Annotated in this window: 53 protein-coding genes and 1 tRNA gene (2 of these 54 only partly in view); 44 read left to right on the forward strand and 10 right to left on the reverse strand. The window is 63.8% G+C overall.

All coding sequences use genetic code 11. The features are described from left to right. The 15 genes from zapE to O0880_RS06345 form a co-directional block, all read left to right on the forward strand. Positions 1-754 carry the 3' portion of a cell division protein ZapE gene (zapE, locus tag O0880_RS06275; RefSeq protein ID WP_071322686.1) on the forward strand. Its footprint begins 344 nt before the window's first position, so only the last 754 of its 1,098 coding nucleotides appear in the window; its start codon lies off the left edge, out of view; it ends in the stop codon at positions 752-754. Between the two features lie 16 nt (positions 755-770). Next, positions 771-1,481 (forward strand): hypothetical protein, encoded by a 711-nt coding sequence (locus tag O0880_RS06280; RefSeq protein WP_289885634.1) that lies wholly within the window; start codon positions 771-773, stop codon positions 1,479-1,481. Between the two features lie 145 nt (positions 1,482-1,626). Continuing rightward, positions 1,627-1,827: a DUF465 domain-containing protein gene (locus tag O0880_RS06285; protein WP_071322687.1), complete on the forward strand. Its 201-nt coding sequence runs from the start codon at positions 1,627-1,629 to the stop codon at positions 1,825-1,827. Between the two features lie 88 nt (positions 1,828-1,915). After that, positions 1,916-3,919, forward strand: a complete 2,004-nt coding sequence (locus O0880_RS06290) for an ATP-dependent DNA helicase (RefSeq protein ID WP_071326294.1) — start codon at positions 1,916-1,918, stop codon at positions 3,917-3,919. 281 nt (positions 3,920-4,200) lie between these two features. Next, positions 4,201-4,806, forward strand: a complete 606-nt coding sequence (locus O0880_RS06295; RefSeq protein WP_071322688.1) for a toll/interleukin-1 receptor domain-containing protein — start codon at positions 4,201-4,203, stop codon at positions 4,804-4,806. Between the two features lie 21 nt (positions 4,807-4,827). Further along, positions 4,828-7,296, forward strand: a complete 2,469-nt coding sequence (locus O0880_RS06300) for a tetratricopeptide repeat protein (RefSeq protein WP_289885636.1) — start codon at positions 4,828-4,830, stop codon at positions 7,294-7,296. A 94-nt stretch (positions 7,297-7,390) separates the two neighbouring features. Next, positions 7,391-8,128, forward strand: a complete 738-nt coding sequence (gene surE / locus O0880_RS06305) for a 5'/3'-nucleotidase SurE (protein ID WP_071322689.1) — start codon at positions 7,391-7,393, stop codon at positions 8,126-8,128. A gap of 9 nt (positions 8,129-8,137) precedes the next feature. After that, on the forward strand, positions 8,138-9,028 hold the full coding sequence (locus O0880_RS06310; RefSeq protein ID WP_071322690.1) for a protein-L-isoaspartate(D-aspartate) O-methyltransferase: 891 nt from the start codon (positions 8,138-8,140) through the stop codon (positions 9,026-9,028). A gap of 42 nt (positions 9,029-9,070) precedes the next feature. Continuing rightward, a complete protein-coding gene (locus O0880_RS06315; protein ID WP_083411676.1) occupies positions 9,071-9,991 on the forward strand; it encodes a peptidoglycan DD-metalloendopeptidase family protein in 921 nt (306 codons plus the stop codon). A gap of 8 nt (positions 9,992-9,999) precedes the next feature. Then, positions 10,000-11,034 (forward strand): RNA polymerase sigma factor RpoS, encoded by a 1,035-nt coding sequence (gene rpoS / locus O0880_RS06320; protein ID WP_289885637.1) that lies wholly within the window; start codon positions 10,000-10,002, stop codon positions 11,032-11,034. Positions 11,035-11,274: 240 nt separating this feature from the next. Continuing rightward, positions 11,275-12,618, forward strand: a complete 1,344-nt coding sequence (rlmD, locus tag O0880_RS06325; RefSeq protein WP_071322692.1) for a 23S rRNA (uracil(1939)-C(5))-methyltransferase RlmD — start codon at positions 11,275-11,277, stop codon at positions 12,616-12,618. A 410-nt stretch (positions 12,619-13,028) separates the two neighbouring features. After that, positions 13,029-14,975, forward strand: a complete 1,947-nt coding sequence (locus O0880_RS06330) for a glycosyl hydrolase family 18 protein (RefSeq protein WP_289885639.1) — start codon at positions 13,029-13,031, stop codon at positions 14,973-14,975. Between the two features lie 82 nt (positions 14,976-15,057). Next, positions 15,058-16,104, forward strand: a complete 1,047-nt coding sequence (locus O0880_RS06335; protein WP_289885642.1) for a cupin-like domain-containing protein — start codon at positions 15,058-15,060, stop codon at positions 16,102-16,104. Between the two features lie 296 nt (positions 16,105-16,400). After that, the gene (gene cfa, locus O0880_RS06340; RefSeq protein ID WP_289885644.1) at positions 16,401-17,558 is read left to right on the forward strand and encodes a cyclopropane fatty acyl phospholipid synthase; all 1,158 of its coding nucleotides are present in this window, start codon (positions 16,401-16,403) and stop codon (positions 17,556-17,558) included. A 28-nt stretch (positions 17,559-17,586) separates the two neighbouring features. Beyond that, on the forward strand, positions 17,587-18,432 hold the full coding sequence (locus O0880_RS06345; RefSeq protein ID WP_071322695.1) for a LysR family transcriptional regulator: 846 nt from the start codon (positions 17,587-17,589) through the stop codon (positions 18,430-18,432). 63 nt (positions 18,433-18,495) lie between these two features. On the opposite strand, the gene O0880_RS06350 is transcribed toward O0880_RS06345, so the two are convergent. Next, positions 18,496-19,182, reverse strand: coding sequence for a Bax inhibitor-1/YccA family protein (locus O0880_RS06350; RefSeq protein WP_071322696.1), 687 nt, complete (start codon positions 19,180-19,182; stop codon positions 18,496-18,498). Positions 19,183-19,403: 221 nt separating this feature from the next. On the opposite strand from O0880_RS06350, the gene ndk reads away from it, so the two are divergent. The 19 genes from ndk (at position 19,404) to O0880_RS06445 (ending at position 38,088) form a co-directional block, all read left to right on the forward strand. Next, positions 19,404-19,820 (forward strand): nucleoside-diphosphate kinase, encoded by a 417-nt coding sequence (ndk, locus tag O0880_RS06355; RefSeq protein WP_070223377.1) that lies wholly within the window; start codon positions 19,404-19,406, stop codon positions 19,818-19,820. Between the two features lie 126 nt (positions 19,821-19,946). Beyond that, positions 19,947-21,122: a 23S rRNA (adenine(2503)-C(2))-methyltransferase RlmN gene (rlmN, locus tag O0880_RS06360; protein ID WP_071326298.1), complete on the forward strand. Its 1,176-nt coding sequence runs from the start codon at positions 19,947-19,949 to the stop codon at positions 21,120-21,122. An 11-nt stretch (positions 21,123-21,133) separates the two neighbouring features. Beyond that, positions 21,134-21,922, forward strand: a complete 789-nt coding sequence (gene pilW, locus O0880_RS06365; protein ID WP_289885645.1) for a type IV pilus biogenesis/stability protein PilW — start codon at positions 21,134-21,136, stop codon at positions 21,920-21,922. Between the two features lie 82 nt (positions 21,923-22,004). Continuing rightward, complete coding sequence (locus O0880_RS06370) at positions 22,005-22,916, forward strand: helix-turn-helix domain-containing protein (protein ID WP_289885646.1); 912 nt, start codon at positions 22,005-22,007, stop codon at positions 22,914-22,916. 45 nt (positions 22,917-22,961) lie between these two features. Beyond that, the gene (gene ispG / locus O0880_RS06375; protein ID WP_289885647.1) at positions 22,962-24,230 is read left to right on the forward strand and encodes a flavodoxin-dependent (E)-4-hydroxy-3-methylbut-2-enyl-diphosphate synthase; all 1,269 of its coding nucleotides are present in this window, start codon (positions 22,962-22,964) and stop codon (positions 24,228-24,230) included. A 32-nt stretch (positions 24,231-24,262) separates the two neighbouring features. Further along, positions 24,263-25,624, forward strand: a complete 1,362-nt coding sequence (gene hisS, locus O0880_RS06380) for a histidine--tRNA ligase (RefSeq protein ID WP_071322699.1) — start codon at positions 24,263-24,265, stop codon at positions 25,622-25,624. Between the two features lie 54 nt (positions 25,625-25,678). Beyond that, a complete protein-coding gene (locus O0880_RS06385) occupies positions 25,679-26,347 on the forward strand; it encodes a tetratricopeptide repeat protein (RefSeq protein WP_071322700.1) in 669 nt (222 codons plus the stop codon). 79 nt (positions 26,348-26,426) lie between these two features. Beyond that, on the forward strand, positions 26,427-27,572 hold the full coding sequence (bamB, locus tag O0880_RS06390; protein ID WP_289885648.1) for an outer membrane protein assembly factor BamB: 1,146 nt from the start codon (positions 26,427-26,429) through the stop codon (positions 27,570-27,572). A gap of 4 nt (positions 27,573-27,576) precedes the next feature. Next, a complete protein-coding gene (der, locus tag O0880_RS06395; protein WP_070221915.1) occupies positions 27,577-28,923 on the forward strand; it encodes a ribosome biogenesis GTPase Der in 1,347 nt (448 codons plus the stop codon). A gap of 239 nt (positions 28,924-29,162) precedes the next feature. After that, positions 29,163-29,399, forward strand: coding sequence for an RNA chaperone Hfq (gene hfq / locus O0880_RS06400; RefSeq protein WP_008450615.1), 237 nt, complete (start codon positions 29,163-29,165; stop codon positions 29,397-29,399). Positions 29,400-29,513: 114 nt separating this feature from the next. Next, entirely contained in the window at positions 29,514-30,740 is a 1,227-nt protein-coding gene (gene hflX / locus O0880_RS06405; RefSeq protein ID WP_071322702.1) for a GTPase HflX, read from the forward strand. 2 nt (positions 30,741-30,742) lie between these two features. Next, entirely contained in the window at positions 30,743-32,041 is a 1,299-nt protein-coding gene (gene hflK, locus O0880_RS06410; protein WP_071322703.1) for an FtsH protease activity modulator HflK, read from the forward strand. Further along, complete coding sequence (gene hflC / locus O0880_RS06415; protein WP_071322704.1) at positions 32,041-32,928, forward strand: protease modulator HflC; 888 nt, start codon at positions 32,041-32,043, stop codon at positions 32,926-32,928. Before hflK ends, hflC begins: the two co-directional genes overlap by 1 nt. Positions 32,929-33,198: 270 nt before the next feature. Further along, positions 33,199-34,359, forward strand: a complete 1,161-nt coding sequence (locus O0880_RS06420; protein ID WP_071322705.1) for an ATP phosphoribosyltransferase regulatory subunit — start codon at positions 33,199-33,201, stop codon at positions 34,357-34,359. 3 nt (positions 34,360-34,362) lie between these two features. After that, positions 34,363-35,676: an adenylosuccinate synthase gene (locus O0880_RS06425; RefSeq protein ID WP_289885651.1), complete on the forward strand. Its 1,314-nt coding sequence runs from the start codon at positions 34,363-34,365 to the stop codon at positions 35,674-35,676. 66 nt (positions 35,677-35,742) lie between these two features. Further along, complete coding sequence (locus O0880_RS06430; protein ID WP_034752020.1) at positions 35,743-36,288, forward strand: phosphoribosyltransferase family protein; 546 nt, start codon at positions 35,743-35,745, stop codon at positions 36,286-36,288. Positions 36,289-36,353: 65 nt separating this feature from the next. Continuing rightward, a complete protein-coding gene (locus tag O0880_RS06435) occupies positions 36,354-36,863 on the forward strand; it encodes a GNAT family N-acetyltransferase (protein WP_289885653.1) in 510 nt (169 codons plus the stop codon). After that, the gene (locus O0880_RS06440) at positions 36,860-37,786 is read left to right on the forward strand and encodes a hypothetical protein (protein ID WP_289885654.1); all 927 of its coding nucleotides are present in this window, start codon (positions 36,860-36,862) and stop codon (positions 37,784-37,786) included. Before O0880_RS06435 ends, O0880_RS06440 begins: the two co-directional genes overlap by 4 nt. Next, positions 37,783-38,088, forward strand: a complete 306-nt coding sequence (locus tag O0880_RS06445) for an NIPSNAP family protein (protein ID WP_289885655.1) — start codon at positions 37,783-37,785, stop codon at positions 38,086-38,088. The genes O0880_RS06440 and O0880_RS06445 overlap by 4 nt, the downstream gene beginning before the upstream one ends. Before the next feature lie 6 nt (positions 38,089-38,094). Here O0880_RS06445 and O0880_RS06450 read toward each other — a convergent pair whose 3' ends face one another. The 4 genes from O0880_RS06450 to O0880_RS06465 form a co-directional block, all read right to left on the reverse strand. Beyond that, entirely contained in the window at positions 38,095-38,754 is a 660-nt protein-coding gene (locus O0880_RS06450) for a glutathione S-transferase family protein (RefSeq protein ID WP_289885657.1), read from the reverse strand. Positions 38,755-38,890: 136 nt separating this feature from the next. Continuing rightward, positions 38,891-40,327, reverse strand: coding sequence for a hypothetical protein (locus tag O0880_RS06455; protein WP_289885659.1), 1,437 nt, complete (start codon positions 40,325-40,327; stop codon positions 38,891-38,893). Between the two features lie 74 nt (positions 40,328-40,401). Continuing rightward, positions 40,402-40,866 carry a hypothetical protein gene (locus O0880_RS06460; protein WP_289885660.1) on the reverse strand — a complete coding sequence of 155 codons (465 nt, stop codon included), beginning with the start codon at positions 40,864-40,866 and terminating at the stop codon, positions 40,402-40,404. 373 nt (positions 40,867-41,239) lie between these two features. Next, on the reverse strand, positions 41,240-42,298 hold the full coding sequence (locus O0880_RS06465; protein ID WP_289885662.1) for an AI-2E family transporter: 1,059 nt from the start codon (positions 42,296-42,298) through the stop codon (positions 41,240-41,242). 180 nt (positions 42,299-42,478) lie between these two features. On the opposite strand from O0880_RS06465, the gene O0880_RS06470 reads away from it, so the two are divergent. Continuing rightward, positions 42,479-43,093 (forward strand): flavin reductase family protein, encoded by a 615-nt coding sequence (locus O0880_RS06470; RefSeq protein WP_198043955.1) that lies wholly within the window; start codon positions 42,479-42,481, stop codon positions 43,091-43,093. Positions 43,094-43,102: 9 nt separating this feature from the next. Here the strand turns inward: O0880_RS06470 and O0880_RS06475 are convergent, their stop codons facing one another. Beyond that, complete coding sequence (locus O0880_RS06475; protein ID WP_071322715.1) at positions 43,103-43,915, reverse strand: FadR/GntR family transcriptional regulator; 813 nt, start codon at positions 43,913-43,915, stop codon at positions 43,103-43,105. Positions 43,916-44,126: 211 nt separating this feature from the next. Between O0880_RS06475 and O0880_RS06480 the strand changes: the two genes are divergently transcribed. Genes O0880_RS06480 through denD form a run of 6 tightly spaced genes read left to right on the forward strand, consistent with a single transcriptional unit; the run spans position 44,127 to position 50,141 of the window. After that, positions 44,127-45,437 (forward strand): MFS transporter, encoded by a 1,311-nt coding sequence (locus O0880_RS06480; protein WP_289887304.1) that lies wholly within the window; start codon positions 44,127-44,129, stop codon positions 45,435-45,437. 14 nt (positions 45,438-45,451) lie between these two features. After that, complete coding sequence (gene ltnD / locus O0880_RS06485; RefSeq protein WP_289885663.1) at positions 45,452-46,351, forward strand: L-threonate dehydrogenase; 900 nt, start codon at positions 45,452-45,454, stop codon at positions 46,349-46,351. Between the two features lie 21 nt (positions 46,352-46,372). Then, on the forward strand, positions 46,373-47,674 hold the full coding sequence (otnK, locus tag O0880_RS06490) for a 3-oxo-tetronate kinase (RefSeq protein ID WP_289885664.1): 1,302 nt from the start codon (positions 46,373-46,375) through the stop codon (positions 47,672-47,674). Then, positions 47,671-48,342 carry a 3-oxo-tetronate 4-phosphate decarboxylase gene (gene otnC, locus O0880_RS06495; RefSeq protein WP_289885665.1) on the forward strand — a complete coding sequence of 224 codons (672 nt, stop codon included), beginning with the start codon at positions 47,671-47,673 and terminating at the stop codon, positions 48,340-48,342. The genes otnK and otnC overlap by 4 nt, the downstream gene beginning before the upstream one ends. An 18-nt stretch (positions 48,343-48,360) precedes the next feature. Then, positions 48,361-49,152 carry a 2-oxo-tetronate isomerase gene (gene otnI / locus O0880_RS06500; RefSeq protein WP_289885666.1) on the forward strand — a complete coding sequence of 264 codons (792 nt, stop codon included), beginning with the start codon at positions 48,361-48,363 and terminating at the stop codon, positions 49,150-49,152. Between the two features lie 11 nt (positions 49,153-49,163). Beyond that, complete coding sequence (gene denD / locus O0880_RS06505) at positions 49,164-50,141, forward strand: D-erythronate dehydrogenase (RefSeq protein WP_289885667.1); 978 nt, start codon at positions 49,164-49,166, stop codon at positions 50,139-50,141. Here denD and O0880_RS06510 read toward each other — a convergent pair. The 3 genes from O0880_RS06510 to O0880_RS06520 all read right to left on the reverse strand — a co-directional run bounded on the left by O0880_RS06510 (position 50,138) and on the right by O0880_RS06520 (position 52,691). Continuing rightward, positions 50,138-51,238, reverse strand: coding sequence for a S41 family peptidase (locus O0880_RS06510; RefSeq protein WP_289885668.1), 1,101 nt, complete (start codon positions 51,236-51,238; stop codon positions 50,138-50,140). The genes denD and O0880_RS06510 overlap by 4 nt on opposite strands. A 41-nt stretch (positions 51,239-51,279) precedes the next feature. After that, positions 51,280-51,771: a MarR family transcriptional regulator gene (locus O0880_RS06515; protein WP_289885669.1), complete on the reverse strand. Its 492-nt coding sequence runs from the start codon at positions 51,769-51,771 to the stop codon at positions 51,280-51,282. A 95-nt stretch (positions 51,772-51,866) separates the two neighbouring features. Next, positions 51,867-52,691, reverse strand: a complete 825-nt coding sequence (locus tag O0880_RS06520) for a helix-turn-helix domain-containing protein (protein ID WP_289885670.1) — start codon at positions 52,689-52,691, stop codon at positions 51,867-51,869. Between the two features lie 74 nt (positions 52,692-52,765). Here O0880_RS06520 and O0880_RS06525 point away from each other — a divergent pair, with 74 nt between their 5' ends. Continuing rightward, positions 52,766-53,260 (forward strand): DUF3224 domain-containing protein, encoded by a 495-nt coding sequence (locus O0880_RS06525; RefSeq protein WP_289885671.1) that lies wholly within the window; start codon positions 52,766-52,768, stop codon positions 53,258-53,260. Between the two features lie 51 nt (positions 53,261-53,311). Here O0880_RS06525 and uvrB read toward each other — a convergent pair whose 3' ends face one another. Next, the gene (gene uvrB / locus O0880_RS06530) at positions 53,312-55,399 is read right to left on the reverse strand and encodes an excinuclease ABC subunit UvrB (protein WP_071322724.1); all 2,088 of its coding nucleotides are present in this window, start codon (positions 55,397-55,399) and stop codon (positions 53,312-53,314) included. Between the two features lie 111 nt (positions 55,400-55,510). Between uvrB and O0880_RS06535 the strand changes: the two genes are divergently transcribed. Next, the gene (locus O0880_RS06535; protein ID WP_289885672.1) at positions 55,511-56,725 is read left to right on the forward strand and encodes an amino acid aminotransferase; all 1,215 of its coding nucleotides are present in this window, start codon (positions 55,511-55,513) and stop codon (positions 56,723-56,725) included. 131 nt (positions 56,726-56,856) lie between these two features. After that, positions 56,857-56,911, forward strand: a tRNA-Asn gene (locus O0880_RS06540) (it continues 21 nt past the right edge of the window).

Here is a 56,911-nt window from a genome sequence, read left to right on the forward strand (position 1 = left end):
CGCCAAGCGCATCGCCAAGAAGTACCGTTTGATCTGCTTCGATGAATTCCACGTCTCGGACATCGCCGATGCGATGATCCTGTACAACCTGCTGTCGGCCCTGTTCGACAATGGCGTGTCCTTCATCATGACGTCGAATTACGATCCGGACCTGCTGTACCCGGACGGCCTGCACCGCGACCGCATGCTGCCGACCATCGCGCTGCTGAAGGAAAAACTCGACGTCATGAACGTCGACGCCGGCGTCGATTACCGCGGCCGCGCGCTGGAACAGGTGGAAAGCTACTACACTCCGCTCGGCGCGGCCACCGACAAGGCCCTGCGCGACGCCTACACGCGCATCGCCGAGACGGCCGACGAAGATGCGCGCATCCGCATCGAAAGCCGCGAAATCCACTGCCTGCGCCGCGCCGGCGGCATCATCTGGTTCGATTTCGCCACCCTGTGCGGCGGCCCCCGTTCGCAAAATGATTACCTGGAAATCGCCAGCCGCTTCCATACAGTGATATTGTCCGGGATACCGGCCATGTCGGCGGCGCAGTCGTCCGAGGCGCGCCGCTTCACGTGGCTGATCGACGTGTTCTATGACCAGAAGGTCAAGCTGATCATGTCGGCCGAAGTGGCGCCCGACCAGCTGTACACGAATGGCATGCTGGCCAACGAGTTTCACCGTACCGTATCGCGCATCGTCGAGATGCAATCGCGCGAATACATGGAAAAAGAACAGCGCGGCGCGGCCGACGCGATCGTTTGAGGCAGGAAAAATGAACATGATGGTAAATACACTCTACAAGCTGGCAACGGGCGTGGCCCTGGCCCTGGTCTTGTCCGCTTGCGCGCACCAGGGCGGCACCGCATTGGATGAGGTCGGTGCGCCGCAAGTGCCGGCCACCTTGTCCGTCGACGAAGCTGATGCCAAGCTGAAGCTGGCGGCCAGCGAACGCGAGGCGGCTGAAAATGAATTCGCCGCGCGCGAGCAGGAATGCTACAACAAGTTCTTCGTGAACAGCTGTCTCGACAAGGCGAAGGAAAAGCGCCGCCTGATCCTCGTGCGCCTGCGCGCCGTCGAGGCCGAAGCGAATCACTTCAAGCGCGCCGAGTCCGTGCGCCTGCGCGATATCGACCTGGCCAAGACCCAGGAAGATGCGCGCCTCGACGCCGAGCAGCGCGCCGCCGCCGTGCCCAAGCCCGTGAAAGTGGTCGCGCCCGAGCCGGCGCCGCCCAAGCCGCAAGGCAAGAGCGTGGCCGAGCGCGAAGCTGAACATGCGGCCAAGCTGCAGAAACTGGCCGCCGAGGAAGCCGCCGAGGCGCCGCGCCGTGCCGCCCGCGAAGCGCAATTTGCGAAAAAACAGGCGGATGCCGTGGCGCGCCAGAAAAGAGTGGCGCAGCGCCTGGCCGAGCGCCAGGCCGAGGCGGACGCCAAGGCGGCCAAGGCGGCCGCTGCCAGCGCGCCGGCCGCCGCCGTTCCGCCCGCCAAGTAAGTCCGCCTGGCAGGGGCATGCCGGAAATGGCGTGCCCTACGCCGCGCGGCAGGTTAAACTACGCACTTGCCGGCGATCCCGGCACGGATGGCTGCCTGCGCATGCTGCGCGCGCCTGTTGAACAACACTGCCTGGAACGCAACACATGAGCGATGCACAGCATATAGAGCGGCGCCTGATTGAACTCGACGTGGAACACCGTGACCTCGATACCGTCATCGAGTTGCTGATACTCGATGGACATCATGACGAACTGCAATTGCGCCGCTTGAAAAAGCGCAAGTTGCAGTTAAAAGATCACATCACCTTGCTGAAAATGCAATTGGTGCCCGACGTTCCGGCCTGACCGGCGCCAGTAGCGTCCAGCCTTCATTAAGTATATTTTGACCGATCACAATTTATTGCCTGCAAGCCAAGACGGCCAGACCGCTGATCTGCCAGCAAATCTGCCAGCCGAATCCCAGGCGGCGCCTGGCAAGCACGATGCCGACATCGAGCGCCTGTTCGGCGCCGGCGGCCCGCTGGGTCCGGCCGTGGGCAGCTACAAGCCGCGTCGTTCGCAAACGGAGATGGCCAAGGCCATCGCCCACGCCATCGACAGCCAGACCACGCTGATCGCCGAGGCGGGCACGGGCACGGGCAAGACCTTTGCTTACTTGGTGCCGGCCCTGATGTGGGGCGGCAAGACCATCGTTTCCACCGGCACCAAGAACTTGCAGGATCAATTGTTCCTGCGCGATATCCCGACCGTGCGCGCCGCGCTGCAGGCACCCGTCTCCGTGGCCCTGCTGAAGGGCCGCTCGAACTACGTCTGCCATTACCACCTGGAACGCACCTTGCAGAATGGCCGCATGACGTCGCGCGACGACGTGGGGCATTTGCGCGAAATCTCGCGTTTCATCAAGATGACGAGCTCCGGCGACAAGGCGGAACTGGCCAAGGTGCCGGAAAACGCCATGATCTGGAACCTGGTGACGTCCACGCGCGACACCTGCATGGGCGCCGAGTGCCAGTATTACCAGGATTGCTTCGTCATGAAGGCCCGCAAGGAAGCCCAGCAGGCCGACGTGGTGGTGGTCAACCACCACCTGTTCTTTGCCGACGTGGCCCTGAAGGACACGGGCGTGGCGGAATTGCTGCCCTCGGCCAATACCATCATCTTCGATGAGGCGCACCAACTGCCCGACACGGCAACCCTGTTCTTTGGCAATACGGTGTCGACTTCGCAAATCCTGGAACTGTGCCGCGACGTGCTGGCCGAAGGCCTCGCCCATGCGCGCGGCATCGACTGGGCCAAGACGGTGACGGTGGTGGAAAAGGCCGCGCGCGACCTGCGCCTGACTTTCCCGCAGGATATCGTGCGCCTGTCCCTGCCGCAGATCGCCCCGTCCAGCGATTTCTTCCCCGCGCTCGACACCCTCAAGGATGAACTGGACGGCATGGTAGCCGTGCTGGAAACCCAGGCGGAACGGGCGGAAACGCTGGAGCAATGCCGCGTGCGCGGCGTGGAACTGGCGCAGCAGCTCAGCGGATGGAAGTTCGACCCGAAGGCCAAGGTCGCGGCCGGCGAAGAAGCCGTGTTCTGGGTGGAAGCGTTTTCCAGCTCCCTGCAATTGCACAAGACGCCGCTGTCGATCGCGCCGATCTTCAACAACCAGCGCGAAGGCACGCCGCGCAGCTGGATCTTCACGTCGGCCACCCTGGCCGTGAAAAACGATTTCAAGCATTTCTCGGAACAGATGGGCTTGACGGGCGAACCGTCGCATACCTGGCCGAGTCCGTTCGACTATGGCCAGCAGGGCTTGCTGTTCGTGCCGCAAAACCTGCCGCAGCCGAACTCGCTGGGCTACACGGACGCCGTCATCGACTGCGCCTTGCCCATCATCGAGGCGGCGGGCGGGCGCACCTTCTTCCTGTGCACCACCTTGCGCGCCGTGAAGCGGGCGGCCGAGCGCCTGGCCGACGAGTTCAAGCAGCGCGGCTTGAACTTCCCCCTGTTCGTGCAGGGCGACCGGGGCCGCACGGAATTGCTGGACCAGTTCCGCGCTGCCGGCAATGGCGTGCTGATCGGCAGCCAGAGTTTCTGGGAAGGCGTCGACGTGCGCGGCGACGCGCTGTCGCTGGTGATCATCGACAAGCTGCCATTCGCGCCGCCCGACGATCCCGTGCTGGCCGCGCGCATCGAAGTGATGGAAAAGCAGGGCAAGAACGGTTTCATGCACCACTCGCTGCCGGAAGCCATCATCAACCTGAAGCAGGGCGCGGGCCGTTTGATCCGCGACGAGGGCGACCGTGGCGTGCTGATGATCTGCGATCCGCGCCTCATTTCCAAGCCGTATGGCAAGCGCATCTGGCAAAGCCTGCCGCCGTTCAAGCGCACGCGCGACACGGCCGAAGTGGTCGAGTTCTTCCGCAACCTGCCGGCCCGGGCCGGGTAGCGTTTCCCGCCGGCGCCCGCGCGCCGGCACGGTTGCTTTTCTAATTTCTCCTTTGCAATCAAATGCCTGGCGTATTACACGTGGCGCCGGCCTGCGCGCCGGCCATGCCAGAAAACGGCGTGATCGCGCCATGTTCTGGCATTGTGTCGAATGTCCAGGACGCCAGACACATCTTTGCGCCAGCGCAAACAGGCCGTTACCCAGCGGTTTAGAGTGAGCTCATGCCTTGCAGGATCAAGGCGCGGCGACGGCATCGCCGCACGGGGAACAGGGGGGATGCCATGGATATCCGCTACGGCTGTTTCTTGAGTTATGCGCACGGCCAATATGCGTTCATGAACAAGTTCAAGAATGACCTCATCGAGGCGCTGGCCTGCTACCTGGAGCCGCACCTCGATCGCGAGGAAGTCCTGTTCATCGACAGCGAACAACTGGGCGGCGGCGACGATATCGACCTGCGCGTGGCGCGCGCCATGTGCCAGAGCGTGTGCATGATCGTGCTGTACACGCCGAAATACGAGGCGCATGGCTATACGCGGCGGGAGTTTGCCGCCATGCAACTGATCGAGCAGGAGCGCCGCGCCTGGTACGAGCTGCCCAGCCATTTGATCATTCCCATCATCATGACGCGCCATCCGGACGGCCTGCCGCCGCAGATCACGGAGTCGGGCCTGTACGTCGATTTTTCCGGCTATACCCTGGCCAGCGGCGACCTGAAGTCGAATCCGCAATACCTGCCCGACATCGAACGCATCGTGCAGCGCATTGCCACGCACTACCACTTGCTCAAGCGTTCGACGCCGCCGGGCCACGATTGCAGCCGCTTCGTGTTGCCCGCCATCCCGCCGGAATGGCGTGCCGTTCCGCCTCCGCACTTTCCACGTTAATCCACGTCAAAAGGTCCTGTCATGGAATGCCAACGCCTGTCCCTACCGCCTTTGAGCGCCCCTGGCGAAGTCGTCACCTTCTATTCCTACAAGGGAGGTACCGGCCGCACCATGGCGCTGTCGAACATCGCCGTGCTGCTGGCGCGGCGCGAAAATGCCAGCGTGCCGGTGCTGATGCTGGACTGGGACATGGAAGCGCCGGGCCTGCACCATTATTTCGAGCAGCACGAGGAGCGCCCCGGCGTGCTCGAGTTTTTCGAGGCTTGCCGCCAGCAGCTCGAACGCTGCAGCCTGGAAGGCGCGGGCGGGCAGGGCGCGGGGCGCGAGGATGCGGCGCTGGCGCAGCGCGTGCTCGACGCCATCGACTGGCAGCAGTACGTGGTGCGCGTCGACCAGGGCAGTCCGCTGTACCTGATGCGCGCGGGGCGCTTCGACGCCAGCTATGGCGAGCGCCTGGCGCAGATGCGCTGGGACCAGCTGTTCGACAGCTGCCCGGCGCTGTTCCGCTGCTTCGCCGACACGCTGGCGCGGCATTTCCGCTATGTGCTGGTCGACTCGCGCACGGGGCGCACGGACAGCGCCGGCATCTGCACCACCTTGCTGCCGAAAAAGCTGGTGGTGGTCTTCACGCCGAACCGGCAAAGCCTGGAAGGCGTCGATGCGCTCGTCACGCGCGCCATCGAGTACCGCCGCAGTCATGAAGACGAACAGCGGCCGCTGCTCGTGTATCCCTTGCCGTCGCGCATAGAAATGGGCGACGGCGCCCAGCGCGCCGAGTGGCGCCGCGGCGATGCGCACAAGGGCATCGCCGGTTTCCAGCCCATGTTCGAGCGCCTGCTGCGCGCCTCGTACGGCTTGCCGCACATCGCCCTCGACAGTTATTTCGACGAAGTCCAGCTGCAGCAGACGAAAACCTTCGCGTATGGCGAGCAGCTGGCCGTGCGCATCGACCAGGGCGGCGACCGCTTTTCGCTGACGCGCACCTTCGAGGCTTTCCTGCACTGGCTGACGGGCGGCTACTTTCCCTGGCAATCGAGCCGCGAAATCGCCTTGCTGGCGGCCATCGGCGAAGCGCGCCAGGCCCTGCAGCTGGAACCGGGGCGCGCCGTGGCCTTGCCGCTGGCGCGCGACCTGGCCCGTTTGGGTGAGCTGTACCGCAAGGACGGGCGCAGCACGCAGGCGCTCGACGCCTTCCGGCAAAGCGTCGAGATCCGCGTGCGCCTGCTGGGCGAGGAGCATCCGGACAGCCTTGCCGGCAAGAGCGGCATGGCGCGCCTGCTGCGCCAGCTGGGCAAGCTCGACGAGGCGCGCTTCCTCGAGGAGGACGTGGTCGACGTGCGCGAACGGCTGCTGGGCGCCGAACATCCCGATACCCTGGCCGCCAAGGCATGCCTGGCGCAAACCCTGGTGCAGCAGGGCGAGCTGGCGGCGGGCCTGCGGCTGCAGGATGCGGTGCTGGCCACGTATGCGCGCATGCTGGGCGGCGAGCATCCGATGACCCTGGGGGCGATGGACAACCGCGCCGCCACCTTGCTGCACATGGGGCGGCTGGCGCAGGCGCAGCAAGTGCTGGCCAAGGTGGTGGCGGCGCGCGAGCGCCTGTTCGGCGCCGAGCATGGCGACACCTTGCGCAGCAAGCTGGCCCTGGCGCAGGCGCTGGGGCGCGACGGCGACCTGGAAGGCGCGCGGCGCCTGCTCGATGTCGTCCTGCAAGCCCAGGAGCGGCGCCTCGGCGGCGACCATGCGGCGACCCTGGCCACGCGCGATTTGCTGGCCGATATCGTGGCGAGGCAGGGCGACTGGGCCGGCGCGCGCCAGCTGCATGAAGACCAGGTGGCGGCGCGCGAGCGCACGCGCGGCCTCGACCATCCGGAAACCCTGATGAGTCAGCGCAAGCTGGCCGAGGCGCTGTTGCGGCGTGGCGAGCTCGATGCGGCGCGCAGCGTGCAGGAGCAGGTGCTGGAAGTGCATGCGCGCCTGTTGGGCGAAGACCACCTCGATACCTTGCACAGCAAGAAGCAGCTGGCCGGCACCCTGCAGCAGCAGGGCGAAAGCGAGGCGGCGCGCCTGCTGGAGGATGCCGTGCTCAGCGGTAGCGATCGCCTGTTGAACGCGCCCGCCAGCGGCGGCAAGGCGCAGCCGCACGCGGAGAGCGTGCTGGACGGCGCGCGCCATCTGCAGGAAACCATCCTGGCGGGCCGCGCCGGCGGGCACGAGGCAGCGGAGCCGGAAACCCTGGCCAGCATGATCGGCATGCTGCAAGGCATGATCGAGCGCGAACAGTATCTGCAGGCGGGCGAACTGGCCGAGCACCTGAAGGCGTGCCTGCTGCGTCCCGGCGTGCCAGGCAAGCTGCGCAAGCGCGGCATGGCGCAGCTGAAACGCATGTACAAATTGCAAGGCGACCTCGATGGCTTGCTGGCCTTGCAGGAAGACGAAGTGCAGGCGCTGGAAGGAGCGTTGTCGGAAGCGCGCATCGAGCCGCGCTGAGCATGTGCCCCGCAGCGGTGCGGCGGCATAAAAAATGCGGCCGATCGTCGTGCGGTACGCGCAGTGTTGGCATTGCTTCAGGTAAAATCTCGTTATGAGAATTCTTATCAGTAACGACGACGGCTACCTGGCGCCGGGCCTGGCGGCACTGGCCGATGCTCTGGCGCCCATCGCCGAGATCGTGGTGGTGGCGCCGGACAGCAACCGTTCGGGCGCCTCCAATTCGCTGTCGCTGGACCGGCCGCTGTCCGTGCACAAGGCCGCCAACGGCTTTTATTTTGTCAACGGCACGCCGACCGACTGCGTGCACGTGGCGCTGACGGGCATGCTGATCGAGCGTCCCGACCTGGTGGTGTCCGGCATCAACAATGGCCCCAATATGGGCGACGACACCCTGTATTCGGGCACCGTGGCGGCCGCCACGGAAGGCTATCTGTTCGGCATCCCGGCCATCGCCTTTTCGCAGTCCGAGTTTGGCTGGGCCAACCTGGACGCGGCCGCGCGCGTGGCGCGGGAAATCGTCGAGCGCCGTTTTGACGCCTTGCAGAAACCGTACCTGTTGAACGTGAATATCCCGGCCATTCCGTACGAGCAATTGCAAGGCGTGGTGGCCACGCGCCTGGGCAAGCGCCATTCGGCCGAGCCGGTCATCCGCGCGCTGGACCCGCGCGGCCGTGAAATTTTCTGGATCGGTCCGGCCGGCGCCACCAAGGAAGGCGGTCCCGGCACGGATTTTTACGCGATTCAGCAAGGACAAGTCTCGATCACGCCGCTGCAGATCGACCTCACGCATACCACCCAACTCGATGCACTGGCCCAGGGCCTGGCATGACCGCTGACTATGACCGATAAGCCGCGCACCTTCCCCCTTTCCCTCGATTCGCTGGCCGGCAAGCCCGCCAGGCAGGGCGGGGGGCAGTCGCTGGCGCAGTCGAGGATCGCCACGCCGCAGACGGCCACGCAGAATGCGGCGCAAAGCGCGGCCAGGGGCGGCGCGCCGCATCACGGTGCCATGGCACCCATCGCGCCGTCGCGCGCCCAGGCCATCGCCAATGAGCGGGCGCAGCCGGCGGTGGTGGCGCCGCCGCGGCAAAACCCGCTGGTGTCCGACGCCGTGCGGCGCGCCATGGTGGCCCGCGTGGCGAAGCAGGGCGTCAAGGACCAGGTGGTGCTCGACGCCATGCAGGCCGTGCCGCGCCATATGTTCATGGACGAGGCGCTGGCGTCGCAGGCGTATATCGACGCCTCGCTGCCGATCGGTCATCACCAGACCATTTCGCAGCCGTACATCGTCGCGCGCATGATCGAAGTGCTGCGCAATGGCGGCAGCCTGCAGCGCGTGCTGGAAATCGGCACCGGCTGCGGCTACCAGGCGACGGTGCTGTCGCTGGTGGCAAAAGAGGTGTATTCGATCGAGCGCATCCGGCCCCTGCACGAGCTGGCGAAGGCCAATTTGCGCCCGCTGCGCGTGTCGAATCTGCGCTTGCAGTACGGAGATGGTATGCTTGGCCTGCCGCAGGCGGCTCCCTTTGACGGGATCATCCTTGCCGCAGCCGGCCTGGAAGTCCCGCAAGCCCTGTTGGAACAGCTGACGCTCGGTGGGCGTCTGGTTGCGCCAGTCGGTGCTAAATTGCAACATTTACAACTCATTACCCGGGTGGGGAAAATGGAATGGACCAGCCAAACCCTGGAAGATTGCCATTTCGTGCCTTTGCGCCCGGGCACCATATGATCCCCGGATCAGCTAGCAAGCAGGACATACACATACATGCGAATGATTAAGAAAAGTAAGATACTTCTATGCAGCATCACCCTGGCCGCCCTGTTGAGCGGTTGCGGCACGACGGGCGTCCAGGCGCCGGTGGTGGAGCGCCAACCCTCGTCCACCAGTGCGGCGGCAAACGATGCCCGCGATCGCGATCCTGCGTTTTACACGGTCAAGCGCGGCGACACGCTGTTGCGCATCGCCCTTGAGCATGGACAGAATTACCGCGACCTGGTGGTGTGGAATGACTTGAGCAATCCGAACGACATCAAGGTCGACCAGGTGCTGCGCGTGCTGCCGCCAAATGGCGACACGGGCGGCGCGCAAACGTCGGCCATCATCATGCCGCCGGTGACGGAAGTCAAACCGGCCGCGCCCGTGGTGCCGAAGAAAACGGGACCGCGTGGCGAGAAGCGCGCGTACTCCGACGCCACCCTGGCCGAGTTGCGCGCCGATGGCGGCGCCACCGATGCCAAGCCGGCAGCGGCGCCTGCGCCCGTCGCGGCCGCCGCCGCACCGGCCGCCGCGGCTGCCGCTCCTGCGGCATCGGCGCCTGGCGACGACAAGATCAGCTGGATGTGGCCATCCGAAGGCAAGGTCATCGGCACTTTTGACGAAGGCAAGAACAAGGGCGTCGATATCGCCGGCAAGGCGGGCCAGCAGGTAGTGGCCGCCGGCTCCGGAAAAGTCATGTATGCCGGGAGCGGAATCCGTGGTTATGGTAATCTTGTCATCGTGAAGCACAGTAATAGCCTGTTGTCGGCTTATGCGCATAACCGCAGCATCCTGGTGAAGGAAGGGCAGAGCGTCAACAAAGGCCAGGCCATCGCTGAAATGGGCGATTCCGACGCCGACCGCGTGAAGCTGCACTTTGAGATCCGCCAGCAAGGCAAGCCTGTCGATCCTTCGAAATTCCTGCCTAACCGTTAGGTAAAGCAATGACACACGCGCCGCACGACCAGCTGGACGATGACCCGGAACCGCCGGAAGACGCGGCGGACGAAGTCGTGACGGACGATGCCGGCGATCTCGACGACGGCATCGACGCCGTCGAGGCGGGCGAGGGGGCCGAGGCGGCCAGCGTCAGTGTGCTGGTGGAAAGTGTCGATGAATTGAAGAAAGTGCTGGCGGCCGAACTGTCGACCGATACCACGCAACACTATCTGAACCAGATCGGCACGCGGCCCCTGCTGACGGCGGCACAGGAAGTGCATTACGCCACCCTTGCCAAGCAGGGCAACTTCGAAGCCCGGCAAACCATGATCGAGCACAACCTGCGCCTGGTCGTGTCGATCGCCAAGCATTACATCAACCGCGGCGTGGTCTTGCTCGACATGATCGAGGAGGGCAACATCGGCCTGATGCGGGCCATCGACAAGTTCGAGCCCGAGCGCGGTTTCCGCTTTTCCACCTACGCCACCTGGTGGATACGCCAGAGCATCGAGCGCGCCATCATGAACCAGGCGCGCACGGTGCGCCTGCCCGTGCACATGGTGCGTGAACTGAACCAGATCCTGCGCGGCAAATACCACCTGGAAGCCCAGCACCATGACGGCAAGGATGCCACCGCGGAAGACATTGCCCACCTGGTGGGGCGTCCCGTGGAAGAGGTGCAGGATATCCTGGCCCTGTCCGAGCACGCCACCTCGCTCGACGCGCCGCTCGACAACGACCCGCAATCGTCGCTGATGGACATGCTGCCCGGCGCCAGCGAAGACAGCCCCGACGCGCGCGCCGAACACCATGAAATGACGGTGCTGGTGCGCGACTGGCTGACCAAGCTGCCGGACAAGCAGCGCGTGGTGATCATGCGCCGTTTTGGCCTCGACAACGACGATCCCGCCACCCTGGAAACCCTGGCCGAGGAAATGGGCGTGACGCGCGAACGGGTGCGGCAAATCCAGCAGGAAGCCTTGATCAAGCTCAAGCGGGCCATGGCGGCACGCGGCGTCGTGCGTGACTCCCTGCTGTAGCAAGTCTGATAAAACGTGCATGGCGGCGTTGCATGGCCTCGCCGTACTGGCGTACTGTCGTCGGCCACGCGCCTTGCCCTGCGCATTTTCTCAGGCTTGCTACCCGGTGCGGGCTTGAGCGGCTTTTGCTGGTCGCGATCTGCTATCATACGCCCCGCTCGCGGCGCCTGACCTTTCCCCCATTGTTTGCAAGTTCCAGCGCGGCCCTGCGTCCTGGCCCACTCTTACCTATTGATCGCTATGCAAGAAAATATCATCGAAATCAAATCGCTCGACATGGACGCCCGCGGCGTCGGCCATATTGAGAACGAAGACGGCTCGCCGGGCAAGGTCGTGTTTGTCGAGGGCGCGCTGCCGGGCGAGCGCGTCAGCTTTGTGACGTTCAAGAAAAAGAAGAACTGGGAAATGGCCCGCATGACGGCGCTGCACCGCGAATCGTCGATGCGCGTGACGCCCAAGTGCAAGCATTTCGACAACTGCGGCGGCTGCTCGATGCAGCACCTGGAACCGTCGGCGCAAGTGGCGATCAAACAGCGTGTGCTGGAAGATAATCTGTGGCATATCGGCAAGGTCCGTCCGCAAAGCGTGATGCGCCCCATGTATGGCCCGACGTGGGGCTACCGCTACCGCGCGCGCCTGTCGGTGCGCCACGTCAAGAAGAAAGACGCCGTGCTGGTGGGCTTCCATGAAAAGAAATCGGCTTTCGTGGCCGACATGGATAGCTGTGAAATCTTGCCGCCGCACATCTCGGCCATGCTGCTGCCGCTGCGCGGGCTGATCGCTTCGCTGTCGATCTTCGACCAGATGCCGCAGATCGAGCTGGCCGTCGGCGAAGACGTGACGGCCATGGTGCTGCGCATCATGGCGCCGCTCACGGCGGACGACGAGACGAAATTGAAAGCGTTTGCCGACGAGTACGGCGTGCAATGGTGGTTGCAGGTGAAAGGTCCGGAAACGGCCGTGCCGTTCTATCCGCTGGACAAGCAACTGCATTACTTGCTGCCGGAATTCGGCGTCAAGATGCCGTTCAAGCCCGTCGACTTCACCCAGGTGAACCACCACATCAACCGCGTGCTGGTATCGAAAGCCCTGCGCCTGCTGGAAGTGCAGCCGCAAGATCGCGTGGCCGACCTGTTCTGCGGCCTGGGCAATTTTACCTTGCCGCTGGCCACGCAGGGCAGCGCAGTGGTGGGCATCGAAGGCAGCACCACCTTGACGGAGCGGGCGCTGGAAAACGCCCTGGCCAACGGCCTGGCGGAAAAGACCTCGTTCTCGACGCGCAACCTGTTCGAAGTGACGACGGACGACCTGATCGCCTTGGGCAAGTTCGACCGCATGCTGATCGACCCGCCGCGCGATGGCGCCATGGCCCTGTGCCAGGCACTGGTCGGCCTGGCGCAAGCGCGTCCCGACATGCTGCCGAAACGCATCGTCTACGTTTCGTGCAGCCCTTCGACCCTGGCGCGCGATGCCGGCATCCTGGCGCTGGAAGCCGGCTATGTGCTGAGCAAGGCGGGCGTGGTCAACATGTTCCCGCATACCTCGCATGTCGAATCGATGGCCGTGTTTGATCTGGCTCAATAAATAACTAAAATGCGGCGGGTGGCCAGGCAGGCACCCGCCGTCGTGGTTTCCGGCGGCACCGTCAATGGCGCAGCAAGCCACCGTAATACCACTTACACCGTGTTATAAAATTGGTCTGTTTTTTGCCAATCAAGCCTTTCCGTTCATCTTCCTTCTGTCATTTTTTCGTCCTCCAGTAGGACAACACGCCATCGGCATATGCTTTTGCCGTTTCTGGCCGAACTGGTATTGCACGGTTTGATGCCACTTCAAAACCACTTGACCGCCTATTTTTTCAGCAGCATGCTGTTCTTGCAACTGCAAAAAAACTAGAACACAGGGTAGCTCTTTATCGAAGCAGAGTGGTATTTCCGCAAACCTGAACAGGAGACAGCGTGGAAAATTTAATACTCAGAAAGACGATCAGAAACATGATGGTATGCCTGGCCAGCGGTGGTGTGCTGGCGGCATGCGGTGGCGGCGGCAGCGACGCCAGCGCGCCGGGCGGCTCGCAATTGCTGGCCGTCAGCACGGTTGCCTGCGTGCCGTGGCAAGAGGGCGGCACGTACAACGCCGGCACGGTGGTCACTTACCTGGGCGCCAACTATACGGCCCTGGTGACGCAGACCGACCACGTGGGCTCGGGTTGGAATCCCGTCTCCACGCCTAGCCTGTGGAGCGCGGGCGGCACTTGCGACGGCGGCACCACGCCGACCCCGACGCCGACGCCAACGCCGACACCCACCCCGACGCCAACACCGCCGCCTACCCCGACACCAACGCCGACGCCGACACCGACACCGACCGGTGGCACGTGCGCATTGGCCTGGGCCGCCGGCACGGCATACAGCGCGGGCGCCACCGTCAGCTACGCCGGCACCAATTACCGCGCCAACTACTGGACGCAGGGCGACAACCCGTCGACCAGCAGCGGCGCCGCCGGCACGGGCAAGCCATGGACCAGCCAGGAGATCTGCAGCACCACGCCGACTCCTACCCCGACGCCGACGCCGACACCGACACCGACGCCAACGCCGACTCCTACGCCAACGCCGACGCCGACGCCAACGCCAACGCCAACACCTACGCCAACGCCAACGCCAACGCCAACCGGCCGCGAAGTGGGTTCGTATTTCGCGCAATGGGGCGTGTATGGCCGCGACTATGAAGTGGCGAACGTGCATACGAGCGGCGTGGCCGATAAGTTGACCTTCATCAACTACGCCTTCGGCAATATCTATCCGAAAAATGGCGGCTACGAGTGCGCCATGATCACCAAGACGGAGCCGGGCGCGACGAATCCGAATTCGCCGGACGCGGGCACGGGCGGCGATGCCGAGGCCGACTACATCCGCACGCCGAAGCGCACCGTCGATGGCCAGGCCATTCCCTGGGACGCTCCCCTGTCGGGCAACTTCCTGCAGCTGAAAAAGCTGAAGGCGGCGCACCCGAACCTGAAGCTGTTCATCTCGCTGGGCGGCTGGAGCTGGTCGAAGAACTTCTCCGTCGGTTCCGCCACCGATGCGCTGCGCAAGCAGATGGTGCGTTCCTGCATCGATATCTACATCAAGGGCAATCTGCCGGTGCAGGGCGGACGCGGCGGCGTGGCGGCGGCGGCCAACATCTTTGACGGCATCGACATCGATTGGGAATACCCGGTCGGCGGCGGCCAGCCGTACAACACGGTCAGCCCCAACGACAAGCGCAACTTCACCTTGCTGATGGCGGAATTCCGCAGCCAGCTCGATGCGCTCGGCGCAGCCAACGGCAAGCGTTACCTGCTGACGGCGGCCGTCGGTGCCGGCAAGGACAAGATCGACAACACGGAACCGGCCCTGTACTCGCAGTACATGGATTGGATCAACCTGATGACCTACGACTTCCACGGCGGCTGGGAAAACAGCACCAACTTCAACGCCCAGCTGTTTGCCGACCCTGCCGATCCGTCGACGGGCATGGCGCGCGAATACGTGGGCGACAAGGCGGTGCAGTACATGATTGCCGCCGGCGTGCCGCGCGACAAGCTGCTGCTCGGTATTCCGTTCTATGGCCGTGGCTGGACGGGCGTGGCGCCGGGACCGAATGGCGATGGCCTGTACCAGGCGGCCACGGGCATGGCGCCGGGCACGTACGAGTCGGGCATCGAAGACTATAAAGTCCTCGTCGCCAAGGCCGGTACGCGCTACTACCATCCCGTGACCAAGCAGCTGTACCTGTACACGGGTGCGGGCGGCCAGTGGTGGAGCTATGACGATCCGACCGTCATCGGCACCAAGGTCAAGTACGTCAAGGACCAGGGCTTGCGCGGCGCGTTCTCGTGGGAGCTCGATGGCGATGCGAATGGCGTGCTGGCGACGGAGGTGTGGAAGGTGCGTTAATGTTGAAATTGCACTAGAGTAGGACGCGGCCGGGCGGCATTGCTGCCCGGCCGCTTATTCACATAAAAAACAGGAGACGGCGATGGCGGCGGTATCGACCTTGGGAGTAAAGCAGCTGGAGCAAAAGCAGGACCCGGAGCTGAGCCGCGAATGGCGCAGCTGGATCGCGGAAAATCTCATGCTGGGCAGCCATCCGTCGGCGCTGATGCCGGTGCTGCAGCAGGCCGGCATCGCCGAAGCGCTGGCGCGCCGCGAAGTGGAGCTGGCGCTGCAAAGCCCCTACCTGGCCGGCGCCGTGCGCCTGTCGAACCGGCTGGCCAAGCGCGACTGGGTGATCGACATCCAGCGCAAGCTGAACCAACTGCGTTCGCCCGAGATCCCGCGCCGCGACAAGCTGTCCGCGCAGCAATTTCTGGACGAGTACTATTCGATCAACCAGCCCGTGATCATCACCGGCATGATGGACGACTGGCCGGCCATGCGCAAATGGAGTCCGGCCTATTTCCGCGAGCATTTCGCGCAACGCGAAGTGGAAGTGCAGTTCGGCCGCGAAGCGGATGCGCAATACGAAATGAACAGCGTGGCGCACAAGCGCAAGATGGCCTTTGGCGAATACGCCAGCCTGGTCGAGGGCAGTGGTGCGACCAACGATTTCTATATGACGGCGAACAACAATTCGCAAAACCGGCAAGCCCTGCGCGAGCTGTGGGACGATATCGGCCAGCTGCCCGAATACCTGCGCCAGGATGGCGGTCCCACGGGCTTCCTGTGGTTTGGGCCGGCCGGCACGGTGACGCCGTTCCACCACGACCTGACGAATAATTTCATGGCGCAGGTGGCGGGGCGCAAGCGGCTGCGCATCATGGCCGCCTGCGAGGTGGCGCGCGTGTACAACCAGCGCCACTGCTTTACGCCCGTGGACGGACGCGACATCGACGTGCGGCGCTATCCGCTGATGGCCGACGTGCAGGTGCGCGAATGCGTGCTGGTGCCGGGCGAGATCCTGTTCCTGCCCGTCGGTTGCTGGCATTTCGTCGAGGCGCTCGATGTCTCGATGACGGTGGCGTTTACCAATTTCAAGTGGGATAACGATTTCTACACGAAGTATCCGCCGAATCACGACTTTTGATCGCGGCGCCGCAGGGCGCGAACCTGCCGTGAACAGCCGCCGAACAGGCGGCTTTTTTCATGTTACAGAGCGCTTCGTGTACAGAATGTTTCCATGAAATAATTGATTCAAATCATTTTAGAGCAAAAATTTTGATATGAATGGCCATGATGTTTCATTATCCAGATGGGCATGGCGGGCGGATAATTTTATGGCTGGTACGCCGCCGGGCAGTCGATGACATGCCGGCGCGCCGGCACCCGACAACCATCTGGAGGCGGCAGGGCATGAACACGCAGCACACGACACAAGCACGAATGCAGTTGCAACACACACCGGCAAGTGGCGCCGGGCGCCAGTCCGACACGCGGCTGACCCGCGAGGCGGCCGACCTGCTGGCCCGCGCCGACATCCATCTGAATGGCCGCGCCGCCTGGGACATGCAGCTGCGCAAGCCCGGCGTGCCCGAACGCGCCTTTGCCAGCGGCAACCTGGGCCTGGGCGAAGCGTATATGGATGGCGACTGGGATGCGCAGCAGCTCGACGAATTCTTTTGCCACCTGCTGCGCGCCCGGGTGGCCGACGACGTGCGCCCCATACGCCTGGCCTTCCACGCCCTGTATGCGCGCCTGTTAAACCTGCAGACGGAACGGCGCGCGTGGATGGTGGGCAAGGAGCACTACGACCTGGGCAACGCCTTCTATGCGGCCATGCTCGATCCGCGCATGACCTATACCTGCGGCTACTGGAAGGATGCGGCCAACCTGGCCGAGGCGCAGGAGGCCAAGCTCGATCTGATCTGCCGCAAGCTGCGCCTCGAGCCGGGCATGCGCGTGCTCGACATCGGCTGCGGCTGGGGCAGTTTCATGCGCTATGCGGCGGAAAAATACCAGGTGCAGTGCGTGGGCGTGACGATCTCGCAGGAGCAGGCCGCGTATGCGCGCGCCATGCCCGGCGGCGAACGGCTGGACTTCCGCCTGCAGGATTACCGCGACACCAATGAAAAGTTCGACCGCATCGTCAGCATCGGCATGTTCGAGCACGTGGGGCATAAAAACCACCGCGTCTTCATGGAGGTGGCGCACCGCTGCCTGGAGGACGATGGCCTGTTCCTGCTGCACACGATCGGCAAGAACAAGCGCCATTCCGCGTGCGATCCGTGGATCGACAAATACATCTTCCCGAATGGCGACCTGCCGTCGATCGGCCAGATCGGCGACGCCATGGACGACCTGTTCGTGGCCGAGGACTTGCACAACTTCGGCGCCGACTACGACAAGACCCTGATGGCCTGGCATGCGAATTTCGAGCAGGCGTGGCCGCAGTTTTCCGCCCAGCTGGGCGAGCGCTTCCATCGCATGTGGTCGTATTACCTGCTGTCCTGCGCCGGCGCCTTCCGCGCGCGCGACCTGCAGCTGTGGCAATGGGTGCTGGCTAAGCAGGGCGTGCTGGGCGGCTACGAGCGGGTCAGTTGATGCGGGCGTCTGCTGCTATCATGGCTTGATGGATATCAATCAAGCACGCACCTTCCTGGAAGTGGCGTCCAGCGGCAGTTTCATCATGGCCGCCGAGCGCATGCACGTGACGCAGACGGCCGTCAGCGCCCGCATCCGCACGCTGGAGCAGCAGCTGGGGCGCCAGCTCTTCGTGCGCAACAAGGCCGGCGCCCGCCTGACGCCGGCCGGCGAACGCTTCATGCGCCACGCGGCCACCATGGTGCAGGTGTGGGAGCGGGCGCGCCATCAGGTGGCCTTGCCGCCGGGGCGCGAAGACGCCGTCAGCATCGGCTGCGAGCTGAGCCTGTGGCAGCCGCTGCTGGGCGACTGGCTGATACGCATGAGCCGCGATTGTCCCGAGATCGCCCTGCGCGCGGAAGTCGACAGTCCGGCGCGTCTGCTCGACGCCGTGCACGACGGCTCGCTGGACCTGGCCGTGCTGTACAACCCGCCGCAGCGTCCGGGCCTCGTCAGCGAACTGCTGGCCGAGGAAAAGCTGGTGATGGTCACCACGCGCGCCGACGGGCAGATGCATGCCGATGCGTATGTGTATGTCGACTGGGGCCCGGCTTTTGCGGCGAACCACCAGGCGGCCTATCCGGAGCTGAGCAGCCCGCCCGTCTCCATTTCGCTGGGGCCGCTGGCGCTGGTCTACCTGCTGGACGTGGGCGGCGCCAGCTATTTCCGCATCGGCTCGGCCCAGCCTTACCTGGAGGCGGGCCTCTTGCACCGCGTGCGCGACGCGCCCGAATTCTCGCATTCGGCCTACGCCGTCTACGCGGCCCAGCGCGACAACCCGACCCTGGACCGCGCCCGCGCCTGCCTGCTCGATGTGGCCGAAAAGGCCAGATAGAGCCGGCAGACGTAAAAAAGCCGACCCGCGGGTCGGCTTTTTGTTCAAGCGCAAGGCCTGGTCTTAGTCGCGGCTGCCGCCAGCGAAACCCAGAAGGGAGAGCAGGCTGGTGAAGATGTTGTACACGTCCAGGTAGATGCGCAGGGTGGCCGAGATGTAGTTGGTCTCGCCGCCGTTGATGATTTGCTGCACGTCATACAGGATGTAGGCCGAGAAGATGGCGATGGCGACCATGGAGATCACGATCGACAGTGCCGACAGGCCCAGGAAAATGTTCGCCACCGATGCCAGGATCAGCACGATCACGCCGGCGAACAGCCATTTGCCCATGGCCGAGAAGTCGCGCTTCGAGACCGTGGCGATGGTGGCCATCACGGCCAGGATGGTGGCCGTGCCGCCGAACGCCGTCATGATCAGCATGCCGCCGTTCGAGTAGCCGAGCGTACGCGTCAGGATGGGCGTGAGCATCAGGCCCATGAAGAAGGTAAAGCCCAGCAGGACGGCGACGCCGAGGCCCGAGTTCTTGGTTTTTTCAATCGCGTACATGAAGCCGAATGCGACGAGCATGAAGATGATGAAGCCCATGCCGCCGGTCAGCATCGGCAAATGCATTTGCACGCCGATGAAGGCGCCCAGCACGGTCGGGATCATGGACAGTGCCAGCAGCCAGTAAGTGTTGCGCAAGACCTGATGGCGGACTTGCTGCATGCCCCCCGACAGGTCAAAGGTGCGTTGCATGTTCTGATTCATAGTGCCTCCGTGTTGTCAATTCAAATTACTGCTTTGCCCAAGGATAGCATGGACCCCGGTTTTTACAAAAAAACCAGCTTAAGATTTAATTAAACACAGGCAGGGCAGGAAGATGCCCCCTGCCTGTCTGGGTGATATGGGGTGGAGTATGGTAAAATCAAAGGTTGATTGAGTTATCAATTTATCGTTTTAAACCTTTCTTTTTATTGGAGTTTTCACACATGGCAATCGAACGCACCCTGTCGATCATCAAACCAGACGCAGTTGCAAAAAACGTAATCGGTCAAATCTACACCCGTTTTGAAAACGCTGGCTTGAAAATCGTTGCTGCGCGCATGACCCAACTGTCGCGCGAACAAGCTGAAGGCTTCTACGCAGCGCACAAAGAGCGCGGCTTCTTCAAAGACCTGGTGGACTTCATGGTTTCCGGTCCAGTCATGATCCAGGCTCTGGAAGGCGAAAACGCCGTTCTGGCCCACCGTGACCTGATGGGCGCGACCGATCCGAAGAAAGCAGAAAAAGGCACGATCCGCGCCGATTTCGCCGATTCGATCGACGCCAACGCCGTACACGGCTCCGACGCTGTCGAAGCTGCCAAAGTGGAAATCGCTTACTTCTTCCCAGAACTGAAGGCTTAATTGCCTTAGATAACGTTATTTCCTGGCGTTATCTGTGAAATAACTTATCACCCCCTGTTCCCGCTGCGCTGTGGTGCTTTTGGCTCCTGATGCGCGCGGGGACGGATTTTTAGAATAGACATGATCATGAATACGACGACCCTCACCAACTTGCTGGACCTCGATCCCGCGCAACTCATCGCCTACTGCGCCGAGTTGGGAGAGAAACCGTTTCGTGCGAAACAGTTGCAACGCTGGATACACCAGTTCGGCGCCTCCGACTTCGACGCCATGACGGACCTGGCCAAGTCGCTGCGCGACAAGCTGGCCACGCGCGCCGAAGTGCGCGCCCCGGCCATCATCAGCGATCACACGTCGACCGATGGCACGCGCAAGTGGCTGGTCGACGTGGGCAATGGCAATGCCGTGGAAACCGTGTTCATTCCGGAAGATAACCGCGGCACGCTGTGCATTTCGACCCAGGCCGGCTGCGCCGTCAACTGCCGCTTCTGCTCGACGGGCAAGCAAGGCTTCAACCGCAACCTGTCCGTGGGCGAAATCATCGGCCAGCTGTGGATGGCGGAATTCGAATTGCGCCGCACCAAGGGCATCGAGCCCGGTCCGAAAGGCGAGCGCCAGATCACCAACGTGGTGATGATGGGCATGGGCGAGCCTCTGCTGAACTTTGAGCCGACCGTCACGGCCCTGAAATTGATGCTCGACGACAACGCCTACGGCCTGTCGCGCCGCCGCGTGACCTTGTCGACCTCGGGCGTCGTGCCGATGATGGACAAGCTGTCGCAGGAAGTGCCGGTGGCCCTGGCCGTCTCGCTGCACGCCTCGAACGACACCTTGCGCGATGGTTTGATTCCACTGAACAAGAAATATCCGCTGAAGGAATTGATGGCGGCCTGCAAGCGCTACCTGGAATTTGCGCCACGCGATTTCATTACCTTCGAGTACTGCATGCTGGACGGCGTCAATGACAGCGACGAGCACGCGCGCGAGCTGCTTGCGCTGGTGCAAGACCGCGAGTTCGGCGTGAACTGCAAGTTCAACCTGATTCCATTCAACCCCTTCCCCGAGTCGGGCCTGTTCCGCTCGAAAAACCCGCGCATCAAGGCGTTTGCCCAGGTGCTCATGGATGGCGGCATCATCACCACCGTGCGCAAGACGCGCGGCGACGACATCGATGCGGCCTGCGGCCAGCTGGCCGGCGAAGTCAAGGACCGCACGCGGGTGCAGGAACGCATGGAAAAAATGACTGAATATCAACAGAAGTTTGGCGCCAATTTCGGCAAGATCGTGGAAATCCGCTCCTGATGAGGGAAGGCATGGCTTACCAACGCTCGCTCGCTGTGGCCGCTGTCAGCCTGGCCGTGCTGCTGGTCGGCTGTGCTTCCACGACGTCCGGCGACGGTGGCCAGGATAAGCAGGCGAGTCTGCAGGAACGCGCCGCGCTGCGCCTGCAGCTGGCCAGCGCCTATTATGGCCGTGGCCAGCTCGACGTGGCCCTGGCGGAAGCGGCGCAAGCCGTGCAGCTGGTGCCCAGCGATGCGCAGGCGCATGGCATGCGCGCCCTGATCCTGGCGGCCAAGGGGCAGACTGCACCTGCCGAGAAAGATTTCCTTTACGCTTTGCGCCTTGCGCCCCACAATCCTGAGTTGAGCAATAATTACGGCCTGTTCTTGTGCCAGACGGGACGCGCCGCGCAATCGCTGGCGTATTTCGACGCGGCATTGCAGGATGCGGCGTACGCGTCGCCGGAAAACGCGCTCAACAATGGGGGCGCCTGCAGCCTGGCCCTGCATGATTACCGGCGTGCCGGCGCGTACTTGTTGCGCGCGGTACGCATCGCACCGGACGTGGCAGTGACGAATGCCGGCCTGGTGCGCGTGTATTACCAACAGCAAGACTACCGGCAGGCGGCTCATTATCTTGAGCGGCTCGGTAAAATAGCGACAATGGAGAGCCAGACGGCCGATGTGCTGTGGCTCGGGATCAAGGTGCAGCATAAGCTCGGGGATGCGGGTGCGGAAGCTGGCCTGGGGGCGCATTTGCGCAACCACCATTCCGGCTCGTCCGAATATGCTGCTTATCAAAGTGGGGCGTTTGATGAGTGAGACAGGGATACCAATGAATTCAGAGTGGGCAGAAACGCCTCAGCAGCAGCCCCAGGGCAATCTGGCGTCGGCAGGCGCACAGTTGAAGGCACAGCGCGAAGCGCTGGGCTGGCCGGTGGAACAGGTGGCGGACCAGCTCAAGCTGGCGCCGCGCCAGGTGATCGCGCTGGAAGAGGGCGACATGGCGGCGTTGCCGAACCTGGCCGTGGTGCGCGGTTTCGTGCGCGCTTATGCCAAGGTGGTGCGCCTCGACGCGGCGCCGCTGGTGGCCATGATCGAAGTCCATCCGGCGCCCGCGCAAGACCCGGCGGCACCCGTGCGGCGTGAAATTTCCGCCACGTTTTCGGAATCGCGCTTCCCGTCGATGACGCAGCGCTCGTCGAACCAGGGCACCCTGTGGATCGCCGGCGCCGTCGCTGTCGTCGTGGCCGCCGCCTTTGGCGCCTACAAGCTCGGCTATGTGCCGGCCAGCCTGCTGTCCTCGCATACGGAAAAAGAAGTCGCGCATGCGGAAGTGGGCCCCGTGGAAACCACCCTGATCAAGCCGGGCCAGGATTTGACGCCCGTGCAGACGCCGTCCGTGCCGCTGATTTCCGTGCCGCCGCCGGCAGGCAACGATACGCAGACGGGCGCGCCCGCCGCGTCGGCCGCCGCATCGGCGCCAGCCGCGGCCGTGGTGCCGCCAGTTGCCGCGCCAGCCCCTGCGCCGGCGACGACGGCCGTCGTCGCGCCGCCAGTGGCGGCGGCCGCCGTGGGCGCGAATGCGCTGGTCTTGAAGGTGGAGCAAGATTCCTGGGTGGAAATTCGCCGTCCGGGCACTTCGCCGCTGATTTCGCGCATGGTCAAGGCGGGCAGCACGGAAACATTCGATATCACGGGTCCGGCCACCCTCGTGGTGGGCAAGCCGGGTGTCGTGCAGGCAACTTTGCGCGGCGCCAAGCTGGATTTGCCGACCGTGCCAGGTGGCACGATCTCGCGCGTAAGCATCAAGTAACGTTGAAACAGGCAGTTTAAGCAAGCAAACTCACAAGATAATATTATGGCGACCTCGAAAACAGCGATCGGCTCCGGCCCTTCCGACCGGCGCGACAGCCGCAAGGTATTGATCGCCCATGGCCAGCGCCAGATCTGGGTGGGCGGCGACGCCCCCGTGGTGGTGCAGTCGATGACGAATACGGACACGGCCGATGCCATCGGCACGGCGATCCAGATCAAGGAACTGGCGCGTGCCGGGTCGGAACTGGTGCGCCTGACGGTGGACCGGCCGGAAGCGGCCGCGGCCGTACCTTACATCCGCGAGCAGCTCGACAAGATGGAGATCGACGTGCCGCTGGTGGGCGATTTCCATTACAACGGCCATACCTTGCTCAACGACTACCCTGATTGCGCGCGCGCGCTGTCGAAGTACCGCATCAATCCGGGCAACGTGGGCAAGGGCGCCAAGCGCGATACGCAATTCGCGCAAATGATCGAAGCGGCCTGCAAGTATGACAAGCCGGTGCGCATCGGCGTGAACTGGGGCAGCCTGGACCAGGCCTTGCTGGCGCGCATCATGGATGAAAACGCGGGCCGCGCCGAACCGTGGTCGGCGCAAGCCGTCATGTACGAGGCGCTGGTGACGTCGGCGATTGAAAACGCCGTGCGCGCCGAAGAGCTGGGGCTGGGACGCGACAAGATCATCCTGTCGTGCAAGGTCTCCGGCGTGCAGGACCTGATCGCCGTGTACCGCGAACTGGCCCGGCGCTGCGACTATCCGCTGCACCTGGGCTTGACGGAAGCGGGCATGGGCAGCAAGGGCATCGTCGCCTCGACGGCGGCGCTGTCCGTGCTGCTGCAGGAAGGCATCGGCGACACCATCCGCATTTCGCTCACGCCTGAACCGGGCGGCGACCGCACGCGCGAAGTCATCGTCGGCCAGGAAATCCTGCAAACCATGGGCTTGCGCAAGTTCGCGCCGATGGTGATCGCCTGCCCGGGCTGCGGCCGCACGACGTCGACCACCTTCCAGGAACTGGCCGACAATATCCAGACGTATCTGCGCGAGCAGATGCCGGAGTGGAAAAAGTCGTATCCGGGCGTGGAAGCGATGAACGTGGCCGTCATGGGCTGCATCGTCAACGGTCCCGGCGAATCAAAGCATGCGAATATCGGCATCAGCCTGCCCGGCACGGGCGAGTCGCCGGCCGCGCCCGTGTTTGTCGACGGCGAAAAGGTCGTCACCCTGCGCGGCGAACGCATCGTCGAGGAATTCCAGGACATCGTCTTGAATTATGTAAAGAGTCACTACGGAAAAACGGTTGCCGTCTGAACCTGATCCGATAAAAAGCAAAGAAGAACACTATGTCCGAAAATAAAAAAGCAGATAAGATCACCGGCGTGAAGGGCATGAACGATGTCTTGCCGGCCGATGCCCCGCTGTGGGAATTGTTTGAAAACACGGCGCAATCCGTGCTGCAAAGCTACGGCTTCCAGCAGATCCGCACGCCGATCGTGGAAGAAACGAAGCTGTTCGCGCGCGCCATCGGCGCCGTCACCGATATCGTGGAAAAGGAAATGTATTCGTTCACCGATTCGATGAACGGCGACAACCTGACCCTGCGTCCGGAAGGCACGGCCGGCGTCGTGCGCGCCGTGGTCGAGCACAACCTCGTCTACGAAGGCCCGAAACGCCTGTGGTACAAGGGCCAGATGTTCCGCCACGAGCGCCCGCAGAAGGGCCGTTACCGCCAGTTCTACCAGTTCGGCGCGGAAGCCATCGGCTTCACGGGTCCCGATATCGACGCCGAAATGATCATGCTGTCGCGCCGCCTGTGGGATGACCTGGGCCTGGAAGGCATCCGCCTGGAATTGAATTCGATCGGCGACGCGGCCGAGCGCCTGCGCCACCGCGCCGACCTGATCGCCTACCTGGAAAGCCACAGCGAGCTGCTCGACGAAGAAGCCAAGCGCCGCCTGCACAGCAATCCGCTGCGCATTCTGGATACCAAGAACCCTGCCATGCAGGACCTGGTCAACGGCGCGCCGAAGCTGCTCGACTACCTGGGCGAAGAATCGCTGGCGCACTTCCATGGCGTGCAGAAGATCTTGAATCACAACAATATTCCATTCACCATCAATCCACGTCTGGTGCGCGGCCTCGACTACTACAACCGCACCGTGTTCGAGTGGGTGACGGACAAGCTGGGCGCGCAAGGCACGGTCTGCGCCGGCGGCCGCTATGACGGCATGGTGGAAATGTTCGGCGGCAAACCGACGCCGGCCGTCGGTTTCGCCATGGGCATCGAGCGCCTGGTCTTGCTGATGAAAGACGCGGCCGAGCCGGAGCAGCCAGCCCAGTGCGACGTCTACCTGGTGCATCAGGGCGAGCAGGCGGGCCTGCAAGCCTTTGTGCTGGCCGAACGGATTCGCGATGCGGGCCTGGACGTTGTGCTACATTGCGCTGCGAGCAATGGTGGCGGCAGCTTCAAGACGCAAATGAAGAAAGCCGATGGCAGCGGCGCGGCATTTGCCGTGATCCTCGGCGACGATGAAATCGCGAATAATGTTGCCACAGTAAAAGCCATGCGCGAAGCGGAACCTGGTCAGCAGCAAAACACGGTGCCGTTCGACGATGTCGTCGACTACCTGGTCGACCAGATCATCGGCAGTCACGATTGCGGCCACGACCATGGCGCCGACGGCCACGTGCACCACCACCATTGATTTGAAGCAAGACCGTTCCACCCTCGATCAACTACTCATTGAAACTGACGACCCATGGCATACGATCACGAAGAACAAGAACAACTGGCAACCCTCAAGGCCTGGTGGCAGCGCAATGGCAATCTGACCTCCTGGGTCCTGATTGTTGCGCTGGCGGGTTATAGCGGCTGGGCTGGCTGGCAGTACTACCAGCGCACCCAGGCCGCGCAAGCGGGCCAGTTGTACGACGAACTGCAAAACGCCATCGCCGCCAAGGACACCGCCAAGGTGCTGCGCGCGGCCGGCGACATGCAGTCGCGCTTCGGCGGCACGGCGTATGCGCAGATGAGCGCCCTGGCCGCGGCCAAGGTGGCGTTCGACGCGAACGACCTGAAAATGGCGAAGACCCAGCTGCAATGGGCCGCCGAGCACGGCACGGAAGAGTACAAGGCCATCGCCAAGCTGCGCCTGGCCGGTGTCTTGCTGGACGAAAAAGCCTACGATGAAGCGCTGAAGGTATTGGCGGGCGCGACCGTGCCGCAATTTGCCGGCGCCGTGGCCGACCGCAAGGGCGATATCCTGGTGGCACAGAACAAGCTGGCCGATGCCCGCACCGCCTACCTGGCGGCACTGGCGGCGACGGACAAGAACAATCCAGGCCGTCAATTGATCCAGGTCAAACTGGAAGCGATAGGCGGTACGGTACCGGAAGACAAGGCCAAGGCTGAGCAAGCTGCCGCCTGATAGGAATCGGTTCTGTTGCGCGGCCCGTGTGCCGCCTGCCTTACCCTTACAAGTACAAGAAAAAGGTTGGATAACACTTATGCGTGTCACTGAAAAGCTGGTAGCTGCAAGCCTGTTGGCCCTGATGGCCGGTTGCTCGTCCTGGAACCCGTTTGCGTCGAAAGATCCGAAAAGCGAGCCAGCCAAGCTGGTCGAGTTAAAATCGAGCATCGCCGTGCGCGATGCGTGGAAGTATTCGATCGGCAAGGCCGGCGTGTATGCCTTCACGCCCGCGCTCGCCGGCAGCAGCCTGTACGTGGTCAATGCCGACGGCGCGCTGGCGCGCCTGGATGCGGCCACGGGCCGTGAAACGTGGCGCATCAAGGCGGGCAGCGACATCACTTCCGGCGCCGGCAGCGATGGCACGGTCGTGGCCGTGGGCGCCGCCAAGGGCGTGGTGCTGGCCTTCGACGCCGAGGGCAAACAGCTGTGGAAGGCGCAGGCGTCCAGCGAAGTGCTGACGCCGCCAGTGGTAGGCCAGGGCGTGGTGGTGGTGCGCAGCGTGGACAACCGCATTGTCGGCTTCGACGCCAAGACGGGCGAACGCAAGTGGACGGTGCAGCGCGCCACGCCGGCATTGACCTTGCGCAATGCGCCTGGCATGGCGCTGGGCGGCGCGAATATCTATGTGGCCCAGCCTGGCGGCAAACTGCTGGCACTGACGGCGGCCACCGGTGTGGTACGCTGGGAGATAGTCGTCAGCGAACCGCGCGGCGCCACGGAACTGGAACGCGTTTCCGATATCGCCGGCACGCCGGTGGTGTTCGAGGGCGAAGTGTGCGCCGTCACCTACCAGGGCAAGGCTGGCTGCTTCGATGCGGCCACCGGCGTGCCGCGCTGGACCAAGCCGATTTCGTCCGATGTGGGTGTGGCGGTCGACCAGCGTTTCGTGTTTGCGGCCGATGCCCAGGGTGCCGTCGTGGCGTTCAGCCGCGAGGGCGGGCAGAGCGCGTGGAAGAATGACGCGCTGGCGCGCCGCCGCCTGTCGACGCCGGTCTCCTTCGGCCGCAGCGTTGCCGTCGGTGACTATCAAGGTTATATCCACTTCCTGTCACGGGAAGATGGCGCATTAATAGGTCGGATCAGTACCGACGGCAGCCCGATTGTTTCGGCTCCCGTCGTCGCCGGTTCGAATTTGATTTTTCAAACCCAATCAGGGACAGTGACCGCTCTCGCGGTCGAGTAATGTAATGAAGCCGGTAATTGCACTTGTAGGTCGACCCAATGTTGGGAAATCGACTTTATTTAATCGTCTGACCCGCTCGCGCGATGCGCTGGTGGCGGATTTGCCTGGGTTGACGCGCGATCGTCACTATGGCGAAGGCCGTGTCGGCGAACGTCCCTTCCTGGTCATCGATACGGGTGGTTTCGAACCCGTCGCCAAGGAAGGCATCATGCACCAGATGGCACTGCAGACCAAGCAGGCCGTGGCCGAGGCCGACGTGGTGGTGTTCATCGTGGACGGCCGCCAAGGCCTGACCCCGCATGACAAGACCATCGTTGACTTCCTGCGCAAGAGCGGTCGCCCGGTCTTGTTGGTGGTCAACAAAAGCGAAGGCATGCGCTATACGGCCGTCGTGTCCGAATTCTATGAATTGGGCATGGGCGATCCGTATGCGATCTCGTCGGCGCACGGCGATGGCGTCAACGACCTCGTCGAAGTGATGCTGGACCTGGCGTTCGCCCAGCGTCCGGATGAGCCTGAAGAGCTGGAAAAGACCGACCGCGGCATCAAGATCGCCCTCGTCGGCCGTCCGAACGTGGGCAAGTCGACGCTGATCAACACCCTGCTGGGCGAAGAGCGCGTGATCGCCTTCGACATGCCGGGCACGACGCGCGACTCGATCGAGATTCCGTTCGAGCGCGATGGCCAGCAATACACGCTGATCGACACGGCCGGTATCCGCCGCCGCGGCAAGGTGTTCGAAGCGATCGAGAAATTCTCGGTGGTGAAAACCCTGCAGTCGATTTCCGAAGCCAACGTGGTGGTGCTGATGCTCGACGCGCAGCAGGATATTTCCGAACAGGACGCGCATATCGCCGGCTTCATTCTGGAATCGGGCCGCGCGCTGGTGGTGGCCGTGAATAAATGGGATGGCTTGCAATCGCACCAGCGCGATGAAATCAAGATCGATATCGACCGCAAGCTCGATTTCCTGTCGTTCGCGCAGATGCATTTCATTTCGGCCTTGAAGGGCACCAACATCGGTCCATTGATGAAGTCGCTCAACGCCGCGTATGCGGCCGCCATGTGCGACCTGTCGACGCCGAAGCTGACGCGCGCTCTGATCGAGGCCGTGGAGAAGCAGGAACCGCGCCGCAAGGGCTCGATTCGTCCGAAGCTGCGCTATGCCCACCAGGGCGGCATGAACCCGCCTGTGATCGTTATTCACGGCAATGCGCTCGACGCCGTCGGCGATCCATACAAGCGTTATCTGGAAAAACATTTCCGCGATACGTTTGCCTTGGTCGGTACGCCATTGCGCATCGAACTGCGCACGGGTAAAAATCCATTTGCACGCACGCCAAGCAAGTAAAAATGCACTGAGTTAAGCGTCAATTAAGGCGCCGCGGTAATAATGCGGCGCCGACAGCAAATAAAGATGGCCATTTGCACGGAAATAATAAAGTGTTAATGCGCCATGCGCGACAGCGATCGCGAAAACAGGTTACAGTAGCTGTGACGCATCTTTCTCTCTTTGAAAGGTGTGAGAGCACTTGAAATCAAGCGAGTCGCCTCCAATTCTTACACAACAACATAAACAACGGAGCTGTTATGAGCAACAAAGGGCAACTGTTACAAGACCCATTCCTCAATGCATTACGCAAAGAGCATGTTCCTGTCTCGATTTACCTGGTCAATGGCATTAAATTGCAGGGCCATATCGAATCGTTCGATCAATACGTCGTATTGCTGCGCAATACGGTCACGCAGATGGTGTACAAGCATGCCATCTCGACAGTGGTGCCGGCCCGTGCCGTCAATCTCAATATTGAATCTGAAGCGGAGTAAAGCGTTGAGCTTGACGGCCCAGCGCCTTTCACCCCTCATCGCCCCCGTCCGCGCCAGCGGCGCTGATGCGTTTGCATCGGCGTCCGCGTTCGCCTCAACCTGTCTGATCTCATCATGCGCGCGGCACTAGTCGGGGTTGACTTCGGTCACAGCGACTTCGCCGCCAGCATGGAGGAACTCATGCTGTTGTCGCGTTCGGCTGGCGCGGATCCGATTTCCACCATCACGGCCAAGCGTTCCAGTCCGGACTCCGCGTATTTCGTCGGCAGCGGCAAGGCCGATGAAATTGGCGACGTCGTCGTCAACGATGGCCTGGAAATCGTCATTTTCAATCACGCCCTTTCACCTGCCCAGCAGCGCAATCTGGAAAAGCGCCTGAATGTGCGGGTGCTCGACCGTACCAGCCTGATTCTCGATATCTTCGCGCAGCGCGCCAAGAGCCACGAGGGCAAGCTGCAAGTCGAGCTGGCCCAGCTGCAGCATCTGGCCACGCGCCTGATCCGCGGCTGGACCCACCTTGAACGGCAAAAGGGCGGTATCGGCTTGCGCGGTCCCGGCGAGACGCAGCTCGAGACCGACCGCCGGCTGATCGGCGACCGCGTCAAGGCCCTGCGCGCGCGCCTGGAAAAGCTGCACAAGCAGCGCGAAACGCAGCGCCGCGCGCGCGGCCGCAATCACACATTCTCGGTGTCCCTGGTCGGCTATACCAATGCCGGCAAGTCGACCCTGTTCAATGCCGTGACCAAGGCCGGCGTATATGTTGCCGACCAGTTGTTCGCCACGCTGGACACCACCTCGCGCCGGGTTTACCTGGGCCAGGAAGTGGGCAACGTGGTGATCTCCGACACGGTCGGCTTCGTGCGCGAATTGCCGCACCAGCTGGTGGCGGCTTTCCGCGCCACGCTCGAAGAAACCATCCATGCCGATTTGCTGCTGCACGTCGTCGACGCCGCGTCGCCGGTGCGCATGGAACAGATCGAGCAGGTCAACCTGGTCTTGAAAGAGATCGGCGCCGATCATATTCCGCAGATACTCGTGTGGAACAAGATCGATGCGGCCGGGCTGGAGCCTTCGGTGGAACGCGATGAATATGCTACGATCAGTCGCGTGTTCGTCAGTGCGCAGAAGGGCAGCGGTCTCGACCTGCTGCGCGATGCGATTGTCGAGATGGCCAGGAAGGCGCCGGGTTCGGCCCACCTCTATCAGAACGACGAAGCGCAGCTGCAGGAAGATCAGTTTGACGGTCAGTACGACCAGCACGATGGCGCCGCCCCGGACCAGGACGAAGAGCCTGGCGAGGACGATAGGATTTCCACCCACTCCCAAGTCGGAACACGATAGTTATGCTTGTCTCCCTACTCAAAAAAACAGGCTTGAAGTTGTCCCTGAACGATCCCCGCTGGGGCAATCGCAAGGACGACGGCAAGAAAGCCCAAGAAGGCAAAAAGCCCGGCGAAGGTCCGCCGGACCTCGACCAGTTGTGGCGCGATTTCAATCAGCGCCTGAACGCCTTTTTCGGACAGAAGAACCGTCCCGATAACGGCGGCAACGGCGGCAACAACAACGGTGGCGGTCCGCGTCCCGACATGAAGGGCGCCGGCATCACCGCCGGCGTCGTTGGCGTGATCGCGGTGCTGATCTGGCTTGCCAGTGGCGCCTTCATCGTGCAAGAGGGCCAGAGCGGCGTCGTGCTGACGTTCGGTAAATACACGCGCACCACGCCGGCCGGTTTCAACTGGCGCTGGCCGTACCCGTTCCAGACGGATGAAACCGTCAACGTGTCGCAGGTGCGCACGGTGGAAGTGGGCTATCGCCAGTCGCTGCGCAACAAGCAGGCCAGCGAGTCGCTGATGCTGACGGACGATGAAAACATCATCGACATCCAGTTCGCGGTGCAATACACCCTGAAGGACCCCGTGGAGTGGCTGTTCAGCGTGCGCGACCAGGAAGACACCTTGCGCCAGGTCGCCGAAACGGCGATCCGCGAAGTGGTCGGCCGCAGCAAGATGGACTTCGTGCTGTATGAGGGGCGCGAAAAAGTCGCTTACGAAACGCAGCAGCTGATGCAGCAGATTCTCGACCGCTACAAGGTTGGCGTCTTCATCAATAACGTGACGATGCAGGCCGTGCAGCCGCCGGAGCAGGTGCAAGCCGCCTTCGACGATGCCGTCAAGGCAGGCCAGGACCGCGAACGCCAGAAGAATGAAGGCCAGGCTTACGCCAACGACGTCATTCCAAAAGCGCGCGGCGCCGCATTCCGCCTGATGCAGGAAGCCGAAGCGTACCGCTCCATGGTGACCGAGAACGCCGAGGGTAACGCGTCGCGCTTCAAGCAGGTGCTGGTCGAGTACCAGAAGGCGCCGGCCGTCACGCGCGACCGCATGTACCTGGAAACCATGCAGCAGGTGTTCAGCAGTGCCAGCAAGGTCATGGTCGACGCCAAGACCGGCAGCAACCTGCTGTACCTGCCGCTCGACAAGTTGATCGCCCAGACGGCAGCGACGGACGCAGCAGCCGCGGCAGCGCGCGCAGCAGCGGCCGCACCCGCAGCCAATACCGTAATGCCACAGGAAGCCATGCAGACAGTAGAAGTCAATTCGCGTCGCGATAGCCGCTCTTCGCGTGAACGGGAGAGCCGCTAATGAACCGTATCGTCGCCGCCCTGATCGCGGGCTTTATCGCGATCATGCTCTTGTCCTCGACCGTGTTCGTCGTCGATCAGCGTAAGTACGCGATCGTCTTCGCCCTGGGCGAGGTCAAGGAAGTGATCAGTACGCCAGGCTTGTATTTCAAGCTGCCGCCGCCGTTCCAGAACGTCATGTACCTGGACAAGCGCGTACTGACCATCGACACGCCGGAACCCGAGCGTTTCATCACGGCCGAGAAGAAAAACATCCTCGTCGACGCCTTCGTCAAATGGCGCATCGCCGATCCGAAGCTGTATTTCCGCAGCTTCGGCGGCGATGAAAGCCGCGCCCGCAACCGCATGTCGCAGATCGTCAAGGCTGCCCTGAACGATGAAATCACCAAGCGCACCGTGCGCGAAGTGATCTCGGGCCAGCGCGGCAAGGTGATGGAAGCGATCCTTGCCAAGGTCGCGGCCGAAGCCAAGTCGATCGGCGTGGGCATCGTTGACGTGCGCCTGAAACGCGTCGATTACGTCGAGCAGATCAACAACTCGGTGTACGACCGCATGAAGTCCGAGCGCGTGCGCGTTGCCAATGAGCTGCGTTCGACCGGTTCGGCCGATTCCGAGAAGATCCGCGCCGACGCCGACAAGCAGCGCACGGTGATCCTGGCCGAAGCGTACCGCGAAGCCGAGAAGATCCGCGGCGAAGGCGATGCCAAGGCGTCGCAGGTCTATGCGGAAGCGTTCGGCAAGAATCCGGAGTTCTACAAGTTCTACCGTAGCCTGGAAGCTTACCGCGCCACCTTCAAGGACAAGGGCGACGTGATGGTGGTCGATCCGAGTTCGGAGTTCTTCAAGTACTTCAAGGGCAACGGCACGGCCGCTCCAGCCAAGAAGTAAGGCAGCATCGAGACTGCGCCTGTCCGCAAGGACGGGTGGCGGTAGCAGCGGGGCCGGCATCGATGCCGGCCCCGTTTTTTTGTGCCCGCCACGCTGTTGCGGGAAGGCGTAAAATCGGGTGTTTTTAAGCCGCTGCGGCACTGTTTCGGAGAACTTATCCCTAAAGGCCCGTGTTTTCGCGTAAAATATCAGGTTCGGCCTCTTGCCTGGCGCGCCCGCCGCTGCCTCGCATGATGCATTTTTCAACTTTCTTCCGTATCTCGCTCCCTCATGCCGAATTGGCTTTTGCCCGAAAATATTGCCGATGTTCTGCCGTCGGAAGCGCGCAAGATCGAAGAGCTGCGCCGCCTCATGCTGGACAATTTCCGTCTGTACGGATATGAACTGGTGATGCCGCCGCTGCTCGAGTATCTGGAATCGCTGATGACCGGCGCCGGCAAGGATACCGACCTGCGCACGTTCAAACTGGTCGACCAGCTGTCGGGCCGCATGCTCGGCCTGCGCGCCGACATGACGACGCAGGTGGCGCGCATCGACGCGCACCTGCTGAACCGTGCCACCGTGACGCGCCTGTGCTATGCCGGCAGCGTGCTGCATACCCGTCCGTCGGGCCTGCACGCCACCCGCGAACCGCTGCAGATCGGCGCCGAGATCTATGGCCACGCCGGCCTGGAAGCCGATGCCGAAATCCAGGAACTGGCGCTCGCCTCGCTGGCACTGGCCGGTTTCGACAGCGTGCGCCTGGATTTGTCGCACGTTGGCCTGTTGCGCGCTATCATTGCGCAAGACGCCAATGCCGTGCGCGACGAGGCAGCGCTGTACAGCCTGCTGCGCGCCAAGGATGCGCCGGGCCTGCGCGAGCTGACGGCCGGTTATGACGCCGTCACGCGCGATGCGCTGCTGGCCTTGCCTGGCCTGTATGGCGATATCGATGTGCTGGCGCGCGCGCGCGAAGTGCTGCCGCCGCTGCCGGGCGTACTCAAGGCGCTGGCCGAACTGGCCGCGCTGGCGGGATCCGCGCTGGGCCGCGCCGAAGTGGCGATCGACCTGGCCGACCTGCGCGGCTACCAATATGAAAGTGGCGCGATGTTTGCGCTGTATGTACCTGGCTTGCCGAACGCGGTTGCGCGCGGCGGCCGTTATGACCACGTCGGCGAAGCGTTCGGCCGGGCACGTCCCGCGACCGGCTTCTCGCTCGATTTGCGCGAACTGGCGCGCCTGTTGCCGACCGCGGAACGGAAGCATTCGATCCGCGCGCCGTGGGGCAGCGCGCCAGAATTGAAGGAAAAGATCGCCGAGTTGCGCAAGGCGGGCGAGGTCGTGATCCAGAGTTTGCCGGGTCACAGTAATGAACAAGACGAGTTCGAGTGCGATCGCGTGCTGGTACTTGCCGATAATGGTAGTAGCTGGATTCTTAAAAACTTAGGTTGAGTGATGTCAAAGAAAATTATGGCAAAGAACGTTGTTGTCATCGGCACCCAATGGGGCGATGAAGGTAAAGGCAAGATCGTCGATTGGTTGACCGATCACGCCCAGGGTGTGGTGCGCTTCCAGGGCGGCCACAATGCAGGCCACACGCTGGTCATCGGCGGCGTAAAAACCGCGCTGCAGCTGATTCCGTCGGGCATCATGCGTCCAGGCGTCGCCTGCTACATCGGTAACGGCGTCGTCGTTTCCGTGCCGGACGTACTGCGCGAAATCGACAAGCTCGAAGCGGTCGGCGTTGAAGTTGCCTCGCGCCTGAAAGTGTCGGATGCCGCACCGGTCATCCTGCCTTACCACTCGGCACTCGACCTGGCCCGTGAAGCTGCGCGCGGCGCGGCCAAGATCGGCACCACCGGCAAGGGCATCGGCCCGGCCTACGAAGACAAGGTGGCGCGCCGCGCCATCCGCGTTGCCGATCTGCTCAACGAAACCCGTTTTGCTGAAAAACTGGCGGAAAACCTCGATTACCACAACTTCGTGCTGGAGCACTACCTGAAGGCTCCGCGCATCGATTACCAGAAGACCCTCGACGACGCGCTGGCTTACGTGCCGCGTCTGCGTCCGATGGTCACCGACGTCTCGAGCGCGCTGTACAAGGCGCACAAGGCCGGCGCCAACCTGCTGTTCGAAGGCGCGCAAGGTTCGCTGCTCGACGTCGACCACGGCACCTATCCATTCGTCACCTCGTCGAACTGCGTGGCTGGCAATGCCGCCGCCGGTTCGGGCGTCGGCCCTGGCATGCTGCATTACATCCTGGGCATCACCAAGGCATACACGACGCGCGTCGGCTCCGGCCCATTCCCGTCGGAACTGCCAACGGATGCAGGCGTCGGTCATCACCTGGCGCAAGTCGGCCATGAATTCGGCACCGTGACGGGCCGTGCCCGCCGCTGCGGCTGGTTCGACGCCGCCCTGCTGCGCCGCTCGGTACAGATCAACGGCGTGACAGGCATGTGCCTGACCAAGCTGGACGTGCTGGACGGTATCGAAACGCTGAAACTGTGCACCGGCTACACCATCGACGGCGTGGCCACGGACATCTTCCCATCGGGCGCGGAAGAAGCCGCCCGTTGCGTGCCGGTATACGAAGAGATGCCGGGCTGGACGGAAAGCACCGTCGGCGGGAAATCGCTGGCGGCCTTGCCGGCCACGGCGCGTGCCTACATCAAGCGCATCGAAGAACTGGTCGGTGTGCCGGTGGACATGGTTTCGACCGGTCCGGATCGTGAAGAAACGATCGTGCTGCGCCATCCATTCGAATAAGCTGCTGGACACAATCCGCCGCAAGGCGGATTTTTTTAATCACGCTAATAATAAGATTTCACTATCATGACTACCCCACAATCGAACGATCAACATCTCTGGGTCAACTGGGAAGAGTACCACCGCCTGATCGAGCGCCTGGCGCTCAAGGTCTACGAATCGGGCTGGAAATTCGACCAGGTATTGTGCCTGGCGCGCGGCGGTGTGCGTCCCGGCGACGTGTTCTCGCGCATTTTCGATTTGCCGCTGGCCATCCTGTCGACCAGCTCCTACCGCGAAGACGCGGGCACGGTGCGCGGCGACCTCGATATCGCCAAGTACATGACCATGACCAAGGGCCCGCTGGCCGGCCGCATCCTGCTGGTCGACGACCTGGCCGATTCCGGCGTCACGCTGGACAAGGTCACGCGTCACCTGAAGGAAAACTTCCCTGACGTGACCGAAGTCAAATCGGCCGTGATCTGGCTGAAGGGCTGCTCCGTCGTGCGTCCCGACTACTTCCTCGACGAACTGCCGCACAATCCATGGATCCACCAGCCGTTCGAAGACTACGACGGCCTGCGCCCGCACCAGCTGGCGGCGTGGATCAAGAAGGGCGAAGCAGGCAAGTAATCGCGTGCGCTCTTGCAAAAAAAAGACGATCGTGTATCGTCTTTTTTTTCGTCCAAGGAAATGCGATGACCATACTGACGACGGCGCGCCTGCGCCTGGAACCGATCACGGCGGATCACTACGAGCGCATGCGCACGCTCAACACGGATCCCGAGGTGATGACCTACCTGAACGCGGGCCAGCCCGAAGCGGAAGCGGACACGCGCGCGGCCGTCACCCGCATCACGGGCCGCTGGGCCGAGTGGGGCTATTCGTGGTGGGCGCTGATCCGCCTCGACGATGGCGAGATGGTGGGCATGGCCTGCCTGCAGCACCTCGACGGCGACAAGGACAAACCGCATGAAATCGGCTGGCGCCTGGCCCGCACCGGTTGGGGCCAGGGCTATGCCAGCGAGGCGGCCGCCGCCATCGTCGCGCATGCGTTCGAGGTCGTCGGCGCGCCCGCAGTGGTGGCCGTGGCCCATCCCGACAACGCCGCCTCGATCAAGGTCATGACGCGCCTGGGCATGCGCTACACCGGCATGGCGCGCCACTACGACCTCGATTGCGTCGTCTACCGGCTGGCGCGCGCATGACGGCAAGCGCGAAGGCCTTGAAACTGGGCTGCAGCTACAGTGTGCGGTTTTCACCGGACGGCACGCGCCTGGCCGTACTGGGGCGTGATGTGATCCTGTGGGACGTGGCGGCGCGGAGCAAGCTGTGGCGCGGCAAATTCATCGCGCATATGTCGGACATGGCGTTTTCGCCCGACGGCAGCCAGCTGGCCATCAAGAGCACGACGGGCCAGATGGCCGTGGTGGAGGCGCAGTCGGGCCAGCTGACCTTCAACTTCCAGAATAAAAAGGATGGCGAGGGTTGCGCTCCCGCCTGGTCGCCGTGTGGCCGCTATCTGGTCGACGGCGGCTGGGATGGCCGCCTGCGGGTGCGCGACGCGCAAACGGGCCTGGCCATGTTCACGCAGGAGCACCCGGGCGAAATGCTGCGCGGCGTGTGCTTCATCGATGGCGGGCGGCGCCTGCTGGTGCTGCATGGCGTCAAGTCGGTGGCAGAGGGGCAAACGCAGCCGCCCGACTACTGCAGCGCATGGGATTGGCCCTTGCAAGAAGGCGGCGGGCGCGTGGTGCTGTCGCTGCCGAAGCTGGCATCGTGCGCGCCGTCGCCCGATGGCGAACGCCTGGCCGTGCTGCATTACGCTGACGGCGAAGAATATCTGTCCGTGCATGCGCTGGCCGATGGCCGTCCGCTGGCCAGCATGGCCGTGGAGGCGGGCGGCGGCACGGGCGACGCCTTGCGCTGGCTGCCCGACGGCGGCGCGGTGGGAAGGATCGGCAAGGGCAAGCTGCTGTTTTACGGCTGGCCGGGACTCGCCGTATGCCACGAGCTGACTGTTACGTATCCATGCGCGCTGGCCTTTTTGCCCGGCACGCCGTTGGCTGCCATCGGTTCCTGGGAAACGGGCATGCTGATGGATCTGAACTTACACAAGGAAACCCCATGATCACCTGCTACCTGCGCTACATCATCGACCCGTACAAACTGCAGGAATTCGAAGCTTACGGCAAGCTGTGGATACCGCTGGTCGAGCGTTTCGGCGGCCGTCACCATGGCTATTTCCTGCCGTCCGAAGGCGCCAGCAACGTGGCGCTGGCCATGTTTTCCTTCCCCAGCCTGGCCCTGTATGAGCAGTACCGCATCGATTCGATGCAGGATGCCGACTGCCAGGCGGCGTTCCGCTACGCCGAAGAGACGCGCTGCATCGTCAGCTATGAGCGCAGCTTCTTCCGTCCCGTGTTTTCCTGATTTGCCTCAATCGCGCTGCGGCGCACCCAGGGGGAAGAGGTGGCGGTACGGGCGCGCCTCTTCCACCGCGCGGGAGAACGATGGACGGGCCAGCAGGCGCGCGCGGTAGGCGCGCAGCAGGGGCAGCGTTGCGGGAATCGGCTGCGTCCAATCCGCATAGAACAGGGACGGAGCGGCGGCGCAGTCGGCCAGGCTGAAGTGTTCGCCGGCCGCCCACGTCTTGCCGGCCAGGCGGGATTCCAGCCAGGCATAGGCGAGGTCCAGTTTTTCTGCCGCATGCGCGCGGCCTTCGCTGGTCTTCACCGGGTCGCCAGTCAGGGCGGCGCCGACGGCATGCTGCACTTGTGTCATGACGTGCAGGTCGAAATAGCGGTCGAGAAAACGCGCGTCCAGCGCCTGCATCGGGTCGTCCGGCAGCAGGCGTTGCGGGCCGGGATGGGCCAGTTGCAGGTATTCGATGATGATGCTGGTCTCGGCGACGTTGCGCTCGCCGTCCACCAGCAGCGGAAACTTGCGCAGCGGCCAGCGCTCCAGCCATTGCTGCAGGTGCTGCGGCATGTCCGGCGCCAGGCAGCGGAAGGCAAACGGTGTGGCGTTCTCGTACAGGGCGATGAGCACCTTTTGCGTGTACGAGGAAAAAGGATGGCCGTAGAGGATGAGCGACACGGTGGAATCTCCTGTCATTTTGCTAGGTTGGCAACACGCGCGTGCTGCAACGATAGTGCAATGACCGGATCAATGCAAGCGATACGCTCCGTTCGCGCGCCCGCCGTTTCGCTCGCCTCCGTGGTTCGCCCGCCGCCTAGCCCAGGTTCGCCAGGTAACGCAGTCCCGTGATGCTGGGGAAGAAGCAATACACGCCGCCGCGCGTGATGACGCTGCGCGAGAAATGCCGCAGTTGCGTATTGCCGCGGCCCTTGGCGCCGACGCCGGGCAAGGTGAAGGAGCTGACGAGCGGGTCATTGATCCCCAAAAACACGTCCTGGCCGCTGATGTTGAACGTGGCATCGCCCGCCTCGGGGCCGGCCGGTCCGACGGCCGATTTGACGAAGGCATCGTCATCGTTCCATTGCTCCATCAGGAATTCGAACTGGTTGCGCAGGTTGGCATTGATGAAATAGCCGACCAGGCCCCGTTGTTCCGCGACGGGCGCGGCCGGGTCATACTCGCTGCCGTAGGGCATGGCGCGCCGCACGATGCGGTGGTGGCGGGCGGAGGTGCCCACGACGCCTTCGTCGCGCGGATTGTTGCGCCGGATATGCGCGCCGATCGGGCATTTCAGGCCCAGCGTGTCGTCCAGTTCCGGCTGTGCGGCGTCGACATAGTGAAAATGGTTCAGGCTGGCGTCCGGCAGCGCGGGACCGGCCTCGTCCGGCCTGAGCACGAGCGGGTTGCCGTTGCGCCAGCGCCCGCACATCTTGGCCGCCACCATCTCGGTGCTGAGCCCTGAGCTGGCCGCGGCCTGGCTCAGGATGCTGTCGAACAGGGGCACGTCCTGCTCCAGGATGCGGAAGGCGGCATAGCTGCCATTGGTGGACAGCTGCGGCGGCTGAACCTGGTAGGTGCCGCCGTTTTCATTCGGATAGCCGAGCAGGAATTCCCCCGTCTTGACGCTGTTGAGCGGGTCTGGCGCATATTCCAGCTCGTGCTTGCGCGGCGGCGCGCCATCGACGTCCGGCTGGGCGATGTTGTCGCGGTAGCCGAAATGCACGCGGTTGCCTGGCAGGGCGACGCCGTCGTGCGCATACAGTTCATGCCAGCCACCGGCAAAGGCGCGGCGTAGTGTGGCCGAGGTCTGCTGCAGCACTTCCGTCGATTCGCTGACCCATAGGCTCAGCAGCGCATGCACCTGGCCGGCCTCGGTGGCCGGCCCCAGGTTGCCGAGCCAGTGTTCGGGGGCGCTGTCGCCCACGTCGCCCACGGCGGCGATGCTGGCCGGATCGGCCGCACCGCGTTGAAATGCCTGGTCAAAGGTGGCCAGGTCGGCCGCGGCGACTCCCAGCGCCGCCAGGCCTGGCGCCGTAAAGCTGAGGTTCAGGAAGCACGGCGGCTTGGGATGGATATGGCGCGCGGTGGTAATGGATGGCAGTCCGTCGCTGCCGTCGAGCAGGGCCGCGATGGTGCGCCGTGCCTGCGCCGCATCCGCGATGCTGAAGATGAAATGGCGCGCCAGGTTGACGCGGTAGCCGCGCAGGATCGTGCCTTGCACGTCGTCGTAATCGATGGTGGGATCGGCCATGCTGTCTCTCCGGGGGGGGCTGGGGCTGGCAAGGTGGCGGGGCGCGCCTGCGCGGCCCCGCCGTGGCGTGCGGCTCAGGATCGGACCGAGGCGAGGATTTTCTGGACTGTTTGCGGATAGGCGCTGTACAGGCCGATATTGGGCGCGTGCTGCGCGGCGTCGTTGGCGGTGATGAAGGCTTCAAATGCGCTCACATGGTTGGCAACGGGAATCAGTGGCTTGCCGCCCTCGACAAACTGCAGCAGCGCGTCGAATACCTGGCCCAGCTGGGCCACAAAATCCTCGATGTAGCTGTTGAAGTTGCCGTCATACTCGGTGATCACGCCGATGACGAGCGTATCCGAAGGGCCGGCCGATTTCGCGTTGGGCAGCAGATTGGCCTGGGAGCGGTCAAGCAGGGTGAAGCGGGCAAAGTGCACGGTACCGATCTTGGTGAGGGCGGCATTGATCTGCTGTTGGTATTCCTGCAACGCGGCGGCGATGTGGATCGGATTGGTGCCGGGTAGTACCGGCATCATTAAGCACAGTGGATTTGCCATGGCAGGCTCCTCATTACGTGGTTGTCGGGAGGACCGACACTACGCCGCAGTGCCCACTGCGTCAAAAACTATATTTGCGCTTGTGTTGCTAAAAGCACACCATCGCAACATGATAGTTGCCGCGAAATGCGGTCTCATGTGGATAGTTGCCGAGGTCGGCCGGCGCCGGTGGACGCTCTGCTGTCAGGCTGCCCCGGCCTGTTTTGGACGGCGCAAGTAACACTGCCGGCGGCGCCAGATTCCGGAGCGATTATTTTCGCCGGACGGCCGCCCCCGCATGCCAGAGCGCGCTCCGCGACGCCGGAGAAACGCGCCGCACGCTCAGCGACGGGCGCGGTCTTTCAGGCCCTTGTTCGGGTAAACGGCCGCGGCCTCAATCCGCATGAAATTCGCTGGCCGAGACGAACAGGTCCCACGAAGCGATGAACAGGGCGGCCACCACGGGGCCGATGACGAAACCGTTCAGGCCGAACAGGGCCATGCCGCCCACGGTCGACAGCAGCACCACGTAGTCGGGCATCTTGGTGTCCTTGCCCACCAACACGGGCCGCAGCACGTTGTCGACCAGGCCGATGACGAAGACGCCGAAGGCGGCCAGGCCCGCGCCTTGCCAGATGGCGCCCGTGGCCAGGAAGTAGACCGCCACCGGGGCCCAGACGAGGGCGGCGCCGACGGCGGGCAGCAGCGACAGGAAAGCCATCAGCACGGCCCACAGCAGCGGGGCCGGCACGTCCAGGAACCAGAACGCCAGGCCGCCGAGGGCGCCCTGCGCAATCGCCACGAGGATGTTGCCTTTCACGGTGGCGCGGATCACGGTGGTGAAATTGGTGAACAGGCGCTGCTTGTACTTGCGGCTCAGCGGCACGGCGTCCTTGATGCGGGCCGACAGGGAAGAGCCGTCGCGCATGAGGAAAAACAGCAGATACAGCATGATGCACAGGCTGGTGAGAAATTCGAAGGTGTACAGGCCGACGTTGATGGCTTTGACGGCCACCACCTGGCTGACCTGTTTGGCGCCGTCAGCCAGCTTGTCTTGCAGGCTCGCCAGGCTGGACAGGTCGAAGCGATCGAGCAGATTGATCAGCCATTGCGGCAGCACGGCCATGATCTTGTTGAAGAACATGCCAACCGTGATTTCGCCCGAGCGTACCATCTCCACCACGCCTGCCGCCTGGTTCACCAGCGATACGGAAATGAGCGACAGCGGCAGGATGACGATGACGATGATCAGCAGCAGGGTCAGCACCGATGCCAGGCCGGCGCGGCCCCTGGTCTTTTTCAGCAGCCAGCGGTAGATGGGCGCGAACAGGATCGCCAGCACCACGCCCCAGAAGATGGCGCCCGCATACGGCGCCAGTATCCAGCCGAAGCCGATGGTGACGATGCTCAGCAGGAGCAAGAACACTTTCTGGTGCAGCGTGAGGGTAGGCATGGGCGGTAGCGGCATGGTAAGGGTTAAGTTGCCTCATCATAAGCGAGGCCAGGGGACGGGGGCTAGACAATTGTGGCGCTGCGTGCGCCATGTAACATGGGCGCGGCAATTCCAGTAAGCTGTCATTCCAGGCGTCCGAACCCCGGTGCCTTCACTTCAGGAATCCGCGTGGTCGATCACATGCACTTTTATGAACCGGCACAGGGCCATGGCTTGCCGCACGATCCCTTCAACGCCATCGTGGGGCCGCGGCCCATCGGCTGGATCGCCTCGCGCAGCGGCGACGGCGTGCTCAATCTGGCGCCGTACAGTTTTTTCAACGCCTTCAATTATCACCCGCCGCTGATCGGCTTTTCCAGCATCGGCCGCAAGGATAGCCTGCGCAATATCGAGCAAACGGGCGAATTCGTGTGGAACCTGGCGACGCGTCCGCTGGCCGGGGCCATGAATGCCAGCTGCGCGCCGGCGCCGCCCGAGGTGGATGAATTCGCGCTGGCCGGCCTGACGCCCGTCGCCTCGCGCATCGTCAAGGTGCCGCGCGTGGGCGAAAGCCCCGTGTCGTTCGAATGCCGGCGCACGCAGATCATCGAACTGCAAGGCGTCAATGGCGAGGGCGTGGGCAGCTGGCTGGTGCTGGGCGAAGTGGTGGGCGTGCATATCGCGCGCCACCTGCTGGTCGACGGCGTGTACGACACGGCCGCCGCGCAGACCATCCTGCGTGGCGGCGGGCCGGCCGACTATTTCGAGGTTGGCCCGGACAGCCTGTTCCGGATGCGCCGGCCGGCTTATCCCTGAGGCAGCGCGCTATTTCTGCATGATGGGATCGCGTCCCAGGGTGCGCGCCAGCGCGCCGCCGTCGCCGCGCCAGAATTCGCGGTCGGCCAGGCGTACCCGTTCGGCCGCATGCTGCATGTGTTCCATGGCGGCCTGGCGCGCCAGCTGCGGGTCGCCGGCGGCGATGGCTTGCACGATCTTTTCATGTTCGCGGCGCACTTCGATGGAAAAGTCCGTGCGCCGCGCCTCGTTCGCGCGCGTCACCTTGACGGCCGAGCGGATCGGGTCGGCGAACATGGCGACGAACTTCGGCCAGTAGGGGTTGCCCGTCGCCTCGGCGATGCTCAGGTGCAGGCGCACGTCCTCTTCCACGCCATCGACGCCGGCCGCCACCGCTTCCTCGATGCGCCGCAGCGCATGTTCGATGTCGGCCAGCTGGCCCGGCGTGCGCCGCACGGCCGCCAGCGCGGCGATTTCCGCTTCCAGGCCCTGGCGCACCTCGATCAGGTTCAGCAGCGATTGCACCGACTGCTCCGTCAGCGCATCGCCGCGTTCCCCGCTCCTGGCGCCATCCTGCGCGCAAATGAAGGTGCCGCTGCCCTTGCGCGTGACGAGGATACCGTCGGCCTGCAGCAGGGCGATGGCTTCGCGCAGCACCGTGCGGCTGACGCCGAAATGCTCGGCCATGGCTTGCTCCGACGGCAGGCGCGTGCCGCTGGCCAGGCCGTCGTGGTGGATTTGCTGGCGCAGCCGTGCCGCCACCCGCGCACCCAGGGTGCCGGTGGTGAAACTGCCCGCGGCGGGCTCCGGCGCGGGGAGGGTAAAGCGGAACGTGCGGTCCATCGGTGCATCCTCGTCTGGCGGGGTGGGGTGGGAATCTGGCTTGCCTGCTTGGCATTATATGGAATATACAGCTTGACACACATAAAACACACACATAATATACATCCATACAAATTTTAGACAAGTTGCCAGCCACCTCCGGTGGACCATAAAAACCCGGCACGGTCGATCCCTTCGTGATCAGGAGACAAGCATGGAAGTGTCACAAGCAATGCCGGGGCAGCCGGCTGGCGCCGCCGCAAGCCAGAAACTCATCGACGACGCCGTTTACCGCAAGGTGACCTGGCGCATCATCCCCTTCCTCATGCTGTGCTACATCGTCGCTTATCTCGACCGCGTGAACGTGGGCTTCGCCAAGCTGCAGATGCTGGCCGACCTGCAGTTTTCCGAAACCGTGTATGGCCTGGGCGCCGGCGTCTTCTTCCTCGGCTACTTCCTGTTCGAAGTGCCCAGCAACGTGATGCTGCACAAGATAGGCGCGCGCGTGTGGATCGCCCGCATCATGATCACGTGGGCCATCATCTCGGGCGCCTTCATGTTCGTCACCACGCCGACCATGTTCTACATCATGCGCTTCCTGCTCGGCATCGCCGAAGCGGGCTTCTTCCCCGGCATCATCCTGTACCTGACCTACTGGTATCCATCCGAGCGCCGCGCGCGCATGGTGTGCACCTTCATGGCCGCCATTCCCGTGGCAGGCCTGATCGGCGGCCCGCTGTCGGGCTGGATCATGGAAACCTTCGCCGGCTGGCACGGTTACGCGGGCTGGCAGTGGATGTTCGTGCTCGAAGCGATTCCCGCCGCGCTGATGGGCGTGGCCGTGCTGCTGTACCTCGATAACAGCATCCGCGCCGCGAAGTGGCTGACGGAAGAGGAAAAAGTCATCCTTGAACAGCGCATCGCCACGGAAGCGAAGGGCAAGGTCTCGCATCCGTCGATCCGCGCCATGTTTGCCGATCCGCGCATCTGGGTCATGGCCCTGATTTATTTCTGCTGCGTGATGGGCCAGTATTCGCTGACCTTCTGGCTGCCCAGCCTGATCAAGGCGGCAGGCGTGACGGGCGTGCTCAATATCGGCCTGTTCACGGCGATTCCGTATTCGTTCGCCGTGGCCGCGATGATACTGCTGGGACGCAGCTCGGACAAATACCGCGAACGGCGCTGGCACATGGCCATCCCGCTGGTGATCGGCGCCGGCGCCATCGTCTGCAGCGCGCTGGCCGGCGCCCACAACACGGGCTGGGCCATCTTCTTCCTGACGATTGCCGCCGGCGGCATCCTGGCCGCCTCGCCCATGTTCTGGAGTCTGCCGACGGCCTTCCTCGGCGGCGTCTCGGCCGCCGCCGGCATCGCCGCCATCAATTCGGTGGGCAACCTGGCCGGCTTCGCGGCGCCGTACATGATCGGTTCCATCAAGGACCTGACGCAATCGACCGACATCGCCATCTACCTGCTGGCGGGCATCCTGGTGATCGGCGCGGCCATCATCATGCGGGTGCCGGCCAAGCTGGTGAACAAATAAGACTGGAGCAGCAGATGAACGTAGCAATCGAAAAAGTGGGCGTGATCGGCCTGGGCGCCATGGGCATGGGCATCGCGCAATCCTTGCTGCGCGCCGGCTTTGAAGTGCATGCCTGCGACGTGCGTCCTGAGACCGTGCAAAAGCTGGTTGACGGCGGCGCCCATGCGGCGCCATCTCCGGTCGCGCTGGCGGCGCAGGTGCAGGCCCTGCTGATCGTCGTCGTCAATGCGCAGCAGACGGAGTCCGTGCTGTTTGGCGAACGCGGCGCGGCGGCCAGCCTGGCGCCGGGCAGCGTGGTGATCGCCTGCGCCACCGTGGCGCCCGAATTTGCCGAAGCGCTCGGCGCGCGCCTGGCGGCCATGGGACTGCGCTTCATCGATGCGCCCATTTCCGGCGGCGCGGCCAAGGCGGCCGCCGGCGAGATGTCGGTGATGGCGGCCGGCGCGCCCGACGCCTTTGACGCCTGCGCGGGAATCTTCGACGCCATCAGCGGCAAGCTGTACCGCCTGGGCGAACAGCCGGGACAAGGGTCGAAAGTCAAGATGATCAACCAGCTGCTGGCCGGCGTGCATATCGCCGCCGCCGCCGAGGCGATGGCGCTGGGCTTGCGCGCCGGCTGCGACCCCGATGCCCTGTACGAAGTCATTTCGAACAGCGCCGGCAGTTCCTGGATGTTCCAGAACCGCGTGCCGCATATCTTGAAGGGCGACTACACGCCGCTGTCGGCCGTGAATATTTTTGTGAAGGATCTGGGCATCGTGCTCGACTACGCGAAAAAGAGCGTGTTTCCGCTGCCGCTGTCCGCCACGGCGCACCAGATGTTCATGCAGGCGTCGGCGGCGGGTTTTGGCGGCGAGGACGATGCGGCCGTCATCAAGACTTTCCCGGGCATCGATTTGCCGGCGAAAGCGTAACTGAATCAGGAAGGAACAATCATGACCGTATTACTGGGATGTATCGCCGACGATTTCACGGGGGGCACCGACCTGGCCGGCATGCTGGTCAAGGCCGGCATGCGCACGGTGCAGCTGATCGGCGTGCCGCAAGGCCCGCCGCCGTCCGACGTCGATGCCGTCGTCATCGCGCTCAAGTCGCGCACGAATGCGCCCGCGGAGGCGGTGGCCGAATCGCTGGCCGCGCTGGCCTGGCTGCAACAGGCCGGATGCCGTCAGTTCTACTTCAAGTACTGCTCCACGTTCGACTCCACGCCGCGCGGCAATATCGGCCCCGTGGCCGAGGCGCTGATGCAGGCGCTCGATACCGACTTCACGATCGCCTGCCCGGCGTTCCCGGCCAACGGGCGCACCATCTACAAGGGCACTCTGTTCGTCGGCGACGTGCCGCTGGCCGAGTCAGGCATGCGCGACCATCCGCTGACGCCGATGACAGATTCGAACCTGGTGCGCGTGCTGCAGCAACAGGTGCAATCGAAAGTCGGCCTGGCGGAGTTTTCAGTGGTGGAGAAGGGCGCCGCCGCCATCGCCCAGCGCTTCACGGAACTGCGCGGGCAGGGCTGCCATTTTGCCGTCGTCGATGCCGTGTCGAACCGCGACCTCGAAGCCATCGGCGCCGCCTGCGCGGACTTGAAGCTGATCACGGGCGGCTCCGGCATCGCGCTGGGATTGCCGCAGAATTTCCGCCAGCGGGGACAGCTGGCGCCATCGCCTGCGGGCCAGGCGGGGCGCCTGCCGCCGCCCTCGGGTTTCCGCGCCGTGATCTCGGGCAGCTGCTCGGTGGCCACGCAGCAGCAGGTGGCGCACCTGCGCGAGCGCGCGCCCGCGTTCCACGTCGACCCGCTGCAACTGGCGGCCGGCGGCGAGGTGGTCGACGCCGTGGTGGAGCAGGCCCTGGAATGGGCCGGCGCGCACCTGGCGCAAGGCCCCGTCCTCGTGTATGCCACGGCCACGCCGGACGCCGTGCGCGCCGTGCAGGCGCAGCTGGGCGTGGAGCGGGCCGGCGCCCTCGTCGAGGAAACCCTGGCCGCCATCGCGCAAGGCCTCGTGCGCCTGGGCGTGGGGCAGCTGATCGTCGCCGGCGGCGAAACCTCGGGCGCGGTGGTGAAAGCCCTGGGCGTGGCGGGCCTGCGCATCGGACCCGAAATCGACCCCGGCGTGCCCTGGACGCAAGCCTTGCCGGCGCTGGGCGAGGATGGCGCGGCGCCATTGGCGCTGGCGCTCAAGTCCGGCAATTTCGGCAGCGTGGATTTCTTTGGCAAGGCCTGGCAGGTGCTGGCATGAGTACCGCCACCCCCGCCATCCACACTACGCCCGAAGAGATGCGTCAGCGCGAGCAGATCGTCGACTTCGGCAAGTCGCTGTTCGAGCGGGGTCTGACGGCGGGCAGCAGCGGCAACCTCAGCGTGCGCCTGTCCGACGGCTGGCTGCTGACGCCGACGAACGCCAGCCTGGGCCGGCTCGATCCCGCGCAGCTGTCCAAGCTCGATTGGGACGGCAAGCTGCTCAGCGGCGCGCCGCCTTCCAAGGAAGCATTCCTGCACCGCGCCATGTACGAGGAGCGCGGCAGCGCCGGCGCCATCGTGCATTTGCACTCGACGCATTCGGCGGCCGTGTCCTGCATGTGCGGCTTGAACCATGACGACTGCATCCCGCCGCTGACGCCGTATTTCGTCATGAAGGTGGGGCGCTTGCCGCTCGTGCCTTACCACCGTCCGGGCGACCCGGCGCTGGCGGGCGCCATCGGCGCCATGGCGCGCAAGCATTCGGCCGTGCTGCTGGCCAACCACGGCCCCGTCGTCTCGGGCACGAACCTGGAAGCGGCCGTGTATGCGGCCGAGGAGCTGGAAGAGACGGCCAAGCTGTTCCTGCTGCTGCGCGACGTGCCCACGCGGCCGCTCGACGCGACGCAGATCGCCGACCTGAAGCACACATTCAAACTCGACATATAAGAAATCCAGGAGATACGCATGCCCCGCTTTGCCGCCAATCTGACCATGATGTTCAACGAAGTGCCTTTCCCGCAGCGCTTTGCCGCCGCCGCGCAAGCCGGTTTCCAGGGCGTCGAATTTCTGTTCCCCTACGATTACGCGCCGCAGGAAGTGGCCGGCTGGCTGCGCGCGCACGGCTTGCAGAATGTGCTGTTCAACCTGCCGCCGGGCGACTGGGCAGCCGGCGAGCGGGGCATCGCCTCGCTGCCGGGCCGCGAAGCAGAATTCCGCGCCGGCGTGGCGCGCGCCATCGACTATGCGCTGGCGCTGGGCACGCCGCGCGTGCACATGATGGCGGGCCTGCTGCCGGTCGGCGCCGACGTCGCGCTGCACCGCGCCACCTACCTAGCGAACCTCGCGTATGCGGCCAAGGCCGTGGGCGAGCATGGCATCGAACTGTTGATCGAGCCGATCAACGGGCGCGACATGCCCGGCTATTTCCTCGTCACGCAGGCGCAGGGCCACGCGCTGCGCCTGGAGTCGGGCCAGTCCAACGTCAAGGTGCAGATGGACTTTTACCATACGCAGATCGTCGAGGGCGATATCGCCATGACGTTCAAGAACAATGCCAGCGGCATCGGCCACGTGCAGATCGCCAGCGTCCCGGCGCGCAACGAACCGGACGATGGCGAAGTCAATTACCCGTATTTATTCAGGCTGCTGGATGACCTCGGCTATGAGGGCTGGATCGGCTGCGAATACCGTCCGCGCGGGCGCACCGAGGATGGCCTGGGCTGGCTCGCGCCCTACTTGAATCATTCGAACAAATAAGGAGATATCACATGAAAGTACTGATCACCGGCGGCGCCGGTTTCCTCGGCCAGCGCCTGGCGCGCCAGTTGCTGGCGCAGGGCCAGCTGACGGACAGCCAGGGCCGGTTGCAAACGATCCGCGAACTGGTGCTGGTCGACGTGGTGGCCGCGCATGACTTCGACGATGCGCGCGTGAGCGTCGTCACGGGCGATATCGCCGACGGCGCCCTGATGCGCGCCACCGTCGATGCGCAGACGGCGTCCATCTTCCACCTGGCCGCCATCGTCAGCGGCCAGGCGGAAGCCGATTTCGAGCTGGGCATGCGCATCAACCTCGATGCCTCGCGCCTGCTGCTCGATATCTGCCGCGAACTGGGACACAAGCCGAAAGTCGTGTTTACCAGCTCGGTCGCCGTGTATGGTGGCCAGCTGCCCGACGTGGTGCAGGATACGACGGCCTTGAATCCCCAGTCGTCGTATGGCGCGCAAAAGGCCATCGGCGAATTGCTGCTCAACGATTACAGCCGCCGCGGCTTTGTCGATGGCCGCGTGCTGCGCCTGCCCACCATCAGCGTGCGTCCCGGCAAACCGAACAAGGCGGCGTCCTCGTTCGCCAGCGGCATCATCCGCGAACCGTTGAATGGCGAAGCGGCCGTCTGCCCGGTGGCCACCGACTTGCGCCTGTGGCTGTTGTCGCCGCGCGGCGCGATCGCCTCCTTGATCGCCGGCCACGAACTGGCAGGCGAGGCGTTCGGCGCCAGCCGCACGGTGAACCTGCCTGGCCTGTCCGTGAGCGTGGGCGAGATGATCGCCGCACTCGAGGACGTGGCCGGCAGCGAAGTGACGGCCCGCATCAGCTACGCGCCCGACCCTGCCGTCGAGCGCATCGTCAAGAGCTGGCCCGGCGCCTGGGATACCCGCCGCGCCGAAGCGCTGGGCCTGACGGCCGATGCGGATTTCGCGGCCATCATCCGCGCGTATATCGACGACGTCAAGGCGGCGGGCTAGGACTCCTTGCCGATGGCGTCCAGGCGCTCCTTCAGGCGCTGCGTCTGCTGCTCGCTGTTTGCCGTCTTGAGCAATTCGTTCAGCAGCGCCGTTTGCGCCACGCGCAAGGCATCCTTGGCCGCCGCCGTCACATCGGGCGCCACGCCCACGCCTTCCCAGTTGGTGTTGGTGATGGAGCTGATGGAGCGGCCGGTCGGTATGAAGGCGCCGAAATGGGCGTCCAGCCGCACGACGCGGCCCGGATGGGCGCCGCCGCCCGTGGTCTCGCCGACGATGGTGGCGCGCTTCAGGTTTTTCATCGCGTAGCTGAAGTCTTCCGCCGCCGAAAACGTCCGCTTGCTGGTCAGGATGTACAGCGGTTTTTGCTGTCCAAACTGCTTGCCGGCGACGAAGGTGGTGCTCCAGTTTTGCTGGGTGAGGTCGCCGATGCGGTAGTAATTGTCGTTCAGGCGGGTGCGCTCGTCGAGCACATAGCTGGCCAGCAGCGCCACCGTTTCCGGCGAGCCGCCGCCGTTGTCGCGCAGGTCGATGATCAGGCCGTCCAGGTTGGACATCATCGTCATCGCCGCCGCCAGCGTCTCGCCCGCGTATTGGGCCGGCGCGAACTCATTGAGTTTCAGGTAACCGACATTGCAGGGCAGGCGTTCGACGCGCTCGACGCCGTAATTGCGTCCGCGCATGGCGGCCGTTTGTTCCGCCATCACTTGCGTCGACGGCATGCCGCCGGCGGGCAGCACGGGGATGTCCTTTTCGCTGTAGCGGACACGCAGATGCAGGTCGCCCGTCTGCTGCCGTATCTGCGTGGTCAATGCCTCCGCCAATTGGCTTGCGCTGGCGATGGCGGCATAGCCGGCGCTGCGCTGGTAGTGGCGCAAGGCTTGCTCGACCTGCTTTGCCTTTTCCGGGAATACATAGCCGAGGTTCAGTTCCGCAATCAGCCGGTCGACGACTTGCTGGCGCTGCTCCTTGCCGATCCGGATGTCGGCTTGCGGGGGCTGTCCCTGGCCAAGGGCCGGCATCGCCTGCAGCATGGCTGCCGCCAAGGGGATTGCCAGGATGGCGCCGCGCAGACTGCGGATGATCGTTGTACCGTGCATGGTGACTCCTGAGAAGGTGAGTGCAGCAAAGTGGGGCGCGACTATCTGGTCTTGCGGCTTTCGATGCCGTCCTCGGCGCGCACGGCAGCATCGCGGATGCGCGCGCCGAACGGTTTGCTTTCCAGCGCCGCGACCGCCTGTTGCAGCACCTTTGACAAGGGATACGGCAAGTCGGCGTCGAGGCTGGCGGCGGCGCCTGCCGTGGCTTGCCAGCAGCGCTGGATCGCCGGCAGCATGGCGCGCCCCTGCTCCGTCAGCTGTATCAGTTTCTGTCGCCCATCCTGATCGCTGGCCGTCGCCGAAACGAGGCCCTCCTTGATCATCAGCGCCACCGTTTGCGTGGCGGCCGGCTGCGTGATGCCGGCGGCGGCGGCGATGGCGCCGATGCTGGCCGCGTCCTGCGCCATCAGCACGCGCATCACGGGCGTGTAGCGGGGACGGTAGCGCAGGCCCGCCTCGTCATAGGCGGCGCCGACGGCGCCGTCCAGCAATTCGATCAGGTGGCGTAATTGGGTGCCGAGAGAGGATTTCATGTGGTAACAATATCAGTGCTTATATAAGTAGTAAAGTAATTGTTCAAGGTGCGGCCCGGCTGTTTTTTTGGACATGGCTTGCGCCCGATGGGCCGCTAGGCGGACTGGGGCTGCTGCGAGCGGCGATAGTCGAGCGGCGTGCTGCCCATCAGCTGTGCAAATTTGCGGCTGAAATGGGCCTGGTCGAAGAAACCCAGTGCCTGGGCCAGGCTGGCCAGGTCGGGCGCATCGGGCTGCGCCAGGCGCCAGATTGCCTCCTGCAGGCGATAGCGCTGGATCACCCATTTCGGCGGCACGCCCACGTAATTGGCAAACAGGCGCTGCAGCTGCCGTTCGCCGATGGCCATGTTCGCGCAGAGCTGTGCGACGCTGGCCGGGCCATGGCGGGCTGCCGCTGCGGCGCTCAGGCGGCCGGCCAGCAGGGCGGCGTCATCGACCGGCGGCAGCCTTGCCAGCAGCAGCGCCTGTGCCTGCGCCACCATGGCCGTATCGTCGGCCTGCCGCAGCACCTGCGCTTCGGCTTCTTCCGCCGGCATGCCCAGCAGCGCATCGGCGGCGATGGTCGTGTCGGTGAACGACGACAAAGGCCGGGCGATGAAGGGGCGCAGGCCGCCCGGCGTGAAGCGCACGCCCAATACCTTGCCCGCACCGCTCAATGGCCGCTCGAAGGCGCCGCGCACCACGCCATGGATGGCCGTACGGCCCGCCTCGAACACCAGGTGGGCATTCGGGTAGGGCAGCACGCGCTGCGTTTCCGGCGCGCGGTCCCGCATGTCCCATTCCACGAGCCAGAAATAATCGACGAAGGGCGCCAGCGCGGCGGCCGGCGGATAGGTCGCCAGGCGTATGCGGCGCGCCGCCGCCTGCGGGTCGACGATGCCTTTCGGCGCCAGCCCCTGTCCTGCGAGCAGATTGCGCATGCTGTCGGCTTTATCCAATATTTGTCTCCTGCGCGGCGCTAAGCTGGTCTTCTCGCAATCATCGAAAGAGGATCATGAAATCGTACAGCTGGTCGGGCCTGATGCTGGCCGCATGTTGTCTATCGGTGGCGCCAGCCGGCGCCGCCTCGTCTACAGGGGGAGATCATCGCATGCACGCGCACGCAACGGGAAGTTTCAGCATCACCATGGCGCCCGCCGTGGCGCCGCAGCGCTCAGGGCGCACGACGCTGGGAAGGGTATTGCTCGACAAAGTGTATGCGGGCGACCTGGTCGCCACGGCCACGGGCGAGATGCTCAACGCCGTGACCGACACCAAAGGCGCGGCCGGCTATGTCGCCATGGAAGCCATCGCGGGCGTGCTGCAGGGCAGGGAGGGCAGCTTCGTGGCGCAGCATGCGGGCACCATGGCCGACGGCAAGCAGCAGCTGGCCATCGTGATCGTGCCGCATTCCGGCACGGGCCAATTGACAGGCATCAGCGGCACGCTGGCCATCCGTATCGAGAACGGCCAGCATTTCTACGACATCGACTATACGCTGCCGGAGTAGGCGCCAGGCAGGGTGCCGGACGGTGCCCTGCCCGCAATGGCGTGGGCGCGCTTATTTGCCCAGGATCGACGCCACGTTGTCGGTGCCGGGGGCGCCGAACAGCTGCTGCTTGAGGACGTGCAGCTGGTCGCGCACCTGCGCCGCCTTTTCGAACTCCAGGTTCTTGGCGTGGTCGACCATCAGTTTTTCCAGGCGCTTGATTTCCTTGCTGACCTGCTTTTCGCTCATGGCTTCGAACTTCGCCGCTTCCTGCGCCACCTGCAGGGTTTCGCGCGCTTCCTGCGGGCTGTAGACGCCGTCGATCATTTCGCGGATCGATTTCTTCACGCCGATCGGCACGATGTTGTTGGCCGTATTGAAGGCGATCTGCTTGGCGCGGCGGCGCTCCGTCTCGTCGATGGCGCGGCGCATGGAGTCCGTGATGCGGTCGCCGTACAGGATCGCCGTGCCGTTCAGGTTGCGCGCGGCGCGGCCGATGGTCTGGATCAGGCTGCGTTCGGAACGCAAGAAGCCTTCCTTGTCCGCGTCGAGGATGGCCACCAGCGACACTTCCGGCAAGTCCAGGCCTTCGCGCAGCAGGTTGATCCCCACCAGCACGTCGAACGTGCCCAGGCGCAGGTCACGCAGGATTTCCACGCGCTCCACCGTCTCGATATCGCTGTGCAGATAGCGCACCTTGATGCCGTGGTCGCCCAGGTATTCCGTCAATTGCTCCGACATGCGCTTGGTGAGCGTGGTCACCAGCACGCGCTCGTCCTTCTTGATGCGCTCGACGATTTCCGACATCAGGTCGTCCACCTGCGTGCTGGCGGGGCGCACGATGATTTGCGGGTCGACCAGGCCGGTCGGGCGCACCACCTGCTCGACCACCTGGTCGGAGTGGTTCTTTTCGTATTCGGCCGGCGTGGCCGAGACGAATACCGTCTGGCGCATCTTCTGTTCGAATTCCTCGAATTTCAAGGGCCGGTTGTCGAGCGCCGACGGCAGGCGGAAGCCGTAGTCGACCAGGTTGGTCTTGCGCGAGCGGTCGCCGTTGTACATGGCGCTCAGCTGGCCCGTCAGCACGTGCGATTCGTCGAGGAACATCAGGGCGTCGGGCGGCAGGTAGTCGACCAGGGTGGGCGGCGGTTCGCCCGGCAGCGCGCCGGACAGGTGGCGCGAGTAGTTCTCGATGCCCTTGGTGAAACCGATTTCCGCCATCATTTCCAGGTCGAAGCGCGTGCGCTGTTCCAGCCGCTGCTCCTCGATCAGTTTATTTTCCTTGCGGAAGAATTCCAGGCGTTCGCGCAGCTCGTCCTTGATGGTCTCGACGGCGCGCAGCACGGTGGAGCGGGGCGTCACGTAGTGCGAGCCAGGATACACGGTGAAGCGCGGGATTTTCTGCCGCACGCGGCCCGTCAGCGGGTCGAACAGCTGGATCGATTCGATCTCGTCGTCAAACATTTCCAGGCGCACGGCCAGCTCCGCATGCTCGGCGGGGAAGATGTCGATGGTGTCGCCGCGCACGCGAAAGGTGCCGCGGCCGAAATCGACCTCGTTGCGCGTGTACTGCATCTGGATCAGGCGCGCGATGACGTCGCGCTGGGCGACCTTGTCCTTCACGCGCAGGGTCAGGATCATCTGGTGGTATTCGTTCGGGTTACCGATACCGTAGATGGCCGAGACGGTGGCGACGATGATGACGTCGCGCCGTTCCATCAGCGACTTCGTGCACGACAGACGCATCTGCTCGATATGCTCGTTGATCGACGAGTCCTTCTCGATGAACAGGTCGCGCTGCGGCACGTAGGCTTCCGGCTGGTAGTAATCGTAGTAGCTGACGAAGTATTCGACGGCGTTCTGCGGGAAAAAGTCGCGGAACTCGCTGTACAGCTGCGCCGCCAGGGTCTTGTTCGGCGCGAAGACGATGGCCGGCCGGCCCATGCGCGCGATGACGTTGGCCATGGTGTAGGTCTTGCCCGAACCGGTCACGCCCAGCAGGGTCTGGAAGGCTAGGCCATCGGCGATGCCCTCGGAAAGCTGGGCGATCGCCGCTGGCTGGTCACCGGCCGGAGGGAAGGGCTGGTGCAGCTTGAAGGGGGAGTCCGGGAAAGAGATAATTGCGCTTTCCGCCTCGCTGGCGGTAGATAATTCGGGCATGTGAATCAGACCTTTGTTAGAATAGTGCTCTGCTGGCGGCCCTGGCGTTGTATTCGGGGCGCTGTCTACAACTCCGCTGTGAACCTGCTTCCAATCGAATCCAATCTTATCATGACGAACCCAACTGTTTCTGCCAGTCTGTTTAGCGCCATCGAGATGGCCCCACGCGACCCGATCCTGGGCATCACCGAAGCATTTAACGCGGACCAGAATCCCGCCAAAATCAATCTGGGCGTTGGCGTCTATTATGACGACAACGGCAAGGTGCCTCTGTTAGCTTGCGTACGCAAGGCGGAAGCCATCCTGATCGAACAGGCGGCGCCACGCACGTATTTGCCGATCGAAGGCCTGGCTGCCTACGACAAGGCGGTGCAAGAGCTGGTATTTGGCGCCGACAGCGCCGTAATTCAAGAGCGCCGCGCCGTCACCGTGCAAGCCATCGGCGGCACGGGCGCACTGAAGATCGGTGCCGACTTCCTGCAGCGCTTTGCGCCGGGTGCCCAGGTCTACATCAGCGACCCGAGCTGGGAAAACCACCGCGCGCTGTTCGAGAACGCCGGTTTCGTCGTGAATAACTACGCGTACTACGATGCCGCCACCCACGGCGTGAACTTCGACGGCATGCTGGCCAGCCTGAACGCCATGCCAGCCGGCTCCATCGTCGTGCTGCACGCCTGCTGCCACAACCCGACCGGCGCCGACCTCAGCGTTGCCCAGTGGGATCAGATCATCGCCATCGTCACGTCGCGCGGCCTGGTGCCGTTCCTCGACATGGCCTATCAAGGCTTTGCCAACGGCATCGCCGAAGACGGCGCCGTGGTGCGCCGCTTTGCCGACGCCGGCGGCCCGCTGCTGGTGTCGAACTCGTTCTCGAAGTCGTTCTCGCTGTACGGCGAGCGCGTGGGCGCCCTCAGCGTCGTCGCCTCGAGCGCCGACGAAGCGGCACGCCTGCTGTCGCAACTGAAGCGCGTCGTGCGCACCAACTACTCGAACCCGCCTACGCACGGCGGCAAGGTGGTCGCCACCGTGCTGGCCACGCCGGAACTGCGCCAGCTGTGGGAAGAGGAACTGGCCGGCATGCGCGTGCGCATCCGCGAAATGCGCAATGCCTTCGTGGAAAAGCTGAAGGCCAAGGCGCCAGGCCACGATTTCGAATTCGTGCGCCAGCAAATCGGCATGTTCTCGTACTCGGGCCTGAGCAAGGAACAAGTGGCGTCGTTGCGCGAGCAATCGATCTACGCCGTCGACACGGGCCGTATCTGCGTGGCAGCGTTGAATTCGCGCAATATCGACATCGTCATTGACGCGATCGCTAAAGTGCTTTAAGATATTGCTTCTTCGGCGCTGCATGCAAGTGCGGCGCTGATGGCGGTAGAAAGTCGGCAGTAACCGTATTCAGCAAGGTGCAGTCTCGGTCTTGCAAATATGGAGCAGGCGACATATAATATTGCCTCTTTTCCCTGATAGCTCAGTTGGTAGAGCGACGGACTGTTAATCCGCAGGTCCCTGGTT

Source organism: Janthinobacterium sp. SUN118, assembly GCF_030397695.1.
GTDB lineage: Bacteria > Pseudomonadota > Gammaproteobacteria > Burkholderiales > Burkholderiaceae_D > Janthinobacterium.

Excerpts from the sequence above, each read along its gene's own strand:
- O0880_RS06280 (WP_289885634.1), top strand. The coding sequence starts at position 771 with ATGATGGTAAATACACTCTACAAGCTGGCAACGGGCGTGGCCCTGGCC.
- O0880_RS06285 (WP_071322687.1), top strand. The coding sequence starts at position 1,627 with ATGAGCGATGCACAGCATATAGAGCGGCGCCTGATTGAACTCGACGTG.
- O0880_RS06295 (WP_071322688.1), top strand. The coding sequence starts at position 4,201 with ATGGATATCCGCTACGGCTGTTTCTTGAGTTATGCGCACGGCCAATAT.
- O0880_RS06300 (WP_289885636.1), top strand. The coding sequence starts at position 4,828 with ATGGAATGCCAACGCCTGTCCCTACCGCCTTTGAGCGCCCCTGGCGAA.
- surE (WP_071322689.1), top strand. The coding sequence starts at position 7,391 with ATGAGAATTCTTATCAGTAACGACGACGGCTACCTGGCGCCGGGCCTG.
- O0880_RS06310 (WP_071322690.1), top strand. The coding sequence starts at position 8,138 with ATGACCGATAAGCCGCGCACCTTCCCCCTTTCCCTCGATTCGCTGGCC.
- O0880_RS06315 (WP_083411676.1), top strand. The coding sequence starts at position 9,071 with ATGATTAAGAAAAGTAAGATACTTCTATGCAGCATCACCCTGGCCGCC.
- rpoS (WP_289885637.1), top strand. The coding sequence starts at position 10,000 with ATGACACACGCGCCGCACGACCAGCTGGACGATGACCCGGAACCGCCG.
- rlmD (WP_071322692.1), top strand. The coding sequence starts at position 11,275 with ATGCAAGAAAATATCATCGAAATCAAATCGCTCGACATGGACGCCCGC.
- O0880_RS06330 (WP_289885639.1), top strand. The coding sequence starts at position 13,029 with ATGATGGTATGCCTGGCCAGCGGTGGTGTGCTGGCGGCATGCGGTGGC.
- O0880_RS06335 (WP_289885642.1), top strand. The coding sequence starts at position 15,058 with ATGGCGGCGGTATCGACCTTGGGAGTAAAGCAGCTGGAGCAAAAGCAG.
- cfa (WP_289885644.1), top strand. The coding sequence starts at position 16,401 with ATGCAGTTGCAACACACACCGGCAAGTGGCGCCGGGCGCCAGTCCGAC.
- O0880_RS06345 (WP_071322695.1), top strand. The coding sequence starts at position 17,587 with ATGGATATCAATCAAGCACGCACCTTCCTGGAAGTGGCGTCCAGCGGC.
- O0880_RS06350 (WP_071322696.1), bottom strand. The coding sequence starts at position 19,182 with ATGAATCAGAACATGCAACGCACCTTTGACCTGTCGGGGGGCATGCAG.
- ndk (WP_070223377.1), top strand. The coding sequence starts at position 19,404 with ATGGCAATCGAACGCACCCTGTCGATCATCAAACCAGACGCAGTTGCA.
- rlmN (WP_071326298.1), top strand. The coding sequence starts at position 19,947 with ATGAATACGACGACCCTCACCAACTTGCTGGACCTCGATCCCGCGCAA.
- pilW (WP_289885645.1), top strand. The coding sequence starts at position 21,134 with ATGGCTTACCAACGCTCGCTCGCTGTGGCCGCTGTCAGCCTGGCCGTG.
- ispG (WP_289885647.1), top strand. The coding sequence starts at position 22,962 with ATGGCGACCTCGAAAACAGCGATCGGCTCCGGCCCTTCCGACCGGCGC.
- hisS (WP_071322699.1), top strand. The coding sequence starts at position 24,263 with ATGTCCGAAAATAAAAAAGCAGATAAGATCACCGGCGTGAAGGGCATG.
- O0880_RS06385 (WP_071322700.1), top strand. The coding sequence starts at position 25,679 with ATGGCATACGATCACGAAGAACAAGAACAACTGGCAACCCTCAAGGCC.
- bamB (WP_289885648.1), top strand. The coding sequence starts at position 26,427 with ATGCGTGTCACTGAAAAGCTGGTAGCTGCAAGCCTGTTGGCCCTGATG.
- der (WP_070221915.1), top strand. The coding sequence starts at position 27,577 with ATGAAGCCGGTAATTGCACTTGTAGGTCGACCCAATGTTGGGAAATCG.
- hfq (WP_008450615.1), top strand. The coding sequence starts at position 29,163 with ATGAGCAACAAAGGGCAACTGTTACAAGACCCATTCCTCAATGCATTA.
- hflX (WP_071322702.1), top strand. The coding sequence starts at position 29,514 with ATGCGCGCGGCACTAGTCGGGGTTGACTTCGGTCACAGCGACTTCGCC.
- hflK (WP_071322703.1), top strand. The coding sequence starts at position 30,743 with ATGCTTGTCTCCCTACTCAAAAAAACAGGCTTGAAGTTGTCCCTGAAC.
- hflC (WP_071322704.1), top strand. The coding sequence starts at position 32,041 with ATGAACCGTATCGTCGCCGCCCTGATCGCGGGCTTTATCGCGATCATG.
- O0880_RS06420 (WP_071322705.1), top strand. The coding sequence starts at position 33,199 with ATGCCGAATTGGCTTTTGCCCGAAAATATTGCCGATGTTCTGCCGTCG.
- O0880_RS06425 (WP_289885651.1), top strand. The coding sequence starts at position 34,363 with ATGTCAAAGAAAATTATGGCAAAGAACGTTGTTGTCATCGGCACCCAA.
- O0880_RS06430 (WP_034752020.1), top strand. The coding sequence starts at position 35,743 with ATGACTACCCCACAATCGAACGATCAACATCTCTGGGTCAACTGGGAA.
- O0880_RS06435 (WP_289885653.1), top strand. The coding sequence starts at position 36,354 with ATGACCATACTGACGACGGCGCGCCTGCGCCTGGAACCGATCACGGCG.
- O0880_RS06440 (WP_289885654.1), top strand. The coding sequence starts at position 36,860 with ATGACGGCAAGCGCGAAGGCCTTGAAACTGGGCTGCAGCTACAGTGTG.
- O0880_RS06445 (WP_289885655.1), top strand. The coding sequence starts at position 37,783 with ATGATCACCTGCTACCTGCGCTACATCATCGACCCGTACAAACTGCAG.
- O0880_RS06455 (WP_289885659.1), bottom strand. The coding sequence starts at position 40,327 with ATGGCCGATCCCACCATCGATTACGACGACGTGCAAGGCACGATCCTG.
- O0880_RS06460 (WP_289885660.1), bottom strand. The coding sequence starts at position 40,866 with ATGGCAAATCCACTGTGCTTAATGATGCCGGTACTACCCGGCACCAAT.
- O0880_RS06465 (WP_289885662.1), bottom strand. The coding sequence starts at position 42,298 with ATGCCTACCCTCACGCTGCACCAGAAAGTGTTCTTGCTCCTGCTGAGC.
- O0880_RS06470 (WP_198043955.1), top strand. The coding sequence starts at position 42,479 with ATGCACTTTTATGAACCGGCACAGGGCCATGGCTTGCCGCACGATCCC.
- O0880_RS06475 (WP_071322715.1), bottom strand. The coding sequence starts at position 43,915 with ATGGACCGCACGTTCCGCTTTACCCTCCCCGCGCCGGAGCCCGCCGCG.
- O0880_RS06480 (WP_289887304.1), top strand. The coding sequence starts at position 44,127 with ATGCCGGGGCAGCCGGCTGGCGCCGCCGCAAGCCAGAAACTCATCGAC.
- ltnD (WP_289885663.1), top strand. The coding sequence starts at position 45,452 with ATGAACGTAGCAATCGAAAAAGTGGGCGTGATCGGCCTGGGCGCCATG.
- otnK (WP_289885664.1), top strand. The coding sequence starts at position 46,373 with ATGACCGTATTACTGGGATGTATCGCCGACGATTTCACGGGGGGCACC.
- otnC (WP_289885665.1), top strand. The coding sequence starts at position 47,671 with ATGAGTACCGCCACCCCCGCCATCCACACTACGCCCGAAGAGATGCGT.
- otnI (WP_289885666.1), top strand. The coding sequence starts at position 48,361 with ATGCCCCGCTTTGCCGCCAATCTGACCATGATGTTCAACGAAGTGCCT.
- denD (WP_289885667.1), top strand. The coding sequence starts at position 49,164 with ATGAAAGTACTGATCACCGGCGGCGCCGGTTTCCTCGGCCAGCGCCTG.
- O0880_RS06510 (WP_289885668.1), bottom strand. The coding sequence starts at position 51,238 with ATGCACGGTACAACGATCATCCGCAGTCTGCGCGGCGCCATCCTGGCA.
- O0880_RS06515 (WP_289885669.1), bottom strand. The coding sequence starts at position 51,771 with ATGAAATCCTCTCTCGGCACCCAATTACGCCACCTGATCGAATTGCTG.
- O0880_RS06520 (WP_289885670.1), bottom strand. The coding sequence starts at position 52,691 with ATGCGCAATCTGCTCGCAGGACAGGGGCTGGCGCCGAAAGGCATCGTC.
- O0880_RS06525 (WP_289885671.1), top strand. The coding sequence starts at position 52,766 with ATGAAATCGTACAGCTGGTCGGGCCTGATGCTGGCCGCATGTTGTCTA.
- uvrB (WP_071322724.1), bottom strand. The coding sequence starts at position 55,399 with ATGCCCGAATTATCTACCGCCAGCGAGGCGGAAAGCGCAATTATCTCT.
- O0880_RS06535 (WP_289885672.1), top strand. The coding sequence starts at position 55,511 with ATGACGAACCCAACTGTTTCTGCCAGTCTGTTTAGCGCCATCGAGATG.